Raw genomic sequence first — 47,746 nt, 5'->3', positions numbered from 1 at the left:
CCCGACGCAGGCCGCGTCGATCCAGTGGTCTTTAGCAAAGCCTTGTCGGGTTCGATTGAATGTCGTGCGCCCGCCGCTTCCCGTCGTCACCGGAATTTCAACTTGGAGTCGGTTCATCACCATTCCGGCCAAAACTCTTCACTGAGCAATTGATCCGCGCTAAAAGGACAGGCAACAGGAAAAGCCATTTTGCTCAAACCCGTTTCTCTCACGGCCAGCATCACGCTTTTTCGATACGCTTTTTCCATACGCTCATTCAACCCGGCGGCCAGACTCGGATTATCCTCAAGCAATTCTTTAATATCGAACCGTTGCACATCAATCGTATTCCGCCAACTGTTGCCGCGCAGTTCCGGCTGAAACCGCCATCTCAACAGATAGGCCATCAGTACTGCCAGCCGATTAATCAACTCCCGTCGCTCGCTGGCGCCCATGCATTCCAGTTCCTCGACGATAGAGTCAATATCCACCTCCGCTAACCGTCGCTGTTTCAGCAGATCGGCCTGCTGGAGAGTCCATGCGTAAAAATCCCGATCATGTAGCGTTGCTAAACCTGCCATTGCCGTCACCTGTTGCCTGCCGCTGGAAATTCGTCGTAGCACCGGCTTCCAGCCTGTCCACTCATTGCGGGCAAGAGGCCCGTGCTACTTGCACAACCAGTCTAGGATTGCGCTATCAACATTACCAGGGCTTTCGCTAAACCCGTAAATTTGTCATACCCGCGAAAGCGGGTATCCAGGCTTTTCAGCGGCTTACTGGATTCCCGCCTAACGCGGGAATGACGGAAAGCGAAAGTCCTGATACCAGTAACCCGCCGAAACCGGGATTGCCTGAAAGGCGGATTACGGCTGACGCCTAATCCGCCCTACCTTCTACATTTGGCTCAATCCAACGGCAAAATTTCTACTGGCGTTGCTCCGACGCAGCAGGTTCCGGGGTGGCTGGAGTGGTAACGGCCTGCTGCTCCAGCAACTGTTTCGCCACCTTGGAATCAGTGTAATCCACGATTTCTCGCAAGGTCGGTATCCGCAACATCGCCCCCACCTTCAGGCTATCCATAGTGTCGGGTTTGGAAAATGCTTGCGGATTGACCTTGAACAACGCCCGCATCATCTGATCCTTGCTGATGCCGGGATCAGGACGAGTCCGGGTAGCAATGTCCCACAGCCGTTCGTTGGCGATAACCGGGCCATATTCACGGCTGACCCGCGCAGCGGGTTCGACCGGCGGTGTGGGCAGTATCTCCAGCACGGCGGGTTCGACTGGCGGTATGGGCAGTATCTCCAACGGGGGTGGCTCAGGTGGATGATCCACCGGCGCTGCTGGATCGGTCAGCGCGGTGGTCGTAGCCACCCACGGATCACGTCTTTGAATCGGCGGCAGTAACTCAAAAACGGAGGGCGGAATCCGTTGCTCGATTTCGGCCAGCCAACCAAAAACGTCCATCGGGACCAGTGCGGGTTTCAGTGCATCGGCTATGGCCGGTTCTGGTGGAATCACGGTCACCGCTTCGGCGATGGGCAACGGCGCGGCGGCAATCGCCAATGCCGGTGCTGATAACGCCGCTTCGCTCACCGGCGGCCCAACCACGGTTGTCCACGCCAGCGCCACCGATGAAACTGGAGTGACCTTCGCGATTATTTCCGCTACCACCAGCGACAGTAGCGGCGTTACCGATACCGATTCCAGCAGAGGCGCAACCGGTTCTGACGAGGCGGTTACCGCGAGTACGGTCAGTTTGGAAGTGGGAGGCGCCGGCGATATCGCCATCACCGGCTCCGGGGTGGGCGGCACCGGTTCGGCGATAGCCGAGGCCGCTTCCGGTGGAGACGCAGAAGCCACAGTAACCACTGCGATCGGCTCAAGCTGATCGGGCGGCGGCAGCGGGAACACCTGCGGTGAATCAAGAGGAGCCTTCTCGGCCAGCTCCGGTTCCGGGACTACAGGCGCCGCGTTCGGCTCCGTGCCCGCCGATACCCCTGCGGGTACTGCCGCCGCCAGTTGCCGGGCGACCGGAGAATCGGTGAAGTCCGCAATCTCCCGCAGCGTGGGAATCCGCAGCACCGCGCCGATTTTCAATCCGCCAATCCCCAACTTGCCGAACGCCTGCGGATTGGCTTGAAACAGCGCCTGCATCATCTGCTCACGGGTGATGCCCGGATCAGGTCGCACCTTGAGCGCGATGCCCCATAGCCCTTCACCGGGCGCGACTGGGCCGTAGGTATCGCCGGGCCGGTAAATCCGCACCGGATCGGCTGGCGAAGCAACCGGAGTCGGCGAGGGTTCGGGCGCAGCGGCCACCCTCAGCGCTGCCGGCTCGGTCACCGCACCCTGATCCGGCGGTGTGTTGCGCTCCGGTTCAGGGATCGAGGCCACAACCGCCGGTACTGGCGCAGCAGCGACGGGCGGCGGCGGCGGCGGTTCCATCACCGTCTTGCTCCGATCACCGGGCCGCTTGGCCAGGCGTTGCACCGGATCGAGAAACACCGTGAATTCGCGGAAAGTTCTGCCACGCGGCCAACCAAACTCCAGCAGCAGCGCCAGCGACGGCTCGCGAATCGGCTTGGTCGAAACCACCCGGACGTAAACCTGCCCTTCGGCGTTGTACTCAATCGAAAACACCAGATTGGCCAGGGTGGGCGCTCTTTCGAGACCGAATTCGTTGAACATCGGTGGCGGCGCCAGTTTGACGGAGACCTTCGCCAGTTCTTCTGGCGTCAGCGTCGGTAACGGAATCCGGGCGTCGAACAACTGGTTCAACGCCGACTGAACCTGGATTTCACCGATTTCCAGCGCCAGGGCGCTGATCGGCCCGAAGAGCAACACTAACGCCAGCAACTGGCAACGGAAGCCTTTTCGATTCATGGAGGGTTCCTCAAATTCGGGTAGCACGGTGGCGAAACCGGGTAGGATTTGCGCCGATACCCGCACGCTTCAATAGTCGTATTCTAAAAGGGTAGCTTGAGATGCGGGTAACCCGAGTCCAGCCACCCGCCAAAATTCGCGACAAAACCTGGAAATCTGCCATGTCTCTTGATCACGATGGATTACCCGCTCGCGCTCAATCAGAGTCTGCGCCCAGCCCCAGCCTCGCCGAGGAAACCGCCGCCCATGTCCTGGAACTGCTGCGGGCACTGCTGCGGGAACTCCACCCGTCGGAGCGGGGTGCGATAACCCTGACCCTGGACAGCCATGTGGATCGGGATTTGGCGCTGGACAGTCTGGCCCGCACCGAACTGCTGCGCCGGATTGAGGCGCAGTTTCAGGTGCAACTGGGTGAACAGATTCTACTGGCCGAAACGCCGCGTGATCTGGTCGATCTGATCCTGCAAGCCAGCGGTGAACCGGAACCGGCGGTGCTGGCGGCCGACTGGCAGGCGCCGGCACTGGAACCGCTGGCGACGGGAACCCCGGATCGCGCCGAAACCCTGCTCGAAGCGCTCGACTGGCATGTTGCAGCCCACCCCGACCGGCTGGCGATCCAGATCTACGGCAATGACGACCGCATTGATACCACGTTCAGCTATGCCGGGCTGCGCCAGGGTGCCCAGGCGGTGGCGGCCGGGCTGCAACAACGCGGGCTGCAACCCGGCCAGATGGTGGCGATCATGCTACCGACCGGCAGCGATTACTTTCTCAGCTTTTTTGGCATTTTGCTGGCCGGCGGTGTTCCGGTGCCGATCTATCCGCCGGTACGGCCCTCTCAACTCGAAGAGCATCTGCGCCGCCACGCCCGACTGTTGAGCAACGCCCAAACCGTGGCGCTGATCACCGTACCCGAAGCCAAGCTGGTCGCCCGGCTCCTGCAAGCCCAGGTTGAAGACCTGCGTCATGTGGTTACGGTGACGGAATTGCAGCAAACGCCCGCCACCTGGAGCAAGGTTCCCGTTCACCCCCGCGATCTCGCGTTCCTGCAATACACCTCCGGCAGCACCGGCGATCCTAAAGGGGTGATGCTCAGCCATGCCAACCTGCTGGCCAACTTGCGGGCGATGGGGCCACGGGTCGCGGCCAATTCTCAGGATGTGTTCGTCAGTTGGTTGCCGTTGTATCACGACATGGGCCTGATCGGCGCCTGCCTGGGCAGCCTGTACCACGCTTTCCCGCTGGTGGTGATGTCGCCATTAAGCTTCCTGGCGCGGCCCGCTCGCTGGCTGTGGGCGATTCATCGCCATCGCGGCACCTTGTCAGCGGCACCCAACTTTGCCTACGAACTGTGCGCCCGGGTCATCCAGGATCATGAAATCGAGGGGCTGGACCTCCGTTGCTGGCGGATGAGTTTCAATGGCGCCGAGCCGGTCAGTCCAGCAACCCTGGAACGATTCAGCGCCCGGTTCAGCCGTTATGGCTTCCACGCTGAGGCCATGGCGCCGGTCTACGGACTGGCCGAATGCTCGGTTGGGCTGGCCTTGCCACCACCCGGACGGGGACCGGTCATTGATCGAGTGCAGCGCGAGCGGTTCATTGCCACCGGTCAGGCCGAACCGACCACTCCCGGTGATAGCGCCGCCCTGTTGTTCCCCGCCTGCGGCCAGCCGCTTCCCGATCACCAGATTCGTGTTGTAGACGAGCAGGGTCGCGAACTGCCGGATCGCCAGGAAGGGCGGGTGGAGTTCAAGGGGCCGTCGGCCACCACCGGCTACTACCGCAACCCGGAAGCGACCCGTCGGCTGTTCCCCCATGGCGATGACTGGCTGGATTCCGGGGATCGCGGCTATCTGGCCGGTGGCGATATTTATCTCACCGGGCGGGTCAAGGATTTGATCATTCGCGGCGGGCGCAATCTCTATCCCTACGAACTGGAACAGGCGGTTGGGGAAATTCCAGGCATCCGCAAAGGTTGCGTCGCCGTGTTCGCCAGCCCTGATCCCGCGACCGGCAGTGAGCGGCTGGTGGTCGTTGCTGAAACCCGAACCACGCAACCGGAGTCGCTGGTCAGCCTGCGCCAGCAGATTCAGAGCGTCGGGGTGGATTTGCTGGGAACGCCACCGGATGAAGTGGTGCTGGCGCCGCCGCGCACGGTACTAAAAACCTCCAGCGGCAAGATTCGCCGTGGGGCGGTGCGAGAGTTGTATCAACGCAACGCCATTGGCCAGGGCGGGCGAGCGCTGTGGCTGCAACTGACCCGGATCGCCCTGGCCAGCGGCTGGGCACAGGCGCGGCGGCTGGGGCGCACGGTGACGGAATGGCTGTATGCCGCTTATGGGTGGAGCGTATTCGGGGTGCTGGCGCCGGTGGTATGGCTGGGAATCATGACCTTGCCGAAACTGGAATGGCGCTGGGCGCTGGCTCGAACCGGGCCTTGGTTGCTGGCACAACTGACCGCTACCCCGCTGACGGTGCGCGGCCAGCAACATCTGCCGGTCGGTTCCTGTGTATTGGTCGCCAACCATTCCAGCTTTCTGGACGCCTATGTGCTGATGGCCGCCATTCCGCGCCATTTCCACTACGTTGCCAAACGGGAATTACTGGACAATCATTGGATAGCCCGACCCCTGCTGCGCCTGGGGACGCTGTTCGTCGAGCGCTTCGACGTGCAGCGCAGCGTAGACGAGGCGGGCAGATTGATCGATGCGGCACACGCCGGCCAGTCGCTGGGCTTCTTCCCGGAAGGCACCTTCACCCGGATGCCGGGCCTGCTGGAATTTCGGATGGGAGCGTTCCTGGCGGCGGCGCAGGCAGGAGTGCCGGTAGTGCCGGTCACAATCTGTGGCACCCGCTCGATACTGCGGGCGGGTTCGTGGTTCCCGCGCCGAGGCCAGTTGGAGGTGATTATCGAGTCGCCAATAACCCCGGACGGTGACGACTGGTCGGCGGCGGTTCGGCTCCGCGATGCGGCGCGGGCGGCGATTTTGCGTCATTGTGGCGAGCCGGATTTGAGTTCTTGACGTGATAAGGAGCGATCAACCGGGCACCGCAAAATATTCATAGCGATTGCGACCCTTGGCCTTGGCCCGGTACATGGCGATATCGGCATTCTTGAGCAACGCATCCAGCGTGGTGCCATCGTCGGGATAGCAGCCAATACCAATGGAAACGCCCACCTGCGCCACCTCATCCTGTTCCAGCGCAAAAGGTTGGTTGATCGTCTTCAGCACCGTTTCCGCCACCCGCGCCGCATCTTCCCAGCGCCCCAGCTCGCCCAGCAGCAGCACGAACTCATCGCCGCCCTGGCGACACACCGTGTCGGTTTTGCGGACGCATTGCAGCAGACGCTCCGCCACTTGTTGCAACAGCAGATCGCCGCGATGGTGCCCCAGCACGTCGTTCACCACCTTGAAACCGTCCAAATCCAGCATCAGCACCGCGAACCGTTGCCGTTCGCGCTCGGCCCGATGCAGCGTTTGTCGGTAGCGATCCTGGAGCAAATTGCGGTTCGGCAGACCGGTCAGCACATCATGCTGCGCCATGTGCTTGATCTGCTGCTCCAGATGCTTGCTTTCGGTAATGTCCTGAAAAGTGCCGAACAGGCGCACGATCTGACCTTCCTGGATTTCAGCGTCGCCCTGAACGTGGACCCATAAATCATGGCCTTTAGCGGTCACAAAGGGTAATTCGAGATCGTAGGTCTGCCCCTGATCGCGCAGTTGGCGCATGGCATTCGCGATTCGCTCCCGCGCTTCCAGCGGATAGAAGTTCAACGCCTCCTCGAAGGTGGGCCGATACTCCGGGGCGACTTCGTGAATCCGGCGAACTTCCGCCGACCAGCGCGGCATATTGTCGCAGACGAATAATTCCCAGCCGCCCACCTTCGCCAACCGGCCGGTACGGCGCAGCAGTTCCTCGCTGCGGCGGAGTTTTTCCTCGGCCTGCTTACGCTCGGTGATGTCACGGCCAGTGCCGCGATAGCCGATGAAAGCCCCGGTTTCGTCGAACATCGCTTGGCCATTGACGCTGTACCAGTGCGCCTCACCGGCGTCAGTGCGAATGCAATACTCGAATTCCCGAAACGGCTGATGCGCCTCCAGCACCGCCCGATGAGCCGCCCATTGTTCAGGGGTCAGCTCGATAGGCAGTTCCCAGCGGGTCTTGCCGAGCGACACCGCCGGGGGAATATAGGTCGGAGCCAAGGTGCTGGAAAAGTAGCTGAACCGGAATTGCGCATCCTGTTCCCAGAACCAGTCTGAAGCCATCGCCGACAGATCGCGGAAACGCGCCTCGCTGTCGCGCAAGGTGGCAATGGCCCGTAGCCGCTGATCATGATTGTTGGCGATCATCCACGACACCAACGCCAGCAGACCGAGACCACCCATGATCACGGTTAATAGCACGAGTAACGTGGGCTGGGTTCGCGCCCGCAAAATCTCCGGGGCGACCCGGGATACGATTTTCCAGGGGTACTGACGAGCAGCGACAATCGTCGCGTCGTCGGATGCAGCGAGCGACTGGCTAAGTACGCGGGGAAACACCGTCGTAAAAGTGAACAGCCCTTGCGCTGAATGGAACTGACCGCTATCGGTCACGATGATGCGTTGCCATACCTCCGGGAAGGCATTGGCGAAGCTCAGATCGTGGCGGTCAGGGTACATGAAGCCCCATTCCTGGTCGGGATTAGCACCAATCAGCCAATAGCCTTCATCGTTGAGCAGCAACGATTCGCCCAGCAATCCTTCGCCAATCTGCTTTAGCTCGGCGATCAAGACCTTCGCCAGATAATTCAGCACGACGATGCCCTGTTTTTGCCCATCCTGATCGAAAATCGGCGTTCCAAAGCGGATCATCGGCTTGAAGGGTTGCTCAATAACATTGTTTTCGACATTGAGATCGAGAGGAGAGACATAAAGTTGTCCTGGCCCGAGGCGGAGCGTCTCGATGAAGTAGTAACGGTTGGCCTTGGACTGCAACCGCTGCTGCGGGACCACGGTAGGGCGACCATCTGCGTCATTGATCCGCACAATTTCCATGCCATCGCTATCCAGAATTCGCACTTGGTCGTAGTGTTGCTTATGGAGCGCGAAATTCAGAAATTCAACCTCGATATCGCGCAGCACCGCAGTATCCCGATCCCGCAAATAGTTACGAGTTTTCGCTTGGCCTGCCAAGATGCGCAAATCAGACACAATATCGTTCAGTGCGATCCCGATGGCCTGGGCCTGCAATGCGACGGTACGGGCTTCGGCGGCTTCCACGATAAGTTGCTGGCTGTGGACGGCGGCATTGTTAACATAGCCGACCACCCCCAGAAACAGCACCGTTAATGACAAAAAGAGCGCAAGGAAATTTTTAATCATCGCCGCGATTCCTTTGATCATAAAAGATTTTTTTCTTTGGCTTGCTGATCCTTGGTGCTTACACGTTAAAGCGGAAGTGAATAACATCACCTTCCTGGACCAGGTACTCCTTACCTTCCAGCCGCCATTTGCCCGCCTCACGGGCACCGGCCTCGCCGCCGTAAGCCATATAATCGGCATAAGCGATCACCTCGGCGCGGATGAAACCCCGCTCGAAATCACTGTGAATCACTCCCGCCGCCTGGGGCGCGGTGGAGCCGGCCCGCACTGTCCAGGCCCGCACCTCCTTGGGGCCGGCAGTGAAATAGGTCTGCAATCCCAGCAGCTTATAAGCAGCGTGGATCACCCGATCCAGCCCCGGCTCGGACAAGCCGTAATCGGCCAGAAATTCAGCACGGTCGGCGTCCTCCAGTTCCGCCAATTCGGCTTCAATGGCGGCGCAGACTGGCGCGACCTCGGCGTTTTCCTGACCGGCAATTTCCTGCACCTGATCCAGCAGCGGGTTAGCGCTAAAACCGTCCTCGGCGACATTGGCGATGTACAGCACCGGCTTGCCGGTTAACAGAAACAGATCCCGCAGCGCCTCGCGCTCTACGTCCGTCAACAACAGCGTCCGCAACGGGGCACCGGTGTCCAGATGCGCCTGCACCCGCTCCAGGGCCGCCTTGCGCTCCAGCGCCTCCCTGCCCCCGGTCTTGGCGGCCTTTTCGGCGCGCTGCAACGCCTTCTCCACCGTCGCCAGATCAGCCAGCGCCAGCTCGGTGCTGATGGTTTCGATGTCGGAACGCGGATCGACGCGGTTGCAAACGTGAATGACATCATCATTCACGAAGCAGCGCACCACATGGGCGATGGCATCGGTTTCGCGGATGTGGGCCAGAAACTGATTGCCCAAGCCCTCGCCTTTGGAAGCGCCCGCCACCAGCCCGGCGATATCCACAAACTCGACCGTGGCCGGCATGATCTGCTTGGGCTTGACGATAGCCGCCAGCGCCGCCAGCCGGGGATCGGGCACCAGCACCACTCCAACATTGGGGTCGATGGTGCAAAAGGGGTAATTCTCGGCCTGAATGCCCGCTTTGGTGAGGGCGTTGAACAGGGTGGATTTGCCGACGTTCGGCAGGCCGACGATGCCGCATCTGAGAGTCATGGAAACCTTTATGTAGTGAGGATGTAACTGGTTCAGACACACCAACGCTTCGAGAACGCCATGCATCCGCTGGGGATGACGGGCGCAAGCGACGGCGCAAGTGGCGATGATGGAGAATGCAAGCGATCAGGGGAGCCACTACTATGCACACTAACCAAAACGATAGAGTAGACCAGCATGGATCCAGCGGTTCGTCAATGTATCGTCCCGGTACTGGCCGGCGGCGGTACCCGATTACCCGCTCATGTCGGGGTACTCCAGGCTATCGGGGAATTGGGTTATAGCTACCAGCACATCGTGGGGGTATCAGGCGGCAGCATCATTGCCGCCCTGGCCGCAGCAGGAACCGATTGCGAGACGATGAGAACCCTGTTTCTGGATGTTGATTTCAGCGTCTTTCTCGGTCATTCGCTGGTCAATCTGCTGTTGCGCGGCGGGCTTTCCAGTGGCGTCAAGTTTGAGCAGTGGATGAACGAGCAGTTGCAGGGCAAACGTTTCGCTGATCTCGAAACCCATCTTTCCATCGTCGCCACCGATGTGCGTTCTAGTCAGCCCGTCGTCTTCAGCCGCGACACCACGCCGGATTTGCGGGTAGCGCAGGCGGTCCTTTATTCGATTTCCATTCCTCTCCTGTTCCCGTTTCACCATTATGACGATCATGTGCTGGTGGACGGCAGCATCCTGTCTGAAGACAGCTTGATTCGCGATTGGGCCGGGGATCGCACCCCCGTGGTCTGTTTCCGCCTACGGGACAAACAGGCGCCCGATCCCCATGCCCACCGCAACATACTCCCGCTGGCCGACTACCTGTTGATGCTGATCCGCACCTTTATGAGTACGCTGTCACGCGAGTTTTTGAGCGAGGCGCTCTGGGTCAACACGGTGCTGATTGAGTGCGAAGGCTTGTCGCCGCTGGAGTTCCACATGACGCCGGAACAGAAAAGCCACCTGTTTGAACTGGGTTACCGCACCACGCTCGACATTTTGCCGCTGAAGCTGGCGCACGGACGGATCACCGCTCCTTGATCCGGGGTCGGAATTTAGGACGTTGCGGGAGAATCTGAAGTCGGGTTGTCCGTTGCGACGCGCCGGCGGTGCAACGTCTGCATGGCTTGATCCCACTGTCCGGCGATGATGTGCGGCAACTCGCGGAGCGCGTCGGTTATGGCCTGCTCGATCAGCCCCTGTTCCGACTGTGGCGCCCGGCCCAATACATAATCCAGCACCGCACGGCTGTCACCGGGATGGCCGATGCCGAGCCGCAAGCGGAAAAAATCATTGCCGCCCAATTGCGTCATCAGATCGCGCAAACCGTTGTGACCGCCATGCCCACCCGCCCGTTTCAGCCGCACCGCGCCGGGCGGTAAATCCAGATCATCATGGACGATCAGGATTTCCGGCAGCGGAATTCGATGGAACCGCGCCAGCGTCGCGACCGCCAGACCGCTACGATTCATAAAGGTCATCGGCTTCAGCAACCAGAGTACCTGCCCAGCGACGATGATCCGGCATAGATCGCCATGAACCTTGCCGTCCGGGCGGAACGTACCCCCCTGCTGACGCGCCAGTTCATCGGCCAGCCAGAAACCGGCATTGTGGCGGGTCTGGGCGTATTGAGGGCCGGGATTGCCCAGCCCTACGATCAGCCGCAGGGAGGATACTGGAGCCGACATCACCACGATTTCGCCCAGTGAACCGGTCGGACTCAGGTCGTCGGCGCGACCACGCTCGGCCCTTCTTCGCCGCCGTGAGCGTGATGGATGCTGACCACAATGACATCGCTTTCGGAATCGGGAGCAACGTGGGTTGCCAGTTCCACCCCATCCGGCAGCTTGACCCCGGACAGATGAATCGCTTCGCCCAGGCTCAGACCATTCAGATCGACTGCGATAAATTCCGGCAAATCCTTGGGCAGGCAGGTAATTTCGATATCGATCAGCGCATGGCTGACCACCCCGCCCTGCTGCTTGACGCCGGGCGCAGTCTCCGCATTAACAAAATGCAGCGGCACATGCACCCGCAGCTTGCGGTCGGCGCTGACCCGCAGGAAGTCGAGATGCAAAATCGTTGGCTTAAAGGGATGGCGCTGCAAATCGCGCAACACCGCGCTTTCGACCCGGTCGCCTACTTTCAGGGTCAGCACATGAGAATAAACGGCGTCATTCTTCAACTGGTTAAGGACATCCAGATGATTCAGCACCAGCGGCTGCGGCTCCTGGCCGCCCCCGTACAGAATGGCCGGTACCTGACCGGCGCGGCGCAGGCGGCGGCTCGCACCCTTGCCCAAATCGCTACGCGGCTCAGCTTTTAATTCAAAAGTTATGCTCATGACTTCCACTCCAAACGGTGACAACAAAAATGCGATGCGCCCGCGACCAGGCGAATCGCTCGGTGAAGCGGCCTGCCCGCTAAGCGGGCGGGCTTCAATCAAATAAACAGCGTGCTGACGGATTCTTCGATATGAATGCGGCGCATGGTCTCGGCCAGCAGCCCAGCCACGCCGATTTGACGAATCGTCGGACAGGCGGCGGCTTCGGGTTGCAGCGGGATCGAGTCGGTAACCACCAGTTCGTCCAGCGCCGAGCCCTGGATATTTTTGACCGCCGGACCGGACAACACCGCGTGGGTGCAGTAAGCACGCACTGAAGCGGCGCCCTGTTCCTTCAACGCCTTGGCCGCCAGACAGAGGGTGCCGGCGGTATCCACCATGTCGTCCACCACGATGCAATGCTGACCTTCCACGTCGCCAATGACGTGCATCACTTTGGCCTGATTGGGCGCGGGCCGCCGTTTATCAATAATCGCCAGATCGGAATCGTCCAGCCGCTTGGCCAGGGCACGGGCGCGGACTACACCGCCGACATCGGGCGACACCACCATCATTTCGCCAAAATTCTGGGTGCGGATGTCATTGAGCATGATCGCGGTGGCGTAGATGTTATCCACCGGAATATCGAAAAAGCCCTGAATCTGGTCGGCGTGCAAATCAACGGTCAACACTCGATCTACGCCAACGCTGGTGATCATGTTGGCCACTACTTTGGCGGAAATCGGCACCCGCGCCGAACGGGGGCGGCGATCCTGCCGTGAATAGCCAAAGTAGGGGATCACCGCCGTAACCCGCACCGCCGAAGAACGGCGCAGTGCGTCGGCGATCACCAGCAATTCCATGATGTTGTCGTTGGTGGGATAGCAGGTGGGCTGCACGATGAACACATCCCTGCCGCGCACGTTCTCCATCAGTTCAACCATGACCTCGCCATCGCTGAACCGACCGACGACGGCTTGGCCGAGGGGCAGTTGCAAGTGGCTGACGATCTCGCGGGCGAGTCGCGGATGGGCGTTACCCGCGAACACCATCATTCGACCTTCGTACACGCGCTGTTCCCCCACTATCGAAATATCCAACTGTGCTGCCTGGGTAAGATGGCTGGGCCGCCAGGGTTCGAACCTGGGAATGCCGGAATCAAAATCCGGTGCCTTACCACTTGGCTACGGCCCAAAAAATCGGAGATGCTTCAACAAACTACATCAGGTTGCCGCGCCAGATAGTCATGCAGCGGTGAGCGGTTGCAACCGCGAGCCATAAATCCCTTCCAGCCCGACGGCAACTCCGCTAACACTTGCTTGGCGCTGGCTTCGTCCTTGAATGCGGCAAATACACAAGCTCCAGTACCGGTCAATCGCGCTGCGCCGAACTGCGCCAACCAGGTCGCTGCTGCGGCTACTTCCGGGTAGCGGCGGTAGACTACATCTTCGCAATCATTACCGCCTGCACCTGTTACGAAGTCGGCCATTGTGATGATCGGTGAATTTCTTGTCAATTCCGGGTCGTTAAACACTGCGCCAGTAGCGACCTGACAAGCCGGAGTCAACACTACAAACCAGGCTTCGTCGAGCTGCACCGGGGTTAATTTTTCACCCACTCCCTCGGCCCAGGCGGCTTGGCCGTGGACAAACACCGGTACATCAGCGCCCAGGGCCAAACCGAGCGCGGCCAGTTCCGTCAGCGTCAGTCCGGTTTGCCACCGGTGATTCAGGGCGATGAGGGTAGTCGCCGCATCGGAACTGCCGCCGCCCAAACCGCTGCCGAGCGGCAATTGCTTGATGATACGAATCGTCGCGCCTTGGGAGATGCCAGTGGTCTGTTGCAGCAGTCGGGCAGCTCGCAGCGTCAGATCGTTGTCCATCGGTATACCGGGAATCGCGCTGGCCCGGATGATCGCGCCATCAGGACGCGGCTCGAACCACAGCCAATCGCCGCAATCCAGAAACTGGAACACGGTCTGTAACCGATGGTAGCCGTCCGCTCGCCGGCCAACGATGCGGAGCATGAGATTGAGCTTGGCCGGCGCCGGCCAGGCCGCAGGATCAGGACGACTTACAAATTCCATTGCTCGATCACCAGTTTGACGCTGAGATCCGACCGGCGGGCGACAATGCGGGCGGGCAGATCAAGCGCGGTTGTGGGCGTATAAGCTGGGTAATCGATGATCCAGCCGTTCTGTTCCAAACGAATCAGCCGACCCTCAGCATCTATTTCAAGCACCGGTGTTGCCCCCGGTTCCGGCAACCCGCGCACCCAGTAGCGTAATCCCTTCACCGGCAATCGCACCCCCAGACTTTGTTCCAGCAGGGTATCGGCATCCGCCGCCGTCCAGTTCTGGCCGTCCTGAGTCTGAATGCTGACCCTCTCTGCATCGCCCTGCACCACTACCCGACCCTGACCCAGCGGCCCGATCAAATCAATCCGATAGGTCGGACCCTGCTGATCCCACTGGAAGTTGGCGTGCCAGCCGTCCTGCTCATTGATTACGCCAATGCGCCCGACGGCCCGCCAGTGGCTCAGTTTCGCCAACATCGGCTGGCGAGCGGCCCAGGCGCTTTGAGCGGCAGGCGAGGAAACGGGTGGAGTCGCGCAACCGGACAATAGAGCAAGGGCAAGTACGGTTCCACAAACAGTTTTTTGCTGGCATCTCGCAACGGGTGATGTCAAACCTCCCGATCCCGCTTTCAACCTTCCATCTCCTCCATTTCCGTATCGTCCTCTTCCGGCATGGCAACCGCAATCGCTTGCTTGCCAATCGCCTTCTCGATCAGTATCAACAGATTCTGCTTACGAGCTTGGTAGAAAGCGGCGAAATCATCGGAGCGCAAATGGTCAGCGGGGATGCAGTGGCTGCCTAAAATGGTATTCATATCTGCATCGCCGATCTGCACTTGTGAATGCTTCTGAATTTTTTGTAGGTATTGCGAGGGTGCCGAGCCGCCAATCATTCGATTGGCCTTGTAGGAAATCGGTGTCTTGTTGACGACGGTGTTGTACAGCTTGCGAGGGATACTACCGTTTTTCTCGCACCAGTCCTGGGGAAAGATGTGGTGGATGTCCAGCGCAACGTCTTCAGCGTCCAATTCCCGAATGTTGGCTTTCCAAAAGAAATCCTTGGCGCCTTCGCGTAGCACCAGAACATTGAGACCTTTGTAAGCGGCACTGAGCCGGGAGGTCAGGCGGTCTAGCCGGTCTGGCTGGAAGGCGGCATCGGTGATGGTGCGTGGCGGTTCGGCGTCCCTTTCGATCCAGCCGAGTAGTTCCTCTACGTCGTTGGCAATGCGGGTTTCCACCGCGCCACCGTACAGTTCGCCCAACACACCGCACCAGTACCACTGTGCAAGCTTGTCGTGAATACGCGGCTCCAGCCAGCGGTCGCCTAATAGCCCTAATACTGAGGCCAGCGGTGCAAGTTGGGTTCGGTAAGGCAGGTCACGGAGGTTGATCAGACACTCCTTGCGCAGAAACTTGGCTGCCAGCAGAAAGCCGACCTCGACCCGATCCGCCCATTTCTGGTAGGCCACCAGCGGCAGCAAAAGAATTGTGGCGCGTTTTGCGCTCACCGGAGTGACCTGCTTACCGGTTTTTCCGTCCTTAATATCTTCCCGACGGCGATCCAAGGTGTGCAGCATGGCGATAGCCTGCAAGAAATCCGTGGTTTCGACGCTATTCAGCAAAGGTTCATGGGACAAGCGCTTCTGGCGCGATTCCACATGACGCAGGCTGCTACCAAACCAATCGTCACGCAGGTTGTAGCCATCAGCAGCATAGGTGGCTGTCATCAACTCGAAGACAGAAAGGGCTACCCCGCCGGTATTTACCTTTTCAAACACGAGGCAGACTGCCTCTTTAGAAGTCTCCTTCTTTAGCGCGATGATGGGGAGTTGGTAGCTGTTGAAAGCATTTAAAACCATTCTTTGAAAATCGAGAAATACGGGAAGTTTGGAAGGATTATGCTTGTTCAATCCCTGAAGCCAATCAGACCAGTTAAATATCTGACTGCAAGGGAAATAGAGATTGGCGTATTCCGCTTCAGCAGTACTCAAATCGAGTTTCACATCTCGGCCGAAGTTGGTTTTTTGTTTACGGTCCGGTTCCAGTGTCAGCAACGCATCCTCTAGCCGTTCAGTGCTTTCCAGGGCGGTGGGTATATGGAAATAGTAATAGCGTTCAATATGCTTGCCCTTGTCGTTGTAGGTTTTTACCGCGCCTTTCAGGGCCAACACCTGCGTCAGTGTGGTCAGCCGCTGTTGGCCGTCGAGAATCAACATGTCCGCTTTGGGTGGCAAATCATCGAATGACACGTTTTCCACCGGACGCACCTGGAAGTTCGCTTCGCCACCCGCTTCCAGTAGCATCACCGCACCCACGGGGAACGACCGCGCCACGCTAATCAGCAGGCTGCGGACATGATCGTCGTCCCACACCCAACCGCGCTGGAAGTCGGGTAGTTGAATCTTGCCCTTGACGATATCGGCGAGAATTTCGGGGAGTAGGCGCTTGGTGCTATCGAACGTACTCATAAGAAAGGATTAACTCATGGGCTAAGCAGAAGCCAAGGGAAAGGGTTTTGGGTCGCTGATCCATCGCCTACCCACCAAACCGTTGTTGCAGTTTGCGCAAATGAGTGCTGGTTGGATTCTTGGTTTGCGCTTCCCGCCAGATGCGCTTGGCTTCTTCGCGCTGGCCGCTGACCCACAGCACTTCACTCAGGTGTGCGGCGATCTCGGCATCGGGATTGGCCTGATAGGCGCGGCGCAGATACTCCAGCGCCTTGGCGTTATTACCCAGCCGGTACTGCACCCAGCCCATGCTGTCGAGCACGGCGGCGTCGTCAGGCAATAGCGCCAGCGCCTGCTCGATATACCCCAGCGCTTCCTGATAGCGGTCGGTGCGGTCGGCCAGGGTGTAGCCCAGCGCATTCAGCGCCTGCCCATTCTTGGGATCGGCGGCGATAATGAGGCGTAAATCCCGCTCCAGCACATCCAGTCGATTCAGCTTCTCCGCAATCAACGAGCGGGCGTACAGCAAATCCTTGTCGTTGGGATGCAGCGCCAACCCTCGGTCCAGCGTATCAAACGCCTCCTGATAGCGTTCAGCCTCGCGCAGCGCCTCGGCTTCAGCCTGATAGAGGGTGATGCTGTTCTGCGGCTGATTGCGGCGCAGCGTTTCAAAATGCTGGGTCAAGATGGTAGTTTCACCGGCTTTCGCCAACACCACTCCCTTACGTAACTGGGCGACCAAATAACGATCTTCACCGGACACCCGCCCATACCAGTCATTGGCCTTGGCGTAACTACCGCGCTGCTCCTCAATTCGCCCCAGTTCGAAATAGGCGTCCTCCAGCCGGGTCTTGCGCTTGATCAAATCCAGAAAATAGCCCTCGGCCAAATCGAACTGACGGGTTTCAGCCGCTAATAAACCCAGCGCATACAGCGAGTCGGTGTCCTTGGGATTCTGATTGAGCAGCGTAGCAAACTCACGGCGGGCCTTGCCCAGTTGACCCGCATCAATCAGCAACCGGGCGTAACTCATCCGCAGATTGCGGTCGCGTGGCAGCGCGGCGACCGCTTTGGTTAATCCCGCCAAAGCGGTATCGCGGTCACCCCGATCCATCAAGATCCGGGTACGCAACAGGTACGCTGAAACCAGCTTGGGATCCTGATCCAACGCCTGATCCAGACTGGCCAACGCCAGGTCGCGGTCGCCCGCCGCCGCCGCCAGCATCGCCTGATAATACTGGGCAAATGCTGAGCGCGGCGGTCGGTCGCTGAGCCGTTGCATCACCCGCAGCGCCATCTGCTTGTCGTCCACCTGCCCTAATAGCGAGGCTACGGTGGCAAAACCCTGCTGCTTGTCCTTGCTGCTGGCCGCTTTTCGCACCGCCTCCAGATGATTGATAGCTTCGTCAATCCGACCGTTGCGCAACAGCGCCAAAGCCAGCGCCTGCCGGGACTGGTCACTGGCGGGAGCCAAGGCGTGCCAGCGCTGCGCCAGTTCCAGCGCAGCGGCATTGTCCTTCATCAGCAGCGCCAACAGCGCCGCCCGTTCAGCTACTTGTGGATCATTGCTGACAGCGGCCACCTTGCGGTAATGCTCCAGCGCCACATTCAATTGATCGCGCTTGCCCGCTACTTCCGCTACCAGCACCTGATAGATCAACTCGGAGCGGGAGCTGGGCTGGATAGCGGGACGAATCGGGAATTCCGATTCAACCGGCGCTTGTGCGTCCACCACCGTAGCGCAACCGCTCAACAGCAGCCCACTGAAACCCAATGCTTTTAGAAGTCTGTTCATGGTTTAACGTCTTATTTGGTACCGGTATGACCTTGCCATTCGCCTATTCTATCCCGCATTCTATTCAGCAGAATCCCATCATTTTTCGGCCTCATCCAACCGCAATCCATGTCTCTTCTGGCTCTTGGCCTCAATCACCGAACCGCCCCGGTCAGCGTTCGTGAACGAGTGGCGTTCGCGCCTGACCGGGTGAGCAACGCCTTGCAGGATCTGCTTGACCATGGCGGCGCCCATGAAGCGGCCATCCTATCGACCTGCAATCGCACCGAACTGTATTGTGGTCTAAAAGGCGAGGACGGTCAGCGGGTGGTGGAATGGCTGGGCGATTATCACACGCTACGGACCGTTGATCTGCAACCCTATCTCTATCAGCACACCGAACAGCGGGCGGTACGCCACATTTTACGGGTTGCCGCCGGGCTGGATTCACTGGTGTTGGGTGAACCACAAATCCTTGGTCAGGTCAAGGCGGCCTATCAGACCGCCAACAGCGCCGGCACCCTCGGATCCCGGCTGGAGCGGCTGTTTCAGCATACCTTCGCCGTCGCCAAGCAGGTACGCACCGACACCCGCATCGGCGCCAGTCCGGTATCGGTGGCGTTCGCTGCGGTCGGGCTGGCCAAACAGATTTTCGCCGACCTGCCCAAGCGCACCGCGCTGCTGATCGGCGCCGGCGACACCATTGAACTGGTCACTCGCCACCTGCATGAAAATGGCGTCGGTCGGCTAATCGTGGCCAACCGTACTTTGGAACGGGCACACGCTCTGGTCGCTCCATTCGACGGCTATGCCATCGCTCTGGATGAAATTCCCGCCCATCTGGGCGAGGCCGATATGGTGATTTCGTCCACCACCAGTCCCGGCTTGATGCTGGGGTTAGCCCAAGTGCGCGATTGTCTGAAACAGCGGCGACACCGACCGATGTTGATGGTGGATTTGGCGGTGCCACGGGATATTGACCCGGCAGTGGCTGATTTCGATGACGTGTATCTGTACACGGTGGACGACCTCAAGGACATCATTCAGGACAATTTGCGCTCGCGCCGAGCCGCTGCCGATCAAGCCGAAGAAATTATTGACAGCCAGGTTGAACACTTCATGGCCTGGTTGCGGACCCAGGACAGCGTCGCCAGTATTCGTGCCTTGCGCCAGCAGGCCGAAACCATCCGTGATGAGGCGCTGGCGCGTGCCCGACGGCAACTGGCTCACGGCAAAGATCCCGCCGCAGTGCTGGACATTCTTGCCAACATCCTGACCAACAAGCTCATTCACCCACCCTGCGCCGGTCTGCGTGAAGCCGCCGCTCAAGGCGATGCCGAGATGCTGAATCTGATTAAAACCCTGTATCAGTTGGACCGCGCCGGAAATCCCTGCCGATGAATCCTTCGATGCTCGCCAAGCTGGAACAACTGGCAGCCCGGCATGAAGAAGTCAGCGCATTGCTGGCTACGCCTGAAATCATCAATGATAACGACCGCTTCCGCACCCTGTCGGTGGAATACGCCCAACTGGAACCGGTGGCCGCCGGGTTTTGGGGTTATCGCCGCACTCTGGACGATTTGGATGCGGCCCGCGATATGGCCGTTGACACTGATTCTGATCTGCGCGCCTTGGCTCAGGACGAATTGCAGGACGCCGAAGCCCGCCGTGCCGAACAGGAACGGGTGCTGCAACTGCTGCTGCTGCCACGCGATCCACACGATGCCGGCAACCTGTTTCTGGAAATCCGCGCCGGCACCGGCGGCGATGAGGCGGCGCTGTTCGCCGGCGATTTGCTGCGGATGTACGGGCGCTATGCCGAGTTGCGCGGCTGGACGCTGGAAATCCTCAGCGAAAGTCTCGGCGAACACGGCGGCTATAAGGAAGTCATCACCCGCGTCATCGGCCAGGGCGCGTATTCGCGGCTGAAATTCGAGTCCGGCGCGCACCGGGTGCAACGGGTGCCGGTGACCGAAGCGCAGGGCCGCATTCACACCTCTGCCGCGACCGTCGCGGTGTTGCCGGAACTGGCGGAAATCGAACAGATCGACATCAATCCTGGCGATTTGCGCGTGGACACCTATCGCGCCTCCGGAGCCGGCGGTCAGCACATCAACAAGACCGATTCGGCAATCCGCATTACCCATTTGCCCAGCGGCATTGTGGTGGAATGTCAGGACGAGCGCTCCCAGCACAAAAACCGGTCACGGGCGATGTCGCTGCTGCAAGCCAAATTACTGGCCGGGGAGCGGGAGAAGCAGCAGTCTGCCCAAGCCCAGAGTCGCCGATTGCAGGTGGGCAGCGGCGACCGCTCCGAGCGCATCCGCACCTACAACTTTCCCCAGGGGCGGATCACCGATCACCGGATCAATCTCACCCTGTACAAACTCGGCGATGTGCTGGCCGGAAATCTCGATGCTATCGTCGAACCGCTGATTAACGAATATCAGGCGGATCTGCTGGCGGCGCTGGCGGAGTGAGTGCCGCTACTCTCCGCGAATTACTGGCCGATGCCGTCCGGCGATTGGCCGAAATCAGCGCTACCCCCAGACTGGATGCCGAAGTGCTGCTGGCGGCGGCGCTGGATCGTCCGCGCAGCTATCTGTTCACCTGGCCGGAACGGCAACCGGAACAGGAACCGTCTGACCGCTTCGGTGCCTGGCTGGAACGCCGGCTGACCGGCGAACCGGTGGCTTATATCCTGGGTCGGCGCGAGTTCTGGTCACTGGAACTGGAAGTTAACCCGGACACCCTGATTCCCCGTCCGGAAACCGAACGGCTGGTGGAACTGGCACTGGAGCAGTTGCCCGTAGATCGGCTTGCTGCGTTAGCCGATCTCGGCACCGGCAGCGGCGCAATCGCGCTGGCGCTGGCGGTGGAACGGCCAAGGGCGCGAATCGTCGCCACCGACCGCAGTCCGGCAGTGTTGACCGTCGCCCGCCGTAATGCCCGGCAGTTAGGGATTCGCAATGTGGAATTTCGAGAAGGCGACTGGTACGAACCGCTGGCCGGCGAACATTTCGATCTGATTGCGTCCAATCCGCCCTATATCGCCGCCACCGATCCACACTGGCAACGCGGCGAACTGCGGTTTGAACCGCCAGCGGCGCTGGTGGCCGGCCTGGATGGACTGGATGCGCTGCGGGTCATCGTTGCTCAAGCGCCGGATCATTTGAAACCCAATGGCTGGCTGCTGCTGGAGCATGGTTACGACCAAGGCGAGGCAGTATCGAAGTTGTTGTGGGAACGGGGTTTCGTCGCCGTGAGCGATCATCGGGATGCTGCTGGGATTAGCCGGATCAGTTGTGGGCGCTGGCGGGCTTGAACGATGGGCTGCTGCTGACCCCGCCTGCGGTGAACATGGTCAAAAAGAAATCGAAACCGGTCTTGGTCTATAGTTTTATAGTCTACGGACCCTACGCGCCCCACATCATCCGCAGCGATCCGAAAAACCATGGCAAATTTCTGGAGTAAAAAGACGAATTCCCCGACCCCACCGGAAAATCCGGTAGTGCGTGCGGACGGTGAACCTGAACCGGTGGCGTCGGAACTGGAAAAAATGGCACTGGATAACTTGGGCGCGGTATTGCGCGTCTGGGGCAAGTACGCTTTCGACCTGGATGGACTCAATGCCAAGAGCATCCGTCAGCAGTGCGAGCAATGGGCGCGGCATGTTTTAGTAGTCGCTCCGCCCCCGGATAGTATGGAACCGGTCGCCGACGCTGGAGTAGTGCCAGCCGATCCGCAACTGCGCGACTGGCACGGTCTGCGGCAGTTTGCCGCTGACCTGCGCCGCAAGGAAAGCGCTTACGTTACCCATCAATTCAAAGACACGCGCCAGGTCATCGGTGATTTCGTGCAAACCCTGGGCGCAGTTCTTGCCGAGGATCAGGAAGAGCAGTCACGGATCGCTGTGGTTATCAATCAGCTTAGAACTACCATTGAAACCAATGCGCCGCTGGATATTCTGTCGCGGGAAGCCATGCGTGCTGTCGATCTGATTAGCCGGATTGCCGAAGAGCGCAACCAGCGGCACCAGCAGGCATTCCAGGAGATGACCACCCGGCTTCAGACCCTGCGCGGTGAACTGGACGCAGCGCGGCACGAAATGGAGCTGGATCCGCTGACCCGGCTTTATAATCGCAAGGCTTTCGATGAACAATTAGCCCGTGTTTGCGAACTGCACCGACTGTCTGGGCAGCCAGCTTGTCTGCTGATGCTGGATGTCGATCATTTCAAAGCCGTCAACGATAGTTTTGGCCATCCGGTAGGCGATCTGGTACTCAAGCAACTGTCAGGTTGCTGCCTGTACACTTTCCCGCGCAAGTCCGATTTTGTCGCCCGCTACGGCGGCGAGGAATTCGCCATCATCTTGCAGGAAACTCCCCTAAAGACAGCGCTCGCGCTCGGCGAACGGTTGTTGAAAGCCATACGCTCGCTGCGCATTACTCACGATCAAACGATCCTGAGCATCACCGCATCCATCGGATTGGCCGAGTTCGATCCCCGCACCAGCACCAGTCAATGGCTGCGCGAGGCTGATGACGCGCTATACCGAGCCAAACGGAGCGGCCGCGACCGGCTCGAATGCCAACCGGTTGCATTCCCGCTGGCGCAGGAATGAGTGGATTGGAACAAGCATCTGGTTGGTTGAGGCTCTAATCATTGATCGCTCCAGGATTGACTCCCGTAACTTAGCCGATATGAGCTGAATACCCCCGTCGAGTCCCAAGAAAAGCTTTATAAAAGACGGGACTTTCGCTATCTGCCATTCCTGCGTCAGCAGAAATCCAGTAACCTATTGAAAAAAATAGATACCTGTTTTCACCGATATGACGACATAAGGTTCATTAGCGAAAATTCTGAAAAGGAATGTTTTAATGAATTGGATGAAGAATACTACAGTTTCTGAGGTAATGATTTGAAAAGAAACTGAGCCTATAACCAGCATGGATGGAAGGTATTAGCTCGGAAGAGATTGAAGAATCACAGGCTATTGTCGTACCAACCCGCGATGATAAAGTGGAAAGAGATGGCTTTTACACCAGCGCCTGATTGCTGGCGAATACCGGGTTTCGCAACTAAACCGCTGCTGGACAGTCTCTACTAGCGATTAGGCAGAATCCCGCTAACAATTTCAGCCAAAAAGGTTATGGTTATGTATCTGTGCATCTGCAAATCGGTTTCCGACCAACAAATCCGCCATGCGGTCGAGCAGGGAGCGCGTACCGTGGGCGATTTGAATGTTCAGTTGGGCATCGGTCGCGATTGCGGTAGATGCCTGGATAGCATTAACGAGTGGCTCGACCTCTGTTTGACTACGCAGCCGCCAGTTCCCATAAACTCCGCGTCACTGCCACCCCCCGTGAACGCCTCCTCACCGCCAGTCTCCGTAGCCCCTGCTCCAGCGCAGGCGGCCTGGTTCACTCTCGATCCGTAACTCTACCAGGAGTACTCTCCGATGAAAGGCGATACCAAGATAATCGAGTACCTGAATAAGGCACTCAAGAACGAACTGACCTCGATCAGTCAATATTTCCTTCATGCCCGCCTGCTGGAAAACTGGGGGTTCGCTAAACTCGGTCAGCACGAGTACGAGGAATCCATTGATGAGATGAAACACGCTGACCGGCTGGTTCAGCGGGTTCTGGCACTGGAGGGTTTGCCCAATCTGCAAGATCTCGGCAAGCTGTATATCGGCGAGAACGTCGAAGAAATCCTGCGCGGAGATCTTAAACTCGAACTGCTGGCACACCCGCTCTACCGGGAAGCAGTCGGTTATTGCGAAAGTTGTGGTGACTACGTTACTCGCGACCTGCTAGCGGCCATTCTCGCCAGCGAAGAAGAACACATCGGCTGGCTGGAAACCCAGTTGGGATTGATCAACCGCCTTGGCCTGCCCGCTTACCTGCCCACCCAGTTGTAACGATCCACCCGTCGGCACCGCCCGCCCGCTGGGCGGTGAACTACCCGGCGGTTTCGTGTTACGATCCTCGCTAGTGAATGCCGTACTTCAAAATTAACCGGCTTAACCGACCGGTCGCTCCTTCGTGACCGAGGTTTCAGCACGAAAAACTCAGAGAGTCGTCGATGATCATCTATAACCTTTTTCCTTTGCTGGCCGGCCCTTTCGGGAAGTGGGAACCGCACTTTAAGCGGGCGGCTGATATGGGCTTCGACTGGATCTTCATCAATCCCGTCCAGAAGCCCGGTTATTCCGGCAGCCTTTATTCGATTGTTGATTACTTTCAACTCAATCCACTGCTGGTCGATCCGGACTCCAAACTCTCCCCTGACCAGCAGATCAAGGCGGCGCTCGCCACCGCCGACAAGCTGGGGCTTAAAGTGATGGTTGATCTGGTGATCAACCACTGCGCCTTCGATTCCGAACTGACCCGTCAACACCCAGCATGGTTCGTCCAGGAAAACGGCAGCGCCGCCCATCCGTTCTGCATGGAAGACGGTCATAAAGTGGTGTGGGGTGATCTGGCGTTGTTCAACCACCAGCACAGTTCCGATCAGGAAGGGCTTTACCGATATTGCTACCAGATCGTCGAATATCTGCTGGAACTGGGTTTTAAGGGTTTTCGCTGCGATGCGGCTTACCAGATTCCCGGCCACATCTGGGGCCGGCTGATTCGCGAAATCCGGCAAAAATACCCCGATACCGCGTTCCTGGCCGAAACCTTGGGCTGCACCGCCGACCAGACCAAACAAACCGCCCAAGCCGGCTTCGATTATGTGTTCAACAGTTCCAAGTGGTGGGACTTCAACGGCGCCTGGCTAATGGAGCAATATCAGTTGGTGCGCGAAATCGCGCCGTCGGTCAGCTTCCCGGAAAGCCACGATACCGAGCGGTTGTTCCAGGAGGTCAACGGCAACGAGGCGGCGATGAAGCAGCACTACCTGTTTTCCGCCCTGTTTTCCGCCGGGGTGATGATCCCGGTGGGCTTCGAATATGGCTTCCGCCATCGGCTGCATGTGGTTAACACCCGGCCCAGTGACTGGGAACAGCCCAATGCCGACCTGTGCGAGTTCATTACCACCGTTAACGCGATCAAGCGCCAGTACACGGTGTTTCAGGAAGAGTGTCCCACTACGGTGCTGCCCTACCAGAACCCGAATATCCTGGTCATGTGGAAAGCCTCGGCCAAGACCCACGACGAAGCGCTGATCATTCTCAACAAAGACCCTCATAATCATCAGTATTTTTACGCCGAAAACCTGGGAACCTACATTCAGGCTGGCGCACCGCTGATGGATGTGTCGCCGGAATACGCTATGGAATACATTCCGCGGCCGTTTTCCTACGATTTACGTCCGGGTCAGGCCTTCGTGATGGTCACCAGCCGCGATCATCTGCCGCACTAGACGAGGGTTTCAGTTGCGGTTCAAGCCGTTTTACCGGTGGTGAGGGTAGTGGTTTGGGTCGCAAGGCCCGCGCCCAGAATACGAAAAAAGGATGAAAGCTTATGTACATTGTGCAGATTGCTCCCGAATGTGCCCCCGTGGCAAAAGTCGGCGGGTTGGCGGATGTCATCTTTGGCCTGAGCCGGGAACTGGAAATCCGTGGCAATGAGGTTCATATCATCCTGCCGAAGTATGACTGCATGCGCTATGACCAGATCTGGGGCCTGCAAGTCAGCATGAGAGATTTGTGGGTGCCTTGGTATAACAGTGCCATCCACTGCACGGTCTGGTTCGGTTTTGTCCAGGGTCGCAAGTGCTTCTTCATTGAGCCGCATTCCCCGGAAAATTTCTTCAATCGGGGTCATTTTTATGGCTTTCAGGACGATGTCAGCCGCTTCGCCTTTTTCAGCAAGGCGGCGCTGGAATTCATGCTGAAAGACAATCGTCGGCCCGATATCATTCATTGCCACGACTGGCAGACCGGACTGGTGCCGGTACTGCTGTTCGAGCAGTACGCCCACGCCGGAATGGGGGGATCGCGGGCCTGCTATACCATCCACAACTTCAAACATCAGGGGTTGACCGGTGAATACGCGCTGTGGGCCACCGGCCTGACCAATATCGCCCACTATTTCAATTACGACCGGCTGCGTGACAACTTTAATCACACTGCTGTCAACCTGATGAAGGGCGGCGTCGTCTACTCCAACTTTGTGACCACGGTGTCGCCGACCCACTCCCACGAGGCTCGCTTCACCGATCAGAGCAGCGGCTTGGGTCCGGTTCTGAACACGCATCAGGGCAAGTTTGGCGGGGTACTCAATGGCATTGATTACGATATCTGGAACCCAGAGATCGACCCGCATATTCCCGAACGCTATGGCATCGAAACGCTGGATAGCAAATACGTCAACAAGGAGGCACTGCGCGACCGGCTGTGGCTAAAAAAGGATTACAAGCCGATCATTGCTTACGTCGGTCGGCTGGATAGTCAAAAAGGCGTCAACCTGATTAGCCACGCTATCTTTTACGCCTTGCGCAACAATGCCCAGTTTGTGCTGCTCGGCTCCAGCCCGGATCCGCATATCAATCAGCACTTCTGGAATCTCAAGCGCCACCTCAACGACAGCCCGGACTGCCATCTGGAATTGGGCTTTGACGAAGAGTTGTCGCACCTGATCTATGCCGGATCCGACATGATCATCATGCCCAGCCTGTTCGAGCCGTGCGGGCTGACCCAGATGATCGCCCTGAAATATGGCACAGTGCCGATTGTGCGCGAAGTGGGCGGTCTCAAGGACACCGTGTTTGATAAAGACTATTCCCACAAGCCGTGGGAAGAACGCAATGGCTATGTCTTTCAAGGGGCGGATAATGCAGGGGTCGAGTCGGCGATGCATCGTGCCATTGCGCTGTGGTACACCTATCCCGATGACTTCCGCCAGTTGGTCACCCACGGGATGAGCTGCGACTATTCGTGGTGTCGGCCCGGTCAGGATTACTTGAACATCTACGAACATATCCGCTGTAAATAAGGGCGGCTGCGATCTCACGAGCCAGCGCCCTGATGTCAGCGTCAGTACCCGCAGGAACGGTTTTGGCCGCGATCTTGCGGCCAAGGCCATTTCTGCTCATCCAGCAAGCCCAGCCAGTAGAGGAGAGTGACACGCATGAGCCAGCTTCCAGAGTATGTTGACGGTTTGCCGAATATCTGCGGTTCGGAGCCGCTCGTGGAAGAGACCCTGCGCGCCGGTCGCGCCAAGCCCGCGTACCTGCCGGAAAGCCGCATTGATTTCGATCATATTCGCGCCGCCTGCGCCATCGCCTTGCACATGCACCAGCCGCTGATTCCCGCCGGTGGTGGCGATCTGTCCACAGCGGCGGTGATCAGCAATCTCAAGTACATGTGGGATAACCAGCACATCGGCGATAACTACAATGCGCCCGCCTTTCACTGGTGCTACAAACGGATCGGCGAATTCGTCCCACAACTGATCAATGAAGGCAAGGAACCTCGGGTGATGCTGGAGTATTCCGGCACCCTGTTCCACGGGATGCGCGCCATGGGTTTGAACGACGTGTTCGATGCGCTGAAGAACGCCAGTTGCAATCCCGACTATCGGCGCGGCATTGAATGGCTGGGCTGTCCATGGGGTCACGCGGTGGCGCCCTCAACCCCGGCGCAGGATTTCCGGCTGCACGTCAAGGCTTGGCAACACCATTTTGCTGCAATCTTCGGTTTGGAAGCGCTGGCGCGGGTACGCGGGTTTTCACCCTCGGAAATGGCGTTGCCGAATCATCCCGACACCGCCTACGCCTATATCAAGACCCTGGTGGACTGCGGCTACCAGTGGTTGCTGGTGCAGGAACACACCGTAGAGCAACCGGAAAACGGCCACGGTCTGGAGAAAAAGCACCTGCCGCACCGGCTGGTCTGCACCAACTCCAAGGGCGAAACCGTCAGCATCATCGCCATTATCAAGACCCAGGGCAGCGACACCAAGCTGGTGGCGCAGATGCAGCCCTATTACGAAGCCAAGAGTCTGTCACGCTGGGAACTGGCCGGGAAATCGGTGCCGCCGCTGGTCACCCAAATCGCTGACGGGGAGAACGGCGGGGTAATGATGAATGAATTCCCCGGCAAGTTCATGGATTCGGTGCGAGAGTCGTCCGGCTCGGATGTGTCGTTCATGAATGGTTCCGAATATCTGGAACACCTGTTCGCGATGGGGATCAAGGAATCCGATTTGCCTACGATCCAGCCCTCGTTCCAGAAACGGATCTGGGAGCGATTTACCCCGGGCGCCGGGCCGGAAAAGTTGGAGCAGGTGATTGCCGAACTGAAGAAGGAAGATGGGCGCTTCCACATGGAAGGCGGCAGTTGGACCAATGACATTTCCTGGGTACGCGGCTACGACAATGTCCTCGGACCGATGGAGAAAGCCAGTTCGGTATTCCACGAAAAAGTGTTGAAGCCGGGGGTGTCGTCCAACGATCCACGCTATCGCAACGCCCTGTTCAATCTGATGAGTTCGCAGACCAGTTGCTACCGCTATTGGGGACAGGGCTTGTGGACCGACTATGGGCGTGAGCTCTGCCGACGAGCCAGCGCCATTGTCGAAACCGACTTTTAAGGTTCGGATTACCTGGCCGCGTCCGCGTTGGCTTGTCATTAAAAAATCTAGCTTGTCATTAAAAAATCATGGTAGTGGCAAGCGGTGGCAAGGGTTCCGCCCGCTGCTGCCACTACCGACCACAAAGGAGGCTGAATTATGGCGGACAACGCTCTTTATCATGCGCTCGTGCTGAGCCTGCACCAGCCGGCTGGCAACCTGGATCACCTGCTGGCCTATAACAAGCCGGAGGCCAGGGAGATTCTGTTTACGATTGACCGTATTCCTCGCTCATTGTGGGAGCATCAGGATGTCGGGCGAGTGCATCTGGCGCTGTCTGGAACCCTGTTGGAGACTCTGTCAGACCCGGATTTTCAAGACCGGGCCCGTGGGATGGTGGACTGTGCGGCACTGCTGGGAAACCTAACAAATACTTCAATTATTAATAACTTAGCTACAGGTTACTATCATCCGGTGTTCCCGCTGATTCCCCCAGCCGATTGGGATGCACACATCGACCGCTGGCGTGGTATCGCCCACCGTTGGTTCGTTAACAGCGATTTTCAGGGGTTTTGGCCACCGGAAATGGGGTTTTGCATGGAGATGATCCCGTTGTTGCGGCGGCGTGGTTATCGCTTTGTGCTGGTAGATAGCGAGCATGTGCAACCGGTGACACCGATGCGCTGGGACGAAGTGCGCTACCGGCCGCATATCGCCCGCTTTGGCGGCGAGGAAATCATTGTGATTGTGCGCGACCGTGAATTGTCCAATGCCCAGGAGTCAGGCATGGATCTGGAGTGGTTCACCCGGGAAGTCCGGGAGCGTACCCAGTTCTGCGATTTCCCAGCGCTGGTGACAACCTGTAGCGATGGCGAAAATGGCGGCTGGTTTCGTAACGCCGCACCCGGCAGCAATTTCTGGGATGCCTTCTATAAACCGCTGTTGGATCAGGCGCGAGCCAACGCAACCGCGATCCAGCCGACATTCATCCATGACTATCTCAATCGCTTTGGCACCCATGGCGAGGTCACGGTCGGGCCGGGCGCATGGAATACCGGCTGGCACGATGGTCGTGATTTCGTGCAATGGTCGGGTACGTCGGCGCAGAAAGACGCCCTGATCCGGTTGGACGAGATCAGCCAGGCGGTGCTGGCGGCGCTGGGCAATGCCACCCCTATCGGCTCACAAAACCGGGAGCTACTTAATTTGCTGGAGGAAGCACACTGGCGGGTATTGCGGGCGGAAACCAGTTGCAATTTCTTCTGGGGCGATGCGTGGGTCATGCGCTGTCATGCCGATCTCGATCAGGCGTGCGAGTGTCTGGATCGAGCCAATGCCTGTTTCATTTAATCCGGGCAGGTGTGAAATACACCCAGGTCGCGTTGCGTCATCCACTTTAGCCGATGATCCCAGCCGGCCAGCGACCTGACCGCCCATCGGTGTTCCGCAGCTACAACATCTCTCGAATGGTTTCGCGCAGTTTCGGCATATTCAGTAATCCGAGCTGGTAATGCACGATCCGGCCTTCCGGCGAAATCAGCACTGTGGTCGGGGTCAGCCGCACATTGTCGTAGGCTTGGGCGATACGCTCTTGGCTGTCCATCACGATGGGATAAGGGATTTGCCGCTGCATCGCCATGGCCCGCACCTGATCCGGCGGATCGTAGGCCATCGCCACCCCGATGATTTCCAGTCCCTGCGGATGGAGTTCCCGGTAAAGACTGATTAGATGCGGCACTTCTTCGATGCAGGATGGACAAGTCGTCGCCCAAAAGGTCACCAATACCGGTTTACCACGCAATTGTTCCAGCGTCAGAGTACGACCGTCGAGGGTCTGGCCGACCAGTGGCGGCGCCTGGCGCAGTCCGGCGGGCATCAGCCAGACGGCGGCAACAGCCAGAACGACGATCAACGCGATGCTGGCAATCACAGTTTCTTTATTCAACTTCACAACTTAGATCTCCTAAGGGCTGATGTTAGCGGCGGACAATCCTGCATCACCCTCAGACCGCAGCGACCGCTGAAAGTGGCCAGGGGTGATTATGCCAGAGCCGTCCTGGTTTGCGCGGCAGGGCGAACGCCTTATGATTCACGTTTTCCCATAACGGCTTCAAGGTAGATTGAACGCATGATTAAAACAGGCATTGTCGGAGGAACCGGCTACACCGGAGTTGAATTGTTGCGGCTGCTGGCGGCGCACCCAGCGGCGGATCTGGCGGTCATCACTTCGCGGGGCGAAAAGGGTCTCCCGGTCAGCCAACTGTTTCCCAATCTGCGCGGTCGGGTGGATTTAGCGTTCGTTGAACCAGACGATGCCGTGCTGAAAACCTGCGATGTGGTGTTTTTCGCCACACCCAATGGCACCGCGATGAAAAGTGTGCCGATGCTACTGGAGGCAGGCGTCAAAGTCATTGACTTGGCGGCTGATTTCCGGTTGCGACGGGTTGAGGACTGGGAACAGTGGTATGGGATGCCGCACACCTGCCCGGAGTTGCTGGCGGAAGCGGTCTACGGCCTGCCCGAAGTCAACCGCGAAGCGATCCGCACTGCCCGGCTGGTGGCGAATCCCGGCTGCTACCCGACAGCGGTGCAACTCGGTTTTCTGCCGCTGCTGCAAGCGGGTGTGGTTGATCCCTGCTCGTTGATCGCCGATGTCAAGTCGGGAGTCAGTGGTGCCGGCCGCAAGGCCGAGGTTGGTATTCTGCTGTGCGAGGCCGGCGACAACTTCAAGGCGTATGGCGTTCCAGGACACCGCCATTTGCCGGAGATCCGCCAAGGTCTAGCAGCAATAGCGGACTCAGCAGTCAATCTAGTGTTCGTGCCGCACCTGACCCCGATGATTCGCGGCATTCACGCTACGCTGTACGCCACTTTGACCCATCCCGATGCTGATTTGCAGACGCTGTTTGAGCACCGTTACGCGACTGAGCCATTCGTGGATGTACTGCCACCAAAATCGCATCCCGAAACTCGCAGTGTGCGCGGGGCCAACCAGTGCCGGATGGCGGTGCATCGTCCGCAAAACGGCAAAACGGTGGTGGTGTTGTCGGTGATCGATAATCTGGTCAAGGGTGCCGCAGGACAGGCGGTACAGAACATGAACCTGATGTTCGACCTGCCGGAAATGACCGGACTGGGACAAATCGCCCTGCTACCCTGATTTGAGGGTACACAGTTAATTTCCGTACCCTTTTCGAGAACGCCATGACCACCGACACCCTCGATCTTGCCCGCCAACACTTGCTGTCTCCTGCCGGTCTTGGCGAGGACGATTTACACCGCGCCCTGTCTTGCCTGCTGGGCCATGCTGTTGATTATGGCGATCTGTATTTTCAGGCCCGCCGCGCCGAATCCTGGGGCTTGGAAGACGGTCAGGTTAAAAACGCCAGCCACGCAATTCAGCAGGGCGTCGGAGTGCGGGCGGTGAGCGGTGAAAAGACCGGCTTTGCCTATTCCGACGAGATGGTGCTGCCAGCGTTGCTGGAAGCTGCCACCGCCGCCCGTGCCATTGCCCAGCACGACGGTGGCAGGGCCATTCAAGTTTGGCATGCCGTCCCGCATCCTGTTTTGTACGAATCGCTCGATCCGTTGGAGACCTTGACCGCCGAAGCCAAGGTCCACCTGCTGGAAGCGGTGGACGCCGAAGCCCGCCGCCAAGACCCACGGGTGACTCAGGTCATGGTCGGTCTGGCCGCGACCCAGGACACCCTGCTGATTGTAGGCAGCAACGGCACTCTGGCTGGTGATGTGCGCCCACTGGTGCGATTGAATGTGAGCGTGATTGTCGAGCATGACGGTCGCCGCGAACAGGGCAGCTCCGGTGGCGGTGGCCGGGTCGGTTATGGCTATTTCCTCGACCAAGATCGCGCCCTGGGCTATGCGCGGGAAGCAGTGCGGCAGGCGCTGGTCAATCTCGAAGCGACCGCCGCGCCGGCAGGGACGATGACGGTGGTGCTGGGGCCAGGCTGGCCGGGTATTTTGCTGCACGAAGCCATCGGCCACGGCCTGGAAGGCGATTTCAACCGCAAGGGTACGTCAGCTTTCAGCGGGCGGATGGGCGAACGGGTGGCATCGCCGCTGTGTACGGTAGTGGACGATGGCACACTGTCCCGTCGGCGCGGTTCATTGAACATTGACGACGAGGGAACACCCACCCAGTACACCACGCTGATCGAGCGCGGCATCCTCAAAGGCTACCTGCAAGACAAACTAAACGCCCGGCTGATGAAAACGGCGCCCACCGGCAACGGCCGCCGCGAGTCCTACGCGCATCTGCCGCTGCCACGGATGACCAACACCTATATGCTGCCCGGTGAACACGATCCGGCGGAAATCATCGCCTCGGTGGAACGGGGACTCTACGCGGTAAACTTCGGTGGCGGCCAAGTAGACATTACCTCCGGCAAGTTCGTGTTCTCCGCCAGCGAGGCGTATCTGATCGAAAACGGTCGCGTCACCCGCCCGGTTAAGGGCGCGACCCTGATCGGCAACGGCCCGGAAGTGCTGACCCAGGTTTCCATGGTCGGCAACGACCTGAAACTGGATGCCGGCGTTGGCACCTGCGGCAAGGAGGGACAGAGTGTGCCGGTGGGCGTCGGCCAGCCAACCTTGCGGATCGAGGCACTGACCGTGGGCGGGACTCAGGCGTGAAGGCGGATAGCGACTCACAACTTATGCTGAAGCACCACCGGTCAGCGGAGGGGCCTAAACCCGATGCGCCTGTTTTCCCCTTCCCGTTCACTCCCATCGAAACATCCAGGCGCCTACGGCCATAAAGCCAATACTCATCGCGGTCAGCGCCAACAGATGCCCGGATATTGCCGCCAGGCCGGCGCCGTCAATCATAATCGCCCGCGCCGCATCAATAATGTGAGTCAGCGGCGCAAACTGTGCGCACTGTTGCAGAACGGGATGGACGCCCTCCAGCGAGAACCAGACTCCTGACAAAAACGTCATCGGCCAACTGAGCGCGTTGAGCAAACCGGCAGCCACTTCTTCACTGGTGGTGCGGGCAGCGACGATTAAGCCCAGGCTGATCAGGCTAATGGCCCCGACCACGAACACAATGAACAGATTGAGATAAGAGCCGTGCATGGGAAACCCAAGGAATAGATCAGCGCCAATAAATACCAGCACCGTAGTTGCCAGAATCAGCCATAACCGCGAAACGACTTGAGCGGATAGAAATTCCAGCGGCGTCAGCGGCGTGGCTTTCAAGCGTTTCAGCATTCCATTTTTTCGATAACGAACAATGACATAGCCGACTCCAAACAGGCAACTGAACATCATGTTCATCGCCATGATTCCCGGCACTACCCAATCCACATAGCGGATGACTGGCCCGGATACGGTTTGTTTGTTAAAGCTCGTCTTGGCATCCGCGCCGCGCAGCACCCGTTCCAACACATAACCCTTCGGCGATTCCTCGTTGATCCAGTAACGTCGCCCGGCGGGATCCACCAGCATGTCGAGTTGATGGCGCTCAATCTTGGACAAGGTCGCGGCCAGGTCGGCGACCGGGATGAACTGGACGTAGCGGGTTTGGAAAAAATCGCTATTGCCCCCGCCATCGGTAGCGCCCAGCACCCCCACTTTATAGAGATTCAGCCCCGGCCCGGAGAAAGCGACGGCGAAACCGGCAATCAGCGCGATCGGGAACAGCAGGTTCCAGGTCAATGTGGATCGGTCGCGTAGAAATTCCCAGTTGCGGCAGAGAAAGACCGCCCAGAAACGCTTAAAATTCAAGTCCGCAACTCCCGTCCAGTCAGTTCCAGAAACAGATCTTCCAGCGTGCGCGGGCGGATCAGCAACCGCGCCAGCGGGATATTGCACGCCAGCAGTTCCTGAACGGTGGCGCCGACATCCTGGGTAAGAATATCCACGGTATCCTGACCGTACACCACGGGATGCGCCAATGACGGGGCGGGGTCGGGAAAATCGGCCAACGGCAGTTGTAGCACCACGTCATCAAAATGTGCGGCCAGCAGTTGGCGTGGCGTCCCTTGGGCGATGATTCGTCCATGATCCATAATGGCAATCTCGTCGCACAGGTGGTAAGCCTCTTCCATGTAATGCGTGGTCAGCAGGATGGTTTTGCCACGCGCCTTGATCCGGTGGATCAGTTCCCAGAAATTGCGGCGGGCTTGCGGATCAAGGCCGGTGGTCGGTTCATCGAGGAAGATCAACTCCGGATCGTTCACCAAGGCAATCGCCAGCAACAGCCGCTGGCGCTGCCCGCCGGACAGCTTGCGGGTGTCGCGGTCGAGAAATTCGCCCAGTGCGCAGGCTTCGACCAGTGCATCTAACGGCAGGCTACGCGGGTAAAAGCTGGCGAACATCTGCAAGTTTTCGCGCCCGGTCACATGATCTTGCAGCGCGGTGGATTGAAACATGATGCCGATGTCCTGGCGGAAGCGCGAACCGAGCGCTTCGCCCCGGTAGCGAATGGTTCCGCTGGTCGGTTGCTGAATCCCCTCCAGGATCTCGACCGTAGTCGTTTTGCCGGCTCCATTGGGACCGAGCAGACCAAAACAGCGGCCCGCTGGGAGATCGAGGTCAATGCCGTTCACGGCCTTTACCCCGCGAAAATGTTTGATGAGATGGCGGGTTTCGAGCAGGGTAGTCATGGAATAGGCGCATTGAAAGGGCGGATGAGGATTATGACGACATTATCGGGGCTGAATATGAAAAAGGCGGGTTACGCCATGCGTCCCCCGCCTTTCTTTCAACCATCATCGGCTACGAATTCAAGCATTCATTCCTTGGCAACCAGTTCCTCGCTGTCATCACTCTTATCCTCGGTTATGGTTTTGGCCTCGGATTCGCTGCTCTCGAACAAATGCCCGGCGCCGCTGGTCGGGCGGCTGGGAACCCAGTTGTGTCGCCGCTGCAGGTGATAAGCCAACCCGGTGCCGGCAGGAATGAGCCGACCAACAATAACGTTTTCCTTCAACCCGCGTAGATCATCGCGCAAGCCGCGCACCGCCGCTTCGGTCAGCACTCGGGTGGTTTCCTGGAACGAGGCCGCAGAAATAAACGATTCAGTCGCCAACGAAGCTTTGGTGATGCCGAGCAGGATCGGCTGCCACAACGCCGGCATCCGGTTCTCAGCCTGCGCCCGTTCGTTTTCCTCCAGCACCCGGGTCCGCTCGACCTGTTCACCTCGGATGAAGGCAGTCTCGCCGGGGTCGAGGATATCCACCTTGCGCAGCATCTGGCGGATGATGACCTCGATATGCTTATCGTTGATCTTGACGCCCTGTACCCGATAGACATCCTGGATTTCCTTGACCAGGTAGGCGGCCAATTCCTGCACCCCAAGCAGGCGTAGAATGTCGTGCGGGTTCGGTTCGCCATCGGCGATGATTTCACCCTGTTCGACATACTCACCGTCGAATACGCCAACGTGACGCCATTTCGGGATCAACTCTTCGTACAGGATATCGCCGCTCTTATCGCGGATCACCAGCCGCTGTTTGCCCTTGGTTTCCTTGCCGAATTCGATGATGCCGGATTTCTCGGCCAGGATGGCCTGTTCCTTGGGCTTGCGCGCCTCGAACATATCCGCCACTCGCGGCAGACCGCCGGTAATATCGCGGGTCTTGGAGGATTCCTGCGGGATACGGGCTACGACATCACCGACTGCGACCTCCACGCCATCGGCCAGATTGACAATGGCGCCGGATGGCAATGGATATTGCGCCAGCGTACTGGTTCCGGGAATAAACAGGTCGTTGTTGTACTCGTCCACCAGTCGCACCAAGGGGCGCTTGTCCTTGCCCAGGGCGCCACGCTGCTTGGGATCCATCACCACCAGGCTGGACAGGCCGGTGATCTCGTCGGCGTGTCGCTGTACGGTGATGCCTTCCTCGAACTCAGCCAAGCGTACAAAGCCGGCCACCTCGGTGATAATCGGGTGGGTATACGGATCCCAGCGGGCAATCACTTGTCCGGCTTCGACCCGGTCGCCGTCGTTCGCCGACAGTTCCGCACCATAGGGCACTTTGTAGCGTTCGCGCTCACGACCCTGTTCATCCAGCAGGGTGATCTCACCCGAACGCGATACCGCCACCAGATGACCGTCCCGGCGTTGTACCACTTTCATCTTGTGCAGCCGCAGAATGCCTCTGGATTTGATTTGTACACTGTTGACTACGGTGGTCCGGGAGGCCGCGCCACCAATATGGAAGGTGCGCATGGTCAACTGGGTGCCCGGCTCGCCAATGGACTGAGCGGCGATCACGCCGACCGCTTCGCCGCTATTGACCATGTGACCGCGTGCCAGGTCACGGCCGTAGCAAGCGGCGCACACCCCGTAGCGGGTCCGGCAGGTGATCGCCGAACGCACCAAAATCCGGTCAATGTTCAGCGCATCCAGCGTCGCCACCCACTGCTCATCCAGCAGGGTGCCAGCGGGAATGGCAACCCCATCGGCACCTGGCGCAAACACGTCGCGGGCTACCACCCGGCCCAGCACCCGGTCGCGCAACGGTTCCTTGATGTCGCCTTCCTCAACCACCGGCGTCATCCATACTCCGTCCTGGGAACCGCAGTCGGGTTCGGTGACCACCATATCCTGCGCTACATCCACCAATCGCCGGGTCAGATAACCGGAGTTGGCGGTTTTGAGGGCGGTGTCGGCCAGCCCCTTGCGGGCACCGTGAGTGGAAATGAAATACTCCAGTACGCTTAACCCTTCGCGGAAATTGGCCTTGATCGGTGTTTCAATGATCGAGCCGTCCGGCTTGGCCATTAACCCGCGCATCCCCGCCAACTGGCGAATTTGCGCCGCCGAGCCACGAGCACCGGAGTCCGCCATCATGAACACGGCATTGAACGAGTCCTGCTCTGCCATTTCACCTTCGCGGTTGATCACCTTCTCGACCTTCAGATTCTTCATCATCGCTTTGGCGACGTCGTCGTTGGTGCGCGACCAGATGTCCACTACCTTGTTATAGCGCTCGCCTTTGGTCACCAAACCTTGGGTGTACTGATCATCAATTTCCTTCACGTCCCGCTCGGCTTTTTCCAGCAGTTCGACTTTCTTGGCCGGAATCTTGAAATCTTCGAAGCCAATCGAGGTGCCAGAACGGGTGGCGTAATGGAAACCGGTGTACATCAACTGGTCAGCAAAGATGACGGTATCTTTCAACCCCAATCGCCGGTAACACTCATTGATGAGTTGAGAGACGGTCTTCTTTTTCAACACCTGATTGACCAGATTGAAGGGCAGATCCCGGGGTAAAATATCGTACAGCAGCGCCCGACCGACGGTGGTGCTGACTCGATATTGGATGGGTGCCCGCTTCAGATTGGCGACACGCAGGCGGTTGAGCCGATCGGGATCCACGCAGTCGCCAGCCATGCCGATGCGCCGACCGCCGGCGTCGAGGACCTCCTGGGTGAGTACCGGAGGGCTGAGCTGCTCAGCCTCAGCCGAGCGCATGAGATCTTCAACGCTGGACAGGATTTCTTCACGCGATAGGCGGACTTTGATCCGGGCGTGCAGTTCCACCTGCCGATTTTCGTAGGCGCGGTGGACTTCCCGGACATCGGCGAAGATCATGCCCTCACCCTTGGCGTTGATCCGCTCGCGGGTCAGGTAATACAGACCGAGCACCACATCCTGCGACGGTACAATAATCGGCTCGCCATTGGCCGGGCTGAGGATGTTGTTGGTGGACATCATCAGCGCCCGCGCTTCCAGTTGCGCCTCAATGGACAGCGGCACATGCACCGCCATCTGGTCACCGTCGAAGTCAGCGTTGAACGCGGTGCAGACCAGTGGATGAAGCTGAATCGCCTTGCCTTCGATCAGTACCGGCTCGAAGGCCTGAATGCCGAGGCGATGCAAGGTCGGGGCGCGATTGAGCATCACCGGGTGTTCGCGGATCACCTCTTCGAGGATGTCCCACACCACCGGCTCCTCACGCTCGACCATTTTCTTGGCCGCCTTAATGGTGGTGGCCATGTCCTTATATTGCAGCTTGCTGAAAATAAACGGCTTGAACAGTTCCAGCGCCATCTTCTTGGGCAGACCGCACTGGTGCAGGCGCAAGGTGGGGCCGACTACGATCACCGAACGTCCGGAGTAATCCACCCGCTTGCCGAGCAAATTCTGGCGGAAGCGGCCCTGTTTACCCTTGATCATGTCGGCCAGTGACTTGAGCGGGCGCTTATTGCTACCGGTGATGGCCCGGCCGCGCCGACCGTTATCCAGCAACGAGTCCACCGCCTCCTGCAACATCCGCTTCTCATTACGGACGATGATGTCCGGCGCACTCAGCTCCAGCAGCCGCTTGAGCCGGTTATTACGGTTGATCACCCGCCGGTACAGATCGTTGAGATCGGAGGTCGCGAAGCGGCCACCGTCCAGTGGCACCAGCGGCCGCAAGTCCGGCGGTAGCACCGGTAGCACGGTCAGCACCATCCACTCTGGCTTGTTGCCGGAGTTCAGGAACGATTCGGCCAGCTTGAGTCGCTTGGACAGCCGCTTGAGCTTGGTCTCGGAGCTGCACTCCAGAATTTCCTGGCGCAACTGGACAATCAGTTGCTTCAGATCCAGACCGTGCAGTAGTTCACGGATCGCTTCAGCTCCCATCCGGGCGTCGAAGTCATCGCCATGCTGCTCGACCGTGTCCAAGTAGGCTTCATCGGTCAGCATCTGGTTTTTTTCCAGCGGCGTCATCCCCGAGTCAATGACCACGAAGGATTCAAAGTACAGCACCCGCTCGATGTCGCGCAGAGTCATATCCAGCAGCAGGCCGATTCGTGACGGTAGCGACTTCAGGAACCAGATGTGCGCCACCGGTGAGGCCAGTTCGATATGGCCCATCCGCTCGCGCCGCACCTTGGCCAAGGTCACCTCGACTCCACATTTCTCGCACACCACCCCGCGATGCTTAAGCCGCTTATACTTACCGCAAAGACACTCGTAATCCTTAATCGGGCCGAATATCTTGGCGCAAAACAATCCATCGCGCTCCGGTTTGAAGGTCCGGTAATTGATGGTTTCGGGTTTTTTCACCTCGCCGCAGCTCCAGGACCGGATCATCTCCGGCGAAGCCAGACCAATGCGGATAGCGTCAAAATCCTCGACTTCGTCGAACAGCTTGAACGGGTTCAGCAGCTCTCTCATCATCTCTCACCCAGGGTTTCAATCCATACCCGCTTTTTTAATAAGCGGGTGAAATACACGCAGGTCTTATTCACTGCGCGTCGGGGGCGCCGCATCGTTTTCCAGTTCCATATTGATCCCCAGTGAACGGATTTCCTTAACCAGTACGTTGAACGATTCAGGCATACCCGCTTCCATCCGGTGGATACCGTCCACGATGTTTTTGTAGACCTTGGTGCGACCATTTACATCGTCGGATTTGACCGTCAGCATTTCCTGCAAGGTATAGGAGGCGCCATAGGCTTCCAGCGCCCACACCTCCATCTCGCCGAACCGCTGACCGCCGAACTGCGCCTTACCGCCCAGCGGCTGCTGGGTGACCAAGCTGTATGGGCCGGTGGAACGGGCGTGCATCTTGTCGTCCACCAGGTGATTCAGCTTCAGCATGTACATGTAGCCGACCGTCACCAACCGGTCGAACGGCTCACCAGTGCGGCCATCAAACAGAGTGGTTTGACCGCTTTCCGGCAAATCCGCCAGCCGTAGCAATTCGCGCAGTTCCTCTTCGGTGGCGCCATCAAACACTGGGGTAGCAATCGGTACCCCACCGCGCAGGTTTCGACTCAACGCCATGATTTCCTTATCATTAAATTTCGAAAAGTCCACTTTCTGTCCACCACTGCCGTTGTAGATCTGATCCAGCAGGGCGCGCAACTCAGCAAGTTGCGCGTTGGCCTCCAGCAAGCGACCGATTTTCAGGCCCAGCCCTTTAGCAGCCCAACCGAGATGCGTCTCCAATACCTGACCGACGTTCATTCGCGAAGGGACACCCAGCGGGTTTAGCACGATATCCACCGGGGTACCATCATCCAGATAGGGCATGTCTTCCTGCGGCACGATCATTGAAACCACGCCCTTATTACCATGGCGTCCAGCCATCTTGTCACCCGGCTGCACCCGGCGCTTGACCGCCAGGTAGACCTTGACCATTTTCAGCACCCCCGGCGCCAGATCGTCACCCTGCACCAGCTTGCGTTTCTGCTCCTCAAACTTCTTGTCGAAATCATCGCGCTGCTGCTTAATCTGGCGAGCGGTCTTCTCAATCTGGTCATTGAGTTCGTCGGTACGCATCCGGATTTCGAACCAGCGATCACGCGGCAGCCGGTTCAGGTATTCGACCGTGACGGCTTCGCCACCGCGCAGACCATTGGGTCCGCCGTCGGCCGAATGACCGGCCAGCATCTGCTCCATGCGCTGGTACAGGTCGTCATCGAGGATGCGCAACTGATCGTTCAGATCCTTACGAATCCGCTTTAATTCGGTTTCCTCGATTTGCCGGGCGCGTGAATCCTTATCCACGCCGTCGCGGGTGAATACCCGCACGTCGATGACTGTACCGTCCATGCCGGAAGGCACCCGCAGCGAGGTGTCTTTCACGTCGGAGGCTTTCTCGCCGAAAATCGCTCGTAGCAGTTTCTCCTCCGGCGTTAACTGGGTTTCGCCTTTGGGCGTGACTTTGCCCACCAGAATGTCACCGGCCTTCACCTCGGCGCCAATGTAGACAATGCCGGCTTCATCCAGCCGCGCTAGCGCACTTTCGCCGACGTTGGGGATATCAGCGGTGATTTCTTCCGGGCCGAGCTTGGTGTCGCGGGCCACACAGGACAGTTCCTCAATGTGGATGGTGGTGAAGCGGTCCTCCTGCACCACCCGCTCGGAAATCAGGATCGAGTCTTCAAAGTTGTAGCCGTTCCACGGCATGAAGGCGACCAGCAGGTTCTGCCCCAGCGCCAATTCCCCCATATCGGTGGAGGGGCCGTCAGCCAGCACATCCTTACTGGCCACCACCTCACCAACTTGCACCAGCGGGCGCTGATTGATGCAGGTATTCTGGTTGGAGCGGGTGTATTTGGTCAGATTGTAGATATCCACGCCAGGCGCGCCCGCCTCGGTTTCATCATCATTGACCCGCACCACGATGCGGGCGGCGTCCACTGAATCCACGACACCACCACGCTGGGCGATCACGCACACTCCGGAATCACGCGCTACGATCCGTTCCATGCCGGTTCCGACCAGTGGCTTGTCCGCACGCAGGGTGGGCACCGCCTGACGCTGCATGTTGGATCCCATCAGCGCCCGGTTGGCGTCGTCGTGTTCCAGAAACGGGATCAACGCTGCCGCCACTGAGACGATCTGCTTGGGCGATACATCCATGTATTGCACTTTATCCGGTGCGGACAGGGTGAATTCATTCTGATGACGACAGGACACCAGTTCGTCGGCCAGCCGTCCACTTTCGTCGAGCGTGGTATTTGCCTGGGCAATAATGTACTGGCCTTCCTCAATTGCTGATAGATAATCGATCTTATCAACCACTTGGCCGCTCTCGACCCGTCGGTATGGGGTCTCCAGGAAACCGTAGGAGTTGGTGCGAGCGTAGACCGCCAGCGAGTTGATCAGGCCGATATTCGGACCTTCCGGGGTCTCAATCGGGCAGACCCGACCGTAATGAGTGGCATGGACATCGCGCACCTCAAAGCCGGCGCGCTCGCGGGTCAGACCCCCCGGCCCCAGCGCCGAGATGCGGCGCTTGTGGGTGACCTCGGACAACGGATTGTTCTGATCCATGAACTGCGAGAGTTGCGAAGACCCGAAAAACTCCTTGATCGCAGCAGCAACCGGTTTGGCGTTGATCAAGTCCTGCGGGGTCAGGCCTTCAGCCTCAGCCAGGCTTAATCGTTCCTTGACCGCACGCTCGACCCGCACCAGGCCAATCCGGAAGACGTTTTCGGTCATCTCGCCGACGCAACGGATGCGGCGGTTGCCAAGGTGGTCAATATCGTCCACTACGCCGTTACCATTGCGGATATCAATGAGTACCTTGAGTACCGCGAGAATGTCTTCCATGGACAGCACCCCGGGTGGATGCTCCTTGACCGGCATCCCAGGCAACGGGGTTCGGCGGTGACCAACCCGGCTGTCGAATTTCATCCGCCCCACATCGGACAGATCGTAGCGATCCGGCGAGAAAAATAGATCCTGCAACAGGCGTTGGGCAGCGTCCTTGGTCGGCGGCTCACCGGGTCGCATCATCCGGTAGATTTCCACCTGAGCGTCCCACTGACTGCGCGTGGAATCGGCGCGCAAGGTGTTAGAAAGGTGAGGGCCGCGATTGACCTCATTAATATACAGAGTCTGAAATTCGGTGATGCCGCTGGCCTGGATTTTTTCTAATTTATCGGCGGTCAGTTCGTCGTTCGCCAGCGCCAGCACTTCGCCGGTTTCGGGGGCACGCAGGTCGTGAGCCAAGATCTTGCCGATCAGGTACTCGCCCGGAACCGGCAGGCTTTTTACCTCAGCCTTGGTCAGATCGCGGACGTGCTTGGGCTTAATCCGCTGGCCTGCTTCCAGCAGCACCCGGTCGCCGATACGAATATCGAAGCTGGCGATTTCACCCTGCAACCGCTCAGGCACCAAGTCCATGGTGAATTGTTCACTGCTGACATGGACGGTGTTGGTATCAAAAAAGATTTCAAGAATCCGCTCGTTGACACTACGCGCATGAGGATCGTTGGGATTGGGTTCCTCGAACAGTGCTCGCAACAGGATGGTTACCGGCAGCTTGCGGCGACGGTCAATGCGGGCGTACACAATGTCCTTAACATCGAATTCAAAATCCAGCCAGGACCCGCGATAAGGGATAACCCGTGCCGAAAACAGCAGCTTGCCGGAGGAATGGGTTTTGCCCTTGTCGTGATCGAAAAATACGCCTGGTGAACGGTGCAACTGCGAGACGATGACCCGCTCGGTACCGTTGATGACGAAGGTGCCATTATCCGTCATCAGTGGCAGCTCGCCCATGTAGACTTCGTTTTCCTTGATGTCCTTGATTTTGTGAGCGCCGGCCTCGGCCTCCTTGTCCATCAGCACCAGCCGCAGCCGCACCCGCAACGGCGCAGCGTAGGTCAGCCCTCGCAACTGGCACTCCCGGACATCAAACACCGGATCGCCTAGCCGATAGCTCACATATTCCAGCCGAGCGTTGCCTGAATAACTGATGATCGGGAACACCGAGCGGAACGCAGCATGTAACCCAATCTCGCGGCGTTCTCCCGGCGACACCTCGGCTTGCAGATATTCACGATACGAATCCAGCTGGATCGCCAGCAAATAGGGCACATCCAGGATGCTGGATCGCTTGCCGAAGTCTTTACGGATGCGTCTCTTTTCAGTAAAAGTATAGGCCATCGGAATTCCTCTCACGGGAGTACCAGCCAGGGGCGGGAGCCAACTGCACCCACCCTGTAAGATGACAGGCGGGGTGGATTGAACCCCCTGACGGGTTCAAACGAAAACAGGCCGGCGACCCAAGGCCGCCAGCCGTTCCAGTCCGTCCAAGCTAGACAATGTCGCGCAGCACGATCCCACGGGAGGGTGGGTACACAACGCTTACTTGACGTCGACTTTGGCGCCAGCTTCTTCCAGCTTCTTCTTGATGTCCTCAGCCTCGGCTTTGGGAATCGCTTCCTTGATCATGGAAGGCACACCTTCCACCAGATCCTTGGCTTCCTTCAGTCCCAAACCAGTCAGAGCGCGCACCACTTTAATCACCTCGACCTTTTTCTCGCCGAAGCTGCTCATCACCACATCGAACTCGGTTTTCTCCTCAACCGGCGCCGCTGCGGCAGCGGCCGGAGCCGCCGCCATAGCCACAGCAGCAGTGACGCCAAACTTCTCTTCCATCGCGGAAATCAAATCCACGATTTCCATCACGGTCATGCCAGCGATGGTTTCCAGAATGTCTTCTTTCGAAACGGCCATTACCCATTTACTCCTGATAGGGACGCTATCATTCAATCAGTGTTAATCGACCAGTCTTGATCAATACATTTTGATCATGAGACTGTTTTGCCGAGATAATCAGGCAGCTTCTTCTCGTTGCTGGCGAACCGCATCGAGAGTACGCACCAGTTTGCCTGGAATTTCGTTGAGGGTCTGCGCGAGTTTGTCGAGCGGCGCCCGCAGGGTAGCCATCAGCAGACTGATCGCTTCATTGCGCGTCGGCAGGCTGGCCAGACGATCCAGCTCACTGGCTGGAAAAGACTGTCCACCGACCGCTAATGCTTTGACGATCAGCTTGTCATGGGCTTTTTCCTTGAGAAATTCCTTGAATAGCCGCGCTGCCGCACCTGGATCTTCCTGGGAGAACGCCAGAATCAGCGGTCCCACCAGGCTGGCTCGCAGGCACTCGAACTCGGTTCCCTGCAACGCACGCCGCGCCAAGGTATTCTTGACAACGCGCAGATAGACGCCGGTTTCCCGCGCTTTTACGCGCAGGTTCGTGATCTGAGTCACACTCAGCCCACGGTATTCGGCGGCAATCGCGGAGTGCGCACGGGCAGCCACCTTGGCGACTTCGGCTACTACAGCCTGTTTTTCCGCCAGATTGAGACTCATTAAGTTACCTCGTGATTTTTCCTCCACCGGGGTGGAGAACGGAAACGGCGGCTTCACCAATTATTCGGACGAGCCTTACCGTCTGCGCGGGCTACCCCGGATGTTGACCGGGAGCGATTAAGTCTTGCGACACCTGCGGTCTTTGACACTGGCCGGAAACTCCGGTCGGCTCAAAGTCGGTTGAGCATCCCCTACTCGACGTTCGAGCGGAGATGCCAGAGTTCAGAACGACAGCGTGGCCTGATCCACAGCCAAACCTGGCCCCATCGTGGTAGACACGGTGACCCTACGGACATACACACCCTTGGATGTGGCAGGCTTGATCTTTTGCAAGTCATGCAATAACGCCTGTAAATTTTCCCGCAACTGATCGGGGGCAAAGTCCACCTTGCCGATGGTGCAGTGGATAATGCCGGCCTTGTCAGTGCGGTAGCGAACCTGACCGGCCTTGGCGTTGCGGATCGCGCCGACCACATCCGGGGTCACGGTGCCCACCTTGGGGTTCGGCATCAGACCGCGCGGGCCGAGAATTTTGCCGAGTTGACCGACCACCCGCATCGCGTCGGGTGAGGCAATTACCACGTCGAAATCAAGATTACCGGCCTTGACCGATTCAGCCAGATCCTCAAACCCGACCACATCGGCGCCGGCAGCCAAGGCGGCCTCTGCATTGGCGCCTTGAGCAAACACCGCTACCCTTACGGTCTTGCCGGTGCCATGAGGCAGCACTGTGGCACTACGTACAACCTGGTCAGATTTACGGGGGTCGACACCCAGATTCACCGCCACATCCACTGCTTCCCGAAACTTGACGCCGGATAACTCCTTGAGCAGGCCAAGGGCTTCCTCGACCGGATAGAACTTGCCAGGTGTTAGCTTGACGCTGATCGCCTGCATGCGCTTGGAGAGTTTAGCCATGGCTCAAACACCCTCCACGTTAAGGCCCATGGATCGGGCGCTACCTGCGATAGTCCGCACTGCAGCATCGAGACTGGCGGCGGTCAAATCGGGCATCTTGGCCTTAGCCACATCTTCCAGTTGGGCGAGAGTCACGGTGCCGATCTTGTTGGTGTTGGGATTAGCGCTACCCTTGGCGAGACCCAGCATCTTGCGCAGTAGCACCGAAGCAGGCGGAGTTTTCATGATGAAGGTGAAACTGCGGTCGCTGTAGACCGTAATCACCACCGGAATTGGCAGTCCGGGCTCCAGATGCTGGGTCTGAGCGTTGAAGGTCTTGCAGAATTCCATGATGTTGACGCCGTGCTGACCTAGCGCAGGACCCACCGGAGGACTGGGGTTAGCCTTGGCGGCCGCGACCTGCAACTTGACGTATGCAGTAACTTTCTTTGCCATTGTTACTCCTGTCGGGTGCGAACGCCTTGCGGCTCCCCGGATGATCTATCGAAATAATCGGATAGTAGAACAGTAACCCGCAGAACCGGTCACCGGGATACTTTTTCGACCTGACTGAATTCCAGTTCCACCGGAGTGGTGCGACCGAAGATCATTACACCCACCCGCAGCCGGCTTTTCTCGTAGTTGACTTCCTCAACCACACCCTCGAAGTCATTGAAGGGACCTTCAGTGACCCGCACCATCTCGCCGGGTTCGTAGAGTACTTTAGGCCGGGGCTTGTCAACGCCTTCCTGAACTCGTTGCAGGATAGTCTGGGCTTCCTTTTCCGAAATCGGTGCCGGTTTGTCGCTGGTACCGCCGATGAAACCCAGCACCTTGGGAGTATTGCGAACCAGGTGCCAGGTTTCGTTATCCATTGCCATCTGCACCAACACGTAGCCGGGGAAGAATTTACGGTCACTCTTGCGCTTTTGCCCATCGCGCATCTCCACCACTTCCTCAGTGGGCACTAGAACCTGACCGAAGCGATCAGTCAGGTTCTCACGGTTGATCCGCTCTAGCAATGCCCGCTTAACCTGCTGCTCGAAACCGGAATAAGCCTGTACCACATACCAGCGCATCGTCATGCCGTAGCTCCAATTAGCCGGTGGTGATCAAGCGAACCAGCCAGAACAACAGCACGTCCAGCAACCAAAGTAACAGGCCCATAATCACCACCATAGCGACCACAATCAGGGTAGTCTGAGTCGTTTCGGCACGTGTAGGCCAAACTACCTTGCGTAATTCAGCACGAGAACCCTGCATGAAATCAAGAGTTTCCGCGCCGAACTCAGTCTTTGTCACGATCCATACGGCTACACCGGTCGCTGCCAACAACCCCAAGACACGCACCAACAGTGAATGGTTCGCGAAGACGTAGAAAGCTACTAATGCACTCAGGATGATAAGACCGGCAGCCAACAGCTTATAAGTGTCGGCACGCTCGGTGGCTTGCATTTCGGGTTTGGTTGAATTCATGCGGACTCTAGCTTTGCGCACTCCGGCGTGGGTTCGCACCACCGGGACGGGTAGACGCGATCAGGACATGCCATCAGGAAGATGGCAGGCCAGGAGGGAATCGAACCCCCAACCTGCGGTTTTGGAGACCGCTGCTCTGCCAATTGAGCTACTGGCCTGTAACAAGGGCAGGGTGGATTCATGTAATGAGGTTCCACCCACGGTTGAACTATGAATTTACTCAATAATTTTAGCGACGACGCCGGCGCCGACGGTACGACCGCCCTCGCGGATGGCGAAGCGCAGACC

At 58.5% G+C, this 47,746-nt stretch carries 37 protein-coding genes and 2 tRNA genes; 14 read left to right on the top strand and 25 right to left on the bottom strand.

Features of this window, described 5'->3' with window-relative positions:
* Window positions 1–116: 116 nt before the first annotated feature.
* Both BN874_RS16520 and BN874_RS16515 read right to left on the bottom strand, forming a co-directional pair.
* Entirely contained in the window at window positions 117–602 is a 486-nt protein-coding gene (locus tag BN874_RS16520) for a DUF29 domain-containing protein (protein ID WP_230314467.1), read from the bottom strand.
* A gap of 301 nt (window positions 603–903) precedes the next feature.
* Window positions 904–2,865 (bottom strand): FimV/HubP family polar landmark protein, encoded by a 1,962-nt coding sequence (locus BN874_RS16515; protein ID WP_034435344.1) that lies wholly within the window; start codon window positions 2,863–2,865, stop codon window positions 904–906.
* Between the two features lie 161 nt (window positions 2,866–3,026).
* Between BN874_RS16515 and BN874_RS16510 the strand changes: the two genes are divergently transcribed.
* Window positions 3,027–5,888, top strand: coding sequence for an AMP-binding protein (locus BN874_RS16510; RefSeq protein ID WP_081756468.1), 2,862 nt, complete (start codon window positions 3,027–3,029; stop codon window positions 5,886–5,888).
* Window positions 5,889–5,903: 15 nt separating this feature from the next.
* Here BN874_RS16510 and BN874_RS22820 read toward each other — a convergent pair whose 3' ends face one another.
* Together BN874_RS22820 and ychF are read right to left on the bottom strand one after the other, a co-directional pair.
* Complete coding sequence (locus BN874_RS22820) at window positions 5,904–8,231, bottom strand: diguanylate cyclase domain-containing protein (protein WP_195912214.1); 2,328 nt, start codon at window positions 8,229–8,231, stop codon at window positions 5,904–5,906.
* 58 nt (window positions 8,232–8,289) lie between these two features.
* Window positions 8,290–9,381, bottom strand: coding sequence for a redox-regulated ATPase YchF (ychF, locus tag BN874_RS16500; RefSeq protein WP_034435343.1), 1,092 nt, complete (start codon window positions 9,379–9,381; stop codon window positions 8,290–8,292).
* 177 nt (window positions 9,382–9,558) lie between these two features.
* On the opposite strand from ychF, the gene BN874_RS16495 reads away from it, so the two are divergent.
* Window positions 9,559–10,407 carry a patatin-like phospholipase family protein gene (locus tag BN874_RS16495; RefSeq protein ID WP_034435342.1) on the top strand — a complete coding sequence of 283 codons (849 nt, stop codon included), beginning with the start codon at window positions 9,559–9,561 and terminating at the stop codon, window positions 10,405–10,407.
* Between the two features lie 14 nt (window positions 10,408–10,421).
* Here BN874_RS16495 and pth read toward each other — a convergent pair whose 3' ends face one another.
* The 8 genes from pth to BN874_RS16455 all read right to left on the bottom strand — a co-directional run bounded on the left by pth (window position 10,422) and on the right by BN874_RS16455 (window position 18,007).
* Window positions 10,422–11,054 carry an aminoacyl-tRNA hydrolase gene (gene pth, locus BN874_RS16490; RefSeq protein ID WP_051497945.1) on the bottom strand — a complete coding sequence of 211 codons (633 nt, stop codon included), beginning with the start codon at window positions 11,052–11,054 and terminating at the stop codon, window positions 10,422–10,424.
* Window positions 11,055–11,086: 32 nt separating this feature from the next.
* Window positions 11,087–11,710, bottom strand: coding sequence for a 50S ribosomal protein L25/general stress protein Ctc (locus tag BN874_RS16485; protein ID WP_034435340.1), 624 nt, complete (start codon window positions 11,708–11,710; stop codon window positions 11,087–11,089).
* Between the two features lie 98 nt (window positions 11,711–11,808).
* Window positions 11,809–12,744 (bottom strand): ribose-phosphate pyrophosphokinase, encoded by a 936-nt coding sequence (locus tag BN874_RS16480; RefSeq protein WP_034435339.1) that lies wholly within the window; start codon window positions 12,742–12,744, stop codon window positions 11,809–11,811.
* Between the two features lie 64 nt (window positions 12,745–12,808).
* A tRNA-Gln gene (locus BN874_RS16475) sits at window positions 12,809–12,883 on the bottom strand.
* A gap of 16 nt (window positions 12,884–12,899) precedes the next feature.
* On the bottom strand, window positions 12,900–13,775 hold the full coding sequence (gene ispE, locus BN874_RS16470) for a 4-(cytidine 5'-diphospho)-2-C-methyl-D-erythritol kinase (protein ID WP_034435338.1): 876 nt from the start codon (window positions 13,773–13,775) through the stop codon (window positions 12,900–12,902).
* Complete coding sequence (gene lolB, locus BN874_RS16465) at window positions 13,763–14,311, bottom strand: lipoprotein insertase outer membrane protein LolB (RefSeq protein WP_034435336.1); 549 nt, start codon at window positions 14,309–14,311, stop codon at window positions 13,763–13,765. Before lolB ends, ispE begins: the two co-directional genes overlap by 13 nt.
* 83 nt (window positions 14,312–14,394) lie before the next feature.
* A complete protein-coding gene (locus tag BN874_RS16460) occupies window positions 14,395–16,233 on the bottom strand; it encodes a GmrSD restriction endonuclease domain-containing protein (RefSeq protein ID WP_034435335.1) in 1,839 nt (612 codons plus the stop codon).
* A 67-nt stretch (window positions 16,234–16,300) separates the two neighbouring features.
* Window positions 16,301–18,007, bottom strand: a complete 1,707-nt coding sequence (locus tag BN874_RS16455) for a tetratricopeptide repeat protein (RefSeq protein ID WP_081756465.1) — start codon at window positions 18,005–18,007, stop codon at window positions 16,301–16,303.
* Window positions 18,008–18,115: 108 nt separating this feature from the next.
* Here BN874_RS16455 and hemA point away from each other — a divergent pair, with 108 nt between their 5' ends.
* The 10 genes from hemA (at window position 18,116) to BN874_RS16410 (ending at window position 29,859) form a co-directional block, all read left to right on the top strand.
* Window positions 18,116–19,387 (top strand): glutamyl-tRNA reductase, encoded by a 1,272-nt coding sequence (gene hemA, locus BN874_RS16450; RefSeq protein WP_034435334.1) that lies wholly within the window; start codon window positions 18,116–18,118, stop codon window positions 19,385–19,387.
* The gene (gene prfA, locus BN874_RS16445; protein ID WP_034435333.1) at window positions 19,384–20,466 is read left to right on the top strand and encodes a peptide chain release factor 1; all 1,083 of its coding nucleotides are present in this window, start codon (window positions 19,384–19,386) and stop codon (window positions 20,464–20,466) included. The genes hemA and prfA overlap by 4 nt, the downstream gene beginning before the upstream one ends.
* Complete coding sequence (prmC, locus tag BN874_RS16440; protein ID WP_034435332.1) at window positions 20,463–21,311, top strand: peptide chain release factor N(5)-glutamine methyltransferase; 849 nt, start codon at window positions 20,463–20,465, stop codon at window positions 21,309–21,311. Before prfA ends, prmC begins: the two co-directional genes overlap by 4 nt.
* 129 nt (window positions 21,312–21,440) lie before the next feature.
* A complete protein-coding gene (locus tag BN874_RS16435) occupies window positions 21,441–22,610 on the top strand; it encodes a GGDEF domain-containing protein (protein WP_034435331.1) in 1,170 nt (389 codons plus the stop codon).
* Window positions 22,611–23,138: 528 nt separating this feature from the next.
* Complete coding sequence (locus BN874_RS26510) at window positions 23,139–23,426, top strand: (2Fe-2S)-binding protein (RefSeq protein WP_081756464.1); 288 nt, start codon at window positions 23,139–23,141, stop codon at window positions 23,424–23,426.
* Window positions 23,427–23,447: 21 nt separating this feature from the next.
* A complete protein-coding gene (gene bfr, locus BN874_RS16430; RefSeq protein ID WP_034435330.1) occupies window positions 23,448–23,912 on the top strand; it encodes a bacterioferritin in 465 nt (154 codons plus the stop codon).
* Window positions 23,913–24,076: 164 nt separating this feature from the next.
* Window positions 24,077–25,357 (top strand): alpha-amylase family glycosyl hydrolase, encoded by a 1,281-nt coding sequence (locus BN874_RS16425; RefSeq protein WP_034435329.1) that lies wholly within the window; start codon window positions 24,077–24,079, stop codon window positions 25,355–25,357.
* Between the two features lie 101 nt (window positions 25,358–25,458).
* On the top strand, window positions 25,459–26,931 hold the full coding sequence (gene glgA / locus BN874_RS16420) for a glycogen synthase GlgA (RefSeq protein ID WP_034435326.1): 1,473 nt from the start codon (window positions 25,459–25,461) through the stop codon (window positions 26,929–26,931).
* A gap of 135 nt (window positions 26,932–27,066) precedes the next feature.
* Entirely contained in the window at window positions 27,067–28,530 is a 1,464-nt protein-coding gene (locus BN874_RS16415) for a polysaccharide deacetylase family protein (RefSeq protein ID WP_034435325.1), read from the top strand.
* Between the two features lie 138 nt (window positions 28,531–28,668).
* Window positions 28,669–29,859 (top strand): polysaccharide deacetylase family protein, encoded by a 1,191-nt coding sequence (locus BN874_RS16410; protein ID WP_034435324.1) that lies wholly within the window; start codon window positions 28,669–28,671, stop codon window positions 29,857–29,859.
* A 100-nt stretch (window positions 29,860–29,959) separates the two neighbouring features.
* Here BN874_RS16410 and BN874_RS16405 read toward each other — a convergent pair whose 3' ends face one another.
* Entirely contained in the window at window positions 29,960–30,460 is a 501-nt protein-coding gene (locus tag BN874_RS16405) for a TlpA family protein disulfide reductase (RefSeq protein WP_034435323.1), read from the bottom strand.
* Window positions 30,461–30,637: 177 nt separating this feature from the next.
* Here BN874_RS16405 and argC point away from each other — a divergent pair, with 177 nt between their 5' ends.
* Together argC and tldD are read left to right on the top strand one after the other, a co-directional pair.
* Window positions 30,638–31,669, top strand: coding sequence for an N-acetyl-gamma-glutamyl-phosphate reductase (gene argC / locus BN874_RS16400; protein WP_034435321.1), 1,032 nt, complete (start codon window positions 30,638–30,640; stop codon window positions 31,667–31,669).
* A 44-nt stretch (window positions 31,670–31,713) separates the two neighbouring features.
* The gene (gene tldD, locus BN874_RS16395) at window positions 31,714–33,159 is read left to right on the top strand and encodes a metalloprotease TldD (RefSeq protein WP_034435320.1); all 1,446 of its coding nucleotides are present in this window, start codon (window positions 31,714–31,716) and stop codon (window positions 33,157–33,159) included.
* 87 nt (window positions 33,160–33,246) lie between these two features.
* Here the strand turns inward: tldD and BN874_RS16390 are convergent, their stop codons facing one another.
* The 12 genes from BN874_RS16390 to BN874_RS23850 all read right to left on the bottom strand — a co-directional run.
* The gene (locus tag BN874_RS16390; RefSeq protein WP_034435319.1) at window positions 33,247–34,254 is read right to left on the bottom strand and encodes an ABC transporter permease; all 1,008 of its coding nucleotides are present in this window, start codon (window positions 34,252–34,254) and stop codon (window positions 33,247–33,249) included.
* Complete coding sequence (locus BN874_RS16385) at window positions 34,251–35,135, bottom strand: ABC transporter ATP-binding protein (RefSeq protein ID WP_034435318.1); 885 nt, start codon at window positions 35,133–35,135, stop codon at window positions 34,251–34,253. The genes BN874_RS16390 and BN874_RS16385 overlap by 4 nt, the downstream gene beginning before the upstream one ends.
* A 128-nt stretch (window positions 35,136–35,263) precedes the next feature.
* Window positions 35,264–39,646 (bottom strand): DNA-directed RNA polymerase subunit beta', encoded by a 4,383-nt coding sequence (gene rpoC, locus BN874_RS16380; RefSeq protein ID WP_081756463.1) that lies wholly within the window; start codon window positions 39,644–39,646, stop codon window positions 35,264–35,266.
* Between the two features lie 66 nt (window positions 39,647–39,712).
* A complete protein-coding gene (rpoB, locus tag BN874_RS16375) occupies window positions 39,713–43,876 on the bottom strand; it encodes a DNA-directed RNA polymerase subunit beta (RefSeq protein WP_034435316.1) in 4,164 nt (1,387 codons plus the stop codon).
* A 201-nt stretch (window positions 43,877–44,077) separates the two neighbouring features.
* Entirely contained in the window at window positions 44,078–44,449 is a 372-nt protein-coding gene (rplL, locus tag BN874_RS16370; protein WP_034435314.1) for a 50S ribosomal protein L7/L12, read from the bottom strand.
* A 99-nt stretch (window positions 44,450–44,548) separates the two neighbouring features.
* On the bottom strand, window positions 44,549–45,085 hold the full coding sequence (gene rplJ / locus BN874_RS16365; RefSeq protein ID WP_034435313.1) for a 50S ribosomal protein L10: 537 nt from the start codon (window positions 45,083–45,085) through the stop codon (window positions 44,549–44,551).
* A 222-nt stretch (window positions 45,086–45,307) separates the two neighbouring features.
* Window positions 45,308–46,003 (bottom strand): 50S ribosomal protein L1, encoded by a 696-nt coding sequence (gene rplA, locus BN874_RS16360; RefSeq protein WP_034435312.1) that lies wholly within the window; start codon window positions 46,001–46,003, stop codon window positions 45,308–45,310.
* 3 nt (window positions 46,004–46,006) lie between these two features.
* Window positions 46,007–46,438, bottom strand: a complete 432-nt coding sequence (gene rplK / locus BN874_RS16355) for a 50S ribosomal protein L11 (protein ID WP_034435311.1) — start codon at window positions 46,436–46,438, stop codon at window positions 46,007–46,009.
* 89 nt (window positions 46,439–46,527) lie between these two features.
* Window positions 46,528–47,067 (bottom strand): transcription termination/antitermination protein NusG, encoded by a 540-nt coding sequence (nusG, locus tag BN874_RS16350; RefSeq protein WP_034435310.1) that lies wholly within the window; start codon window positions 47,065–47,067, stop codon window positions 46,528–46,530.
* Window positions 47,068–47,080: 13 nt separating this feature from the next.
* The gene (gene secE / locus BN874_RS16345) at window positions 47,081–47,458 is read right to left on the bottom strand and encodes a preprotein translocase subunit SecE (RefSeq protein ID WP_230314466.1); all 378 of its coding nucleotides are present in this window, start codon (window positions 47,456–47,458) and stop codon (window positions 47,081–47,083) included.
* An 82-nt stretch (window positions 47,459–47,540) separates the two neighbouring features.
* A tRNA-Trp gene (locus tag BN874_RS16340) sits at window positions 47,541–47,616 on the bottom strand.
* Window positions 47,617–47,674: 58 nt separating this feature from the next.
* The coding region (locus tag BN874_RS23850; protein ID WP_202814033.1) for an EF-Tu C-terminal domain-related protein at window positions 47,675–47,746 on the bottom strand (72 nt) is incomplete at its 5' end.

Source organism: Candidatus Contendobacter odensis Run_B_J11, from assembly GCF_000531125.1.
Taxonomy (GTDB): Bacteria; Pseudomonadota; Gammaproteobacteria; order Competibacterales; family Competibacteraceae; genus Contendibacter; species Contendibacter odensensis.
This window is presented reverse-complemented; position numbering and strand designations above follow the sequence as displayed.

Coding starts and splice junctions, on each gene's coding strand:
- BN874_RS16515 (WP_034435344.1), bottom strand. CDS start 2,865: ATGAATCGAAAAGGCTTCCGTTGCCAGTTGCTGGCGTTAGTGTTGCTC.
- BN874_RS16510 (WP_081756468.1), top strand. CDS start 3,027: ATGTCTCTTGATCACGATGGATTACCCGCTCGCGCTCAATCAGAGTCT.
- BN874_RS22820 (WP_195912214.1), bottom strand. CDS start 8,231: ATGATTAAAAATTTCCTTGCGCTCTTTTTGTCATTAACGGTGCTGTTT.
- ychF (WP_034435343.1), bottom strand. CDS start 9,381: ATGACTCTCAGATGCGGCATCGTCGGCCTGCCGAACGTCGGCAAATCC.
- BN874_RS16495 (WP_034435342.1), top strand. CDS start 9,559: ATGGATCCAGCGGTTCGTCAATGTATCGTCCCGGTACTGGCCGGCGGC.
- pth (WP_051497945.1), bottom strand. CDS start 11,054: ATGTCGGCTCCAGTATCCTCCCTGCGGCTGATCGTAGGGCTGGGCAAT.
- BN874_RS16485 (WP_034435340.1), bottom strand. CDS start 11,710: ATGAGCATAACTTTTGAATTAAAAGCTGAGCCGCGTAGCGATTTGGGC.
- BN874_RS16480 (WP_034435339.1), bottom strand. CDS start 12,744: ATGATGGTGTTCGCGGGTAACGCCCATCCGCGACTCGCCCGCGAGATC.
- ispE (WP_034435338.1), bottom strand. CDS start 13,775: ATGGAATTTGTAAGTCGTCCTGATCCTGCGGCCTGGCCGGCGCCGGCC.
- BN874_RS16460 (WP_034435335.1), bottom strand. CDS start 16,233: ATGAGTACGTTCGATAGCACCAAGCGCCTACTCCCCGAAATTCTCGCC.
- BN874_RS16455 (WP_081756465.1), bottom strand. CDS start 18,007: ATGAACAGACTTCTAAAAGCATTGGGTTTCAGTGGGCTGCTGTTGAGC.
- hemA (WP_034435334.1), top strand. CDS start 18,116: ATGTCTCTTCTGGCTCTTGGCCTCAATCACCGAACCGCCCCGGTCAGC.
- prfA (WP_034435333.1), top strand. CDS start 19,384: ATGAATCCTTCGATGCTCGCCAAGCTGGAACAACTGGCAGCCCGGCAT.
- BN874_RS16435 (WP_034435331.1), top strand. CDS start 21,441: ATGGCAAATTTCTGGAGTAAAAAGACGAATTCCCCGACCCCACCGGAA.
- BN874_RS26510 (WP_081756464.1), top strand. CDS start 23,139: ATGGTTATGTATCTGTGCATCTGCAAATCGGTTTCCGACCAACAAATC.
- bfr (WP_034435330.1), top strand. CDS start 23,448: ATGAAAGGCGATACCAAGATAATCGAGTACCTGAATAAGGCACTCAAG.
- BN874_RS16425 (WP_034435329.1), top strand. CDS start 24,077: ATGATCATCTATAACCTTTTTCCTTTGCTGGCCGGCCCTTTCGGGAAG.
- glgA (WP_034435326.1), top strand. CDS start 25,459: ATGTACATTGTGCAGATTGCTCCCGAATGTGCCCCCGTGGCAAAAGTC.
- BN874_RS16415 (WP_034435325.1), top strand. CDS start 27,067: ATGAGCCAGCTTCCAGAGTATGTTGACGGTTTGCCGAATATCTGCGGT.
- BN874_RS16410 (WP_034435324.1), top strand. CDS start 28,669: ATGGCGGACAACGCTCTTTATCATGCGCTCGTGCTGAGCCTGCACCAG.
- argC (WP_034435321.1), top strand. CDS start 30,638: ATGATTAAAACAGGCATTGTCGGAGGAACCGGCTACACCGGAGTTGAA.
- tldD (WP_034435320.1), top strand. CDS start 31,714: ATGACCACCGACACCCTCGATCTTGCCCGCCAACACTTGCTGTCTCCT.
- BN874_RS16385 (WP_034435318.1), bottom strand. CDS start 35,135: ATGACTACCCTGCTCGAAACCCGCCATCTCATCAAACATTTTCGCGGG.
- rpoC (WP_081756463.1), bottom strand. CDS start 39,646: ATGAGAGAGCTGCTGAACCCGTTCAAGCTGTTCGACGAAGTCGAGGAT.
- rpoB (WP_034435316.1), bottom strand. CDS start 43,876: ATGGCCTATACTTTTACTGAAAAGAGACGCATCCGTAAAGACTTCGGC.
- rplL (WP_034435314.1), bottom strand. CDS start 44,449: ATGGCCGTTTCGAAAGAAGACATTCTGGAAACCATCGCTGGCATGACC.
- rplJ (WP_034435313.1), bottom strand. CDS start 45,085: ATGAGTCTCAATCTGGCGGAAAAACAGGCTGTAGTAGCCGAAGTCGCC.
- rplA (WP_034435312.1), bottom strand. CDS start 46,003: ATGGCTAAACTCTCCAAGCGCATGCAGGCGATCAGCGTCAAGCTAACA.
- rplK (WP_034435311.1), bottom strand. CDS start 46,438: ATGGCAAAGAAAGTTACTGCATACGTCAAGTTGCAGGTCGCGGCCGCC.
- nusG (WP_034435310.1), bottom strand. CDS start 47,067: ATGACGATGCGCTGGTATGTGGTACAGGCTTATTCCGGTTTCGAGCAG.
- secE (WP_230314466.1), bottom strand. CDS start 47,458: ATGAATTCAACCAAACCCGAAATGCAAGCCACCGAGCGTGCCGACACT.